Genomic DNA, 55555 nt, shown 5'->3' with positions numbered 1-55555 from the left:
AGCGGTTCAGCGGTTCAGGGGTTCAGCGCAGGGACCACACCTGGTTGGGCTGGGTGCCGCCCGCGAAGCAGTCCCAGATCTGGAGGCGGGTGCGGTTGGCGGTTCCCTGGCCGACCGCGTCGAGGCACTTGCCCGAGTTCGGGTTGACGATCGTGCCGTTGGAGTTGGTGACCCACTGCTGGGCGGGGTTGTTGAGGCAGCTCCAGAGCTGGACCGCGGTGCCGTTGGCGGTGCGCTGACCGGAGACGTCGAGGCACTTGCCCGAGTTCGGGTTCACGAAGGTGTTGCCCACCCGGTTCCACTTCTGCGCCACCGACCCGTTGCAGTCCCACAGCTGGACGGTCGAGCCGTCGGCGGTGCCCGCGGCGTCGACGTCGAGGCAGCGTCCGCTCCCCTGGCCGACGACCGCGCCCCCGCCGCCTCCTCCGCCGCTTCCGTCGGCGGTGAAGGAGAAGTTGTCCACGCCGAGTCCGGTGCCGCCGACCCACGGCTCGAAGCCGAACTGCACGCTGGTCATGTACCAGGCGGAACTCATGTAGCCACGGGCGATGACGTCGTTGGTGAAGTCCTTGATGCGGACATCGAGGCTGTTGGTGCCCTGCTGCCGCACGTACGAGACGACGTTCCAGGAGATCCCGCCGTTGGACAGGCGGCCCTCCCAGACGTCCCAGGTGGCGCCCGCGAGGTTCGCGGTGCCGACCTTGGCGCCCGCGGGCTGGGGCGGCCCGGCGTGGTTGCCCCAGATCATCAGCTCGGCGCCGTTGTTCTGTCCCGCCGGGTTGGGGCTGGTGTCGAACCAGACGTCGTACGCGGCATCCCAGGAGCCGCCGGCGGTGTGGTAGGCGACGGTGGTCCGCGGGTTGCCGAAGTCGCTCACTCTCAGGGGCAGTTGGCTGCCGGAGGTGCAGTTGCCGTAGTGGCAGCCCGCGTAGATCGAGGGGTAGGACGCGGGCGCGCCGTTGGTCGGGACGTTGTGGCTCGCCGTGGTGATGTCGAAGCCGGAGGCGGTGACGTCGAGACACTGCGGGGTGTCGTCACCCCACTCGTTGTTCTGCACGATGTAGCGGCCGCCGCCGATGGTCGCGCTGCCGAACTTGTCGCAGATCCGGGTGCCCGCGTGGGCGGTTCCGGGATGTGCCAGGGCCAGTGAGGCGCCCAGCAGCAGCACGGTCAGCACGCCGGTGAGGCGGCGGAGCAGGGGTGGTAAGGACAGGTTCATCGAGACTCCTGGGGGACTGGGACGGGGACGGGAGTGTCAGTCGGTGGACAGCACTCCCCAGTCGAGTTCGGCGTAGCCGTCGGCCTTGGCCAGGCGGATGTGGTTGACGCCCTGGGTGAGGGTGACCCGCACCGAGGACTGCGCCTCCACCCGGTCCTGGGCGGCCGTACCGAGCCACGCGCCGGTGGGCTGGTAGGTCATGGTGGTCCGGCTGCTGCCGTTGACCCAGACCTGGTGGGTGGCCGGTGCCGTGGTGCCGTCGGCGTAGCCGACGGTGAAGCGGTAGGTGCCGGCCGCCGGGGCCTGGACGGCGAAGTCGACCGCGCTGTCGCTCTGGTCGAGGCCGCCGACGTAGTCGGGGAACGCGTTGTAGGCGAAGGGACGGATGCGTGCTCCGGTGACGGCGGCGAGTTCGGCTTCGTACCGGTGGGTGTCGGGGCGGACGTCGATGTAGTCCAGCTCCGCGTATCCGGTGCCCTTGGCCAGGGTGACGGTGTTCTGGCCGGTGTCGAGCCGCACGCGCGTGTGGACGAGATGCGGTTCGGTGTCGAGCCAGCCTCCCGTCGGCGGGTAGCTGACGGGCTGCTGGTCGCGGCCGTTGACCGTCACCCGGTGGGTGGCGTCCGTCGTGGTGCCGTTGGCGTAGCGCACGGCCATCGTGTAGATGCCCGCGACCGGGGCGTCGACGGTGAAGGCGGCCAAGGACGCGGCCGTGTCCAGGCCGCCGACGTACGCGCCACCGGAGGCCGACGCGGTGTCGGAGCCGGTGTGGAGCACGGCGCCGGTCAGGCGGGCCCGCTCGGCCTCGTACTTGGTGGGGTAGGTGGCGGGCGCGGCGGCGGGGGTGACGGTGAGGCGGTAGCCGTCGTACTGCCGCATGCCCTGGATGGGCACGGTCAGGTTGCCCGACCCGTCCAGGGTCATGATCTTGTCGAGGATGTTGTAGCCGCCGCTCTGCGGGTCCCCGGCACGTTCGACGGTGCGGTCGGTGGCGTTCGGGTCGTCCGTCCAGTGCGTGTAGTCGACCCGCACCCGGACCTGGGGGCCGAGACCGCGGGCTGCGAGGCCCAGCAGCCGTACCTGCTGGTCGCCCGTCTCGCCGCCCGCCAGCAGGGTCACGGCGCGGCTGCCGGAGTCCCAGGAGGCCACCCCGTCGGCGGCCTGATAGTGGCGGGTGTCCCAGCGGCTGACCGCCAGTCGGGTGCCCCGCATCTGCTGGTACCAGTTCTCGAAGTACCACCCGGCGTTCGGTGCGAGCCGCCCCGACGCCGTGCGCCTGAGCGTGTTGCCCAGCAGCCCGACGTTCGTGTAGGTGCCCATCGACGCGGCGTCGACGCCGTAGCGGGCGAACTCCGCCCAGTGCTTGACCATCGTTCCGGGCACGCCCTCGAAGTCGCCGCTGCCCGGGCCGTACTCCTCGATCACCACGGGCTTCGGCGCGCCCGGCAGCCCGAGTTCACGCTCGAGCGGCCGGTAGTAGCGGGTCAGGTTCTCGGGTACGTCACCGGGGCTCGGGCCCAGGCTGTGCCAGCCGATGATGTCCGGGACGGTGCCGTCCCGCAGGGCGCCCTGGAGGAAGGCGCGCATCCTCGGCTGCCGGTCGGCGGACTCCCACGGGTTGTAGTGCTCGTAGCCGGGCCCCGTGATCGGGACCGTGGCGTCGATGGCCCGGATGCGGCGCACGGTCTGCGTCCACAGCCAGTTCACCTTGGCGTCGTAGGTGCCGCCCTGGACCTGCGGGTCGGTCATGAACGGGCTGTCGGGCGAGGTGCCGAGTTTGTTGTCCGGCTCGTTGAAGGGGGCGACCGCGTAGACCTGGGAGCGGTACTTCTGTATGGACCTCGTCGCGCTGTCCACCTTGGACAGCCAGTCGTTCATGCCCTTCCAGACGTACGGCCAGCCGCCCATCAGGTCGTTGTAGCGGACGATCATCCGCACTCCGGTGCCGGACAGCTTCCCCGCCACGGTCTCCGTGGAGGTCGGATAGCTGGTGTCGCCGTCCGCGCTCGCGTGCTGGGCGAGGAGGTTCTGCGTCTGCCCGGCGAGGGATGCGGGGGTGTCCGGCTGTGCGGCGACACCGAACAGCGAACCGAGTCCGGGCTTCTTCATCGGCCCGCTCTGCGCTCCGGTGTCCACCGTGATCACCTGCGGCGCCGCGGCCGCCGGGGTCGCGGCGGGCAGCAGCACGCCCAGGACCGAGCCCGCCGTCACCGCCGCCTTCCACGTCACGTGTCTCACGAGTCCTCCTCGGTCATCGGCAGGTGGTGGCGAAGCCGTCGCCGCTCAGCATCCGGCAGAAGGCGGCCCGGCCCTGGGGGTAGCGGCTGATCAGGGAGTTGACGTGCCAGCCGCTGGAGAAGGGCACGGACATGGGGGCGCCGGGGGAGGTCTGGCCGTCGAAGCCGTAGCGCCAGTCGATGTCGATGTACGTGACGGCGCGCACCACATCGGAGAGGTCGTAGCCGGTGCCGATGAAGTGGGTCTGGGCGCCGTCGACGACGCCGTTGGGCAGCGGGCCCCGGTAGGTGACCAGGGTGTGCAGGCGCTGCATGAACGCGGTGTGGTCGGCGTCGGGCTGGGTGCCGTCGGAGGCGAGCTGGTCCGACATCCGCTGGACGCCGGACTCCGCGACGAGCAGGGGCTTGCGGTGTTGCTTCGCCCACCACATCATCCGGAGGATGTTGAGGTCGACCGGGTAGCCGTGCGGGAGGGCGTTGACGTTGCCGTTCACGTAGTCGTCGTAGTAGCCGGAGCAGGTGCGGGCGGTGGTGTCCTGGGTGCCGTTCCAGTAGGTGGTGCCGTTCTCCCGGTAGGGCTGGCACAGGTCCTGGTTGAAGACGCTGACGCCGACCCAGTCCACGGTGTCGTCGCCGGGGTAGAGCTTGTCGAACTCCCCACGCACCGGGTGGTAGACGAACTGCACCCGGCTCCCCGCCCCGCTGCGTGCCCGCACGGTCTGGGCGACATGGCGGAAGGCGTTGCGGTACGGGGCGCAGTCGGTGCCGCCCGTGCAGAAGAACGCGGAGCTGACCTCGTAGTCGACGCGGACGAGGAAGGTGGCCGAGGGGTGGGCGGCGATGAAGGAGGAGAGGGCCGCGAACTGGCCGTCGTACCGGCCCGCGGCGATGTCGGCGGTCGCCCGCTGGACGGCGGTCTGCTTGGTGGCGTTGTCGCCGTTCCAGCCGGGCGGGTCGTCCTTCCAGCTCACGCCGACCTCGATCTGCTTGCCCCGGTCGGCGAGGAACGAGGCGTAGTCGGACTGGCAGCCGGTGCCGCAGGCGCCGGAGAAGCGGCCGTCGCGGACGCCGTAGTAGACGGAACCGCCCTGGGGGCTCGCCCCGGTGGCGGTGGTCAGGTCGTTCCAGGCTCCGGTGTTGCCCTGGCCGACGAGCAGGGCGCGCGGGGCGGGAGCCGCCGCGCGGGCGGCCGGGGCGGCGGCGGTGAGCGCGGCGACGACGCAGAGGAGGGCCGCGAGCAGGGCGGTGGGGCGGCGTTTCGACAGGGGCACGATGGAACTCCTTGCGCGGTGGGGGGAGTCAGTGCTCGTGGTAGGTCGCGTGGTCGAAGTCGGCGTACCCGCCGTCGGCGCCGATGTCCTGGACCCACAGGCCGAGGAAGGCGCCGGTGAAGGCGGGGCTGGCGGCCCGGCCGTCGGGGGCCTGCTTCTCGCCCGCGTACTCGTCGGACAGGATCGTCGCGTCCAGCGGCGCCCCGAGGGCCGTCCAACTCCCGTCCGGGAGGCGGTACTCGAAGCGGACGCGAGGCAGGTCCAGGGTCACGCGCAGCTCTACGGGCCCGCTGCCGGGCAGCGCCAGCGTGGGGCCCTCCACCCGCTCGCCGTCGTCGCAGGTGAGCAGCGCCAGCACCCGGCGTCCCTCGTCGTCGCGGGTGAGGTAGGCGTAGTGCCAATTCCGGCTGTCGTAGTACGCGGTGACACCGGCGAGTTGGCGGGTGGTGGCGGGGGCGAACTCGACCGAGGTCTCCAGGGAGCAGTGCGGGGCGGTGGCGCGCCGGGCGACCAGGCTGGGGGTACGGAGGCCGCGCGGTGACTGGCCGCCGTGCAGGCGGAGGTGGGAGGGGCGGGAGGTGAGGTCGGCCCAGTCGGGGGTGGCGGGGCGGCGCAGGGTGGCCCAGTGGGGGCCGAGGCGGGCGGTGTCGAAGTCGTCGCGGGCGGGTTGGGCCGGGAAGGGGTGGGCGGGGAGCCGGGGTGCGGGGACGTGCTCGGCGGGGATGCCGCCGGGGACGCGCGGCCAGCCGTCGTCGGACCACTCCACCCGCTGGAGGGCGGTCTCCCGGCCGAGCACGCACCGGCCGAGCGGGGTGCCGGGCCGGCCGGTGAGGTGGGCGAGGTACCACTCGCCGGTCCGCGTCTCGACCAGGCTGCCGTGACCGGCCTTCTGCAGCGGAAGGTGGGGGCGGCCGCGCGAGGTGAGGGTGGGGCCGGCCGGGTCGGGCTCGTACGGGCCGAGGAGGGTGCGGGAGCGGGCGACGGTGACCTGGTGGTCGTAGGACGTGCCGCCCTCGGCGGTCATCAGGTAGTAGAAGCCGTCGCGCCGGTACAGGTGGGGGCCCTCGGTGACGCCCGCCTCGGTGCCGTGGAAGATCGTGCGGACCTCGCCGGTGAGGCGGCCGGTGGCGCAGTCCCAGCGCTGGGCCTGGATTCCGGCGAAGGGGTCGCGGCGCGGGCGCCAGTCGCCGGTCAGCGACAGCATCCAGCAGCGGCCGTCCTCGTCGTGGAACAGTGACGGGTCGAAGCCGCGGGCGTGCACCGGCACCGGGTCGGACCAGGGCCCCTCGGGGGTGGGTGCGGTGGTGACGAAGTTCTGCGCGTCCCACCAGCCGCCGTGGTGGTTGTCGACGCGGGTGAAGACCAGGTGGAACAGCCCGTGCGCGTACGAGAGGCAGGGCGCCCACACCCCGCCGGAGTCCGGGACCCCGGCGAGGTCCAGCAGTCGGCGCTCCCCCAGTGCGCCGGGCAGCGGGCGCCAGTGCACGAGGTCGCGGGAGTGGTGGACGCGGACACCGGGGCACCATTCGAAGGTCGAGGTGGCCAGGTAGTAGTCGTCGCCGACGCGCAGCAGGGAGGGGTCGGGGTGGAAGCCGGGCAGCACCGGGTTGGTGATCGTGGCGGGCTGTCCGGCGCGGGACGCGGACGGGGTGGCGGAGGTGGTGGCTCCGGTGGTCATGGGTGCCTTTCCGGGCGGGCTGCGAGGGTCACTTGCCGAAACCGGCGGTCAGGCCGCCGAGCAGATGGCGGCGGCCGAAGAGGTAGGCGACGAGCAGCGGCAGCAGGGACAGGACGACGGCGGCCATGGTCGCGGGGACGTCGACGCCGCCCTGCTGGCCCTGGTAGTTCCACAGGCCGAGCGTCGCGGTGCGGCGGGCGTCGCTCTGGGTGAGGACCAGCGGGAAGATGAAGCCGTTCCAGGCGCCGAGCGAGGTGTAGACGCCGATGGTGACCAGGCCGGGCCGGGTCAGGGGCAGTACCAGGGCGCGGAAGGTGTGGGTGGCGTTGGCGCCGTCCACGGTCATCGCCTCGTACAGCTCGCCGGGGATGTCCCGCAGGGTCGAGGTGAGGACCAGGACCGCCATCGGCAGGGAGAAGGCGGCAGTGGGCAGGACGATCGCGGTGAGGGTGTCGTAGGTGTGCAGCCGGGTGATCAGCAGGTAGACGGGCACGATGGTGGCCTGTGCCGGGATCGCCAGGCCCATCAGCAGCGCGGAGAAGCCGAGGGCCACGAGCCGGCTGCGGCCGCGGACGATCGCGTAGGCGGCGGGCAGCGCCAGGGCGAGGACCAGGGCGACCGTGCAGACGGTGACCAGGAGGCTGTTCCACAGGTAGGTGGCGAAGCCGGAGTCCAGCACGGTGCGGTAGTTGGCGAGCACGGGGTGGTGCGGCGGGGACAGGGGGCCGGAGTCCAGGTAGTCGCTCTTCTCGCGGAGGCTGGAGGCCACCACGTAGTAGAGCGGTACGGCCACGATCACCAGCCAGATCGCGGCTCCCAGGCCGCCGAGCCGGTCGGGCGTCCGGGCGGCCATCACAGTCCTTCCCGGCGGCTGGTCATGCGCCCGAAACCGGTGACACGGACGACCACCAGGGACAGCGTGGTGCCGGTGACCAGCAGCAGCACGGCGAGGACACTCGCGTAGCCCATGTCGAAGCTGCTGAACCCGGTCAGGTACATGTGCAGCGGCAGGATGCGGGTGGCGGTGCCGGGGCCGCCGTTGGTGAGGATGAGCACGATGTCGAAGTAGGTCAGCGAGCCGACGAGGATGAGCACCGTCGAGGTGACGACGGTGTCCCTCAGCTGGGGCACGGTGACGGAGAAGAACTGCCGCCAGCGCCCGGCGCCGTCGATGGTGGCCGCCTCGTAGAGCTGGGCGGGCACCTGGCGGGCGGCGGCCTGGTAGAGCAGGGTGTGGAACGGTACGAACTGCCAGGTGATGACGGCCATGATCGTCCACAGCGCCAGGCGGGGGCTGCCGATGAAGTTGCCGTCCCCGACGCCCAGCCAGGGGCCGACGGTGTGCGCCAGACCGAAGTTGGGGTCCAGCAGGGCGGCGAAGAGCAGGGCGACGGCGGCGGTGGACATCAGCAGCGGGAGGAAGAACAGCGTGCTCAGCACGGCCCGGCCGCGCTGGTGACCGGCGCACCAGACGCCCAGCGGCAGGCAGATCAGGGTCTGCGCGGCCCAGGTGACCGCGGTCAGCAGCAGGGTGAGGCGCAGCGACTGGCCGAGCTGCGGATCATGCGTCAGCCGGGCCCAGTTGGCCGTCCCGGCCCAGGACGGGCTGCCGAGGCCGCTCCACGAGCAGAAGCTCAGGACCACGACCAGGGCCATGGGGACGACGGCGAACAGGGCGAAGTAGAGCAGGGCGGGGACGGCCCAGAGCGCGCCGGGCCGTCCGGAGGCGGGGGTCCTCATCCGGCTTCCATGGCGGAGACGAACTGGCGGGGCGTGGACTGTTTGTTGAACACCCGCTGGAGGTTGGTCAGCAGCTTCTGGGCGGTGGCCGGGTCCAGCGCCTGGTCCCAGGACTGGGTGAAGGACGGTGCCCGCTTGACCAGTTGGTAGATGAAGGTGGTGTAGTCGGCGTTAGGGCCGGACTTCAGCTGGTCCTCGATGCCGACGACGGCCGGGACCTGGCCGATGGCGATGAGGTCCTTGACGTAGGCGGGCCGGGTGACGGTGTCGGTGATGAAGCCGACGGCGGCGGCCCGGTCACGGGACTTGGCGGTGACGGAGAAGAAGTTGGAGGGGTTGCCGACGACGTTCCGCGGGTCGCCCTTGCCGTCGGGGACGGTCGGGAACGTCGTCCAGCCGAGCTTGCCCTGCTTCACGAAGTCCGGGGCGGTGGCGAGCTGGCCCGCGTACTCCCAGGAGCCCATCAGCTCCATCCCGGCGCGCCCCTTGGCGAGGAGGGCATCCGCGCCGCCCGAATCCTGGCCCACCGAACCGTAGTTGGTGCCGAAGGCGCCCCGGTCGACCAGCTCGCGGATCATGGTGAGCGCGGTGCGTACCGCGGGGTCCTTCCAGGCACCGGGGCTGCCGTCCTGGACGCGGGCGAAGACCTGGGGGCCGCCGACGCGGTCCAACAGGTACTCCAGCCACATCAGTTCGGTCCAGGGCTGGGAGCCGGCCAGCGCGATCGGGGTGACGCCCTTCGCCTTCATCCGGTCGACGGCGTCCAGCAACTCCGGCCAGGTCCTGGGTGGATGGGCGACACCGGCCGCGGCGAGCACGTCCTTGTTGGTGAACAGGGCGACCGGCTGCATGCCTTCCATCGGTACGCCGTAGCTCTTGCCGTCGATCGTCCCGGCGGCCATCACACTCGGCAGGAACTTCGCCTTGAAGGACGGGGAGAGGCCGCTGCCGAGATCGGCGGCGTCGCCGGACTTCACATACGTGGAGAGGTTGCCGCCGCCCCAGTTGAGGAAGACGTCCGGCGCGGCGGGCGAGCCCAGCGCGGTCTGGAGCTTCTGCTTGTAGGGGTCGTTGACGAAGAACTGGATCGACGCCTCGGTGCCGTCGGCGGAGGCGTTGAAGGCGCTGACCGATCTCTTCTGCACCGGGTTCAGCGCCGTGTCCTGGAGGGACCAGACCGTGACCTTGCCGGGCCCCGCTCCCCCGCCGCCCGGACCGCCGCTGCCGCACGCGGTCGCCGTGAGGGCCAGGACGACGGCCGTGGCCAGGGGGGCCGTTCTGAGGATCAGTGCGCGCTTCATCGTGACGAGCTCCTCCGAGGAGCCGTGCGACCACGGCCCCACTCGAACGAAACTACCGACAGTTTCCGCGACAGGGAACGTAGGATTTCGAACGGTCGGCGTCAACGCTTCGGTAAGTAACAGTGGCATCACGGGTGAAGGCGGGACGTCAGGGCCCTGGGCCACGGAAACTTTCTGCGGCGTCCTCTACGCTGGCCGCGACCGCCGACAGCAGCGAGGTGCCCCGTGGCCGAGACCGACCGCACGTCCATGCCCGAGAGCACCGGTTCCGGCGCCCGCGTGACGATCGCGGAGATCGCCCGTGAGGCGGGGGTGTCGGTGGCGACGGTCTCCAAGGTCCTCAACGGCCACGCACATGTCGCCGACGCCACCCGGCAGCGGGTCGAGTCGCTGCTGGAGAGCCACAACTACGTGCGGCGCCGCAGCCGTCCGACCCACACGGTCGGGCTGATCGACCTGGTCATCAACGAGCTGGACAGCCCCTGGTCGGTCGAGGTGGTGCGCGGGGTCCAGGAGGCCGCCGCCCAGCACGACACCGGCCTGGTGGTCACCGCCGTGCACGGCAGGCCCGCGGACACCCTGCGCTGGCTGGACAACCTCACCAAGCGGGGCAGCGACGGCGTCATCCTGGCCGTCACGGTCCTGGCCGAGGCCCAGCGCCGCAAGATCCAGGAGCTGGGCGTACCGCTGGTCGTCATCGACCCGGTCGGCAACCCCGACGCCTCCATCCCCTCGGTCGGCGCGACCAACTGGCACGGCGGACTCGCCGCGACCCAGCACCTGCTCGGTCTCGGCCACCGCCGCATCGGCGTGATCACCGGCCCCGAGGACGTCCTCAGCGCCCGCGCCCGCCTCGACGGCTACCGCGCCGCCCTGGAGAGCGCCGGGATCGGCGTGGACCCCGACCTGGAGGTGCGCGGCGACTTCCACCACGGGACCGGCATCACCGGCGCCGAGCACCTCCTCGAACTGCCCGAGCCGCCCACCGCGATCTTCGCCAGCAGCGACCTCCAGGCGCTCGGCGCCTACGACGCGGTCCGCCGCGCCGGGCTGCAGGTCGGGCGGGACATCAGCGTCGTCGGCTTCGACGACCTGCCCGTCGCCTCCTGGGCGTCCCCGCCGCTGACCACCGTCCGTCAGCCCCTCAGCGACATGGCCACCATGGCCGCGCGCATCGTCCTGCGGGGCGTCGACGAGGTGCTGCCCGGCGGGATGCGCCGCCTGGAGCTGGCCACCACCCTCGTCGAACGGCAGAGCACCGGCCGCCCGCCGGGGCACTGATCCGAGGCGGCGCGACAGGGCGATCCGGTCTGGGGCATTGACGTGTCCCCGGTGCGCTTCTACGGTTCCGGATCGGAAACTGACGGATAGTTTCCGACTCTCGGAACCTCTTCTCGCACTCGCACACACGAGCATGCGTCAGCGCACCGCGCCGGTCACGGCACCCGCACCCCTACCCCCACCGCATCCACCGCCGGGGAGATCCGCCTTGAGACTTCGCGCCGCCCTCGTGGCATCCACCGCGTCACTGGCCGCCGTACTCGCCCTGCTCACCACGGGCACGGCGACCGGAACCACCACGTCCGCCACACCCGCCCCATCTCTAGCGGCCCTGACCGCCCGCAACCTGCCCGCCGACGGCAGAATCCTGCCCGTCATGGGCCAGGACTCCGACACCCTGTCCGACTACAAGACCCAGGTCCTGGACAACACCGCGCTCAACGCCCCGAGACCCGGCGGCGTCACGCTCTACACCAACCTCGTCGAGGGCGGCAGCCCGGCACCGCTGGCCGGGGTGTTCTCCCCGGCGAACTGGGGCAGCGGCACGGTGGACTTCGGCAAGACCCTCTCCCAGTACCCGGGCGCGTCCCTCGCCGTCGGCCTCTACCTGTCCGACGCCACCTCGGGCTGCGTCAACAAGCCGCTGCGGGCGCTCATCGGCCGCACCGACGCCGACATCACCCCGCAGCTCACCCAGCAGTACCGGGGCGACCTCGACCGGCTGCTGAACCAGTTCAAGACCTGGAACCGCCCGGTGTTCCTGCGCATCGGCTACGAGTTCGACGGGCCCTGGAACTGCTACAACAGTGACTACTTCAAGCAGGCGTTCCAGTACGTCAAGGGCCGCATCGACGCCCTCGGCGCCACGAAGGTCGCCACCGTCTGGCAGACCGCCGCCTGGCCCCTGAACACCTCGCCGGACCACCCCGAGTACCACTACACGGTCACCGACCCGAACCACCTCAACCCCTGGTACCCCGGCGACAGTTACGTCGACTACGTCGGGCTCTCCGACTTCTACAACGCCGGTTCCCTGGCCACCCAGTGGGGCTGCAGCCGGTACGACATCAGCCCGGTCACGCTGCAGAACCGGGTCCTCGACTTCAGCCGCGCCCACGGCAAGCCGGTCATGGTCGCGGAGGCCGCGCCGCAGGGCTACCGCGCCTCCGCCCCGACCAAGAGCTGCATCATGCGGAAGAACCCGCAGGCCACCAGCGCCGCCACGCTGCTGAGCGAGTGGTACGCGGGCTACTGGTCCTGGATCGAGGCCAACCGGGACGTCGTCCGCGTCGCCGCGTACATCAACACCGACTGGGACTCGCAGACCCAGTGGCAGTGCGCCGACGGCGCGAGCGCGGGTGGCCCCGGCTGCTCCAACGGCTACTGGGGGGACTCCCGCATCCAGGCGAACCCGGCCGTCCGCGACAGCTTCCTCGCCGAACTGCGCACGTGCTACTTCGTCGGCGGGGCGAGCGGCTCCTGCACGGGCGGGGGCACGACACCGCCCCCGACCACCCCGCCCGCGGGCGACTACACGCAGGGCGTGGCCACCGGCGGCGACGGCGGCCGCACGATCTGGTTCAAGCCCACGGCGGGCGCGGAGTCCTTCGTCGCCGTCCACTACGCCATCGACGGCGGCGGCACGCTGAACTACATGGCCACCTACAACAGCGCCACCGGCCGCTGGGAACTGCCGGTCAGGCTGGCCGCCGGGCACACCCTGTCGTACTCCTTCGACTACCAGCCCACCACGCAGACCTACCAGAACACCACGCCGACCTACTCCTTCACCGGCTGAGTCCGGCGCCGTCGGCCGGTGTCCCCTCCCCCACGGGGACGCCGAGCCGGTCGGCGACGGTGGTGAGGGCCGGGCCCAGCGGGAGGGCGACCCGCGCGAGGGCATGGACGTCGCCCCGGGTCGGGTCCAGGTTGACGACGAGCACCGGCTTCCCGGCCTCGGCCGCCTGGCGGACGAACCGGAGCCCGGACATCACCGTCAGCGAGGAGCCGAGGACCAGCAGCGCGGCCGCCTCGCGGACCAGGGTGCGGCAGTGCTCGACCCGGCCGGGCGGGACGGACTCGCCGAAGAACACCACGTCCGGCTTGAGGACGCCGCCGCAGACCGTGCAGGGCAGCACGCGGAAGTCGCCGACCTGGTCGTCGGTGAGGTCGGCGTCGCCGTCCGGGTTGATCCCGGCGGCCACCGGGTCGAAGCCGGGGTTCGCCTCCTCCAGGCGCGCGGCGAGGACGCGGCGCGGGCTGACGTCGCCGCAGGAGAGGCAGACGACCCGGTCGAGGCTGCCGTGGAGTTCCACGACGTCCTCGCTCCCGGCCGCCTGGTGCAGGCCGTCGACGTTCTGCGTGATCACGCCCGAGAGCAGGCCGTGCCGCCCGAACGCGGCCACCGCCCGGTGCCCGGCGTTGGGGCGGGCCCGGCCGAAGGTGCGCCAGCCGAGGTGGCTGCGGGCCCAGTACCGGCGCCGGGCCGGTGCCCCGCCGGTGAAGTCCTGGTAGGTCATGGGGGTGTGCCGGCTCAGGCTGCCGCCCTCGCCCCGGTAGTCGGGGATGCCGGACTCCGTGGAGATGCCCGCCCCGCTGAGGACGAGCACCCCGCCCGCCCCCAGCGCCTCGACGACCGGCTCCGGATCGGTGATGCCCGGCGGCAGCTCCCCGCTCGGGGTCCAGCTCAACGTAGGACGCATGCGCATACTGCAAGAGTAAGGAACGCGCCCTCGGTGCCCGCCCCGCGCGCCTACGGTGCCCGCCCGGCCCGCCTTCGACGCCCGCCCCGCGCCCCTTGTAGCTTCCTCCGAGTCACCCCACGGCGCTGGCCTGCACGAATCGCCAGTACACTCGGTGCACGTGACTTCAGCGCCCGTCAAGCCCCGCATCCCCAACGTCCTCGCCGGACGGTACGCCTCCGCCGAGCTCGCCACGCTCTGGTCGCCCGAGCAGAAGGTGAGGCTGGAGCGGCAGCTCTGGCTCGCCGTGCTGCGTGCCCAGAAGGACCTGGGTATCGAGGTGCCGGACGAGGCGATCGCCGACTACGAGCGCGTCCTCGACACCGTGGACCTGGCCTCCATCGCCGAGCGCGAGAAGGTCACCCGGCACGACGTGAAGGCGCGTATCGAGGAGTTCAACGACCTCGCCGGGCACGAGCACGTCCACAAGGGCATGACCTCGCGCGACCTCACCGAGAACGTCGAGCAGCTGCAGATCCGGCTCTCCCTGGAGCTGGTCCGCGACCGCGCGGTGGCCGTGCTGGCCCGCCTCGGCAGGCTCTCCGGCGAGTACGCCGAGCTGGTCATGGCCGGGCGCTCGCACAACGTGGCCGCGCAGGCCACCACCCTGGGCAAGCGCTTCGCCACCGCCGCCGACGAGCTGCTGGTGGCCTACGGCCGGGTCGACGAGCTGCTGGGCCGCTACCCGCTGCGCGGCATCAAGGGCCCGGTCGGCACCGCGCAGGACATGCTGGACCTGCTGGGCGGGGACGCGGCCAAGCTGGCCGAGCTGGAGCAGCGCATCGCCCACCACCTGGGCTTCGGCCAGGCGTTCACCTCGGTCGGCCAGGTCTACCCGCGCTCGCTGGACTACGAGGTCGTCACCGCGCTGGTGCAGCTGGCGGCGGCGCCGTCCTCACTGGCCAAGACGGTCCGGCTGATGGCCGGGCACGAGCTGGTCACCGAGGGCTTCAAGCCGGGCCAGGTCGGCTCGTCCGCGATGCCGCACAAGATGAACACCCGCTCCTGCGAGCGCGTCAACGGCCTGATGGTGATCCTGCGCGGCTACGCCTCGATGACCGGCGAGCTGGCGGGCGACCAGTGGAACGAGGGCGACGTTTCCTGCTCGGTGGTGCGCCGGGTCGCGCTGCCGGACGCGTTCTTCGCGCTGGACGGCCTGCTGGAGACGTTCCTGACCGTGCTGGACGAGTTCGGCGCCTTCCCGGCCGTCGTCGCCCGTGAGCTGGACCGCTACCTGCCGTTCCTCGCCACCACCAAGGTGCTGATGGGCGCGGTGCGCGCGGGTGTGGGCCGCGAGGTCGCGCACGAGGCGATCAAGGAGAACGCGGTGGCGACCGCGCTCGCGATGCGGGAGCAGGGCGCCGAGCGCAACGACCTGCTGGACAAGCTCGCCGCCGACGACCGGCTGCCGCTCGACCGTGAGCAGCTGGCCGCGCTGATGGCGGACAAGCTGTCCTTCACGGGCGCCGCCGCCGACCAGGTCGGTGTGGTCGTGGGCCGGATCGAGGAGATCGCCAAGCAGCGCCCGGAGGCGGCCGGTTACACCCCCGGAGCGATCCTCTGACCTCCTTCACCCAGGCGGAACTGGAGGCCGCACGCGACCGTCTCGTCCCCGACGTGCTCGCGGACGGCCTCCATGTCCTGTTCTGCGGCATCAACCCGGGCCTGATGTCGGCGGCCACCGGCCACCACTTCGCCCGCCCCGGCAACCGCTTCTGGCCGGTACTGCACCGCTCCGGCTTCACCCCGCGCCAACTCAAGCCCGCCGAGCAGCGCGAGCTGCTCTCCTACGGCCTCGGCATCACCAACGTGGTGGCCAGGGCGTCGGCCCGCGCGGACGAGCTGTCCCCCGAGGAGTACGTCGAGGGCGGACGGCTGCTGACCGCCAAGGTGGAGCGGTACGCACCCCGCTGGCTGGCCGTGGTCGGCGTGACCGCCTACCGGGCCGCCTTCGACGACCGCAAGGCCCAAGTGGGCCCGCAGCAGCGCACGTTCGGCGCCACCCGAGTCTGGGTGCTCCCCAACCCGAGCGGCCTCAACGCCCACTGGACGGTGGAGGGCATGGCGCAGGAGTTCGCCCGGCTGCGCGAGGCGGCCGGGGACTAGGGGGTGTCCGGAAAGTCGTTGAGCCAGAGGCGGAGGCAGGCGAGGGTGACCATAACCTGGTAGTGGATGGCTCGTTTGTCGTAGCGCGTGGCCAGGGCCCGGTTTTGTTTGAGGCGGCTGAAGCAGCGTTCGATGACGTTGCGCCGCCGGTAAGCGGCCTTGTCGAGGCGGCAGCGGCTTTCGCCGCGGCGGATGCGTCCGTTGATCTGGTCGATCCGTTCCGGGATCGCTGCCGCGATGCCGCGTCGTCGCAGGTAGGCGCGGATCTTGCGGGCCGAGTAGCCCTTGTCTGCGACGACGCGGTCGGGCCGGGTCCGGGGCCTGCCTGGTCCCGGACGCGCGATCCTGATCTGGTCCATGACCGGCTCGAGCTGGGTGCAGTCGTTCACGTTCCCGCCCGTCAGCGTGAACGCCAGGGGCCGGCCCAGGCCGTCGCTGGCCAGGTGGATCTTGCTGGTCAGGCCGCCCCGTGACCGGCCGAGCGCCTCGCCCTCCCAGGGCCCCCTTTTCGGGCCCCGGCGGCGTGCTGATGGGCCCGGACCGTGGTCGAGTCCACGCAGACGACCGTCCAGTCGACCCGCCCGACGGCGTCGCAGTGCTGCTGGACGTGGGCCAGCAGGCGGTCCCACGTGCCGTCGGCGGACCAGTTCCGGAACCGTTCGTAGACCGTCTTCCAGGGCCCGTACCGCTCGGGCAGATCACGCCAGGCAGCCCCGGTGGACAGCTTCCACAAGATCCCGTTCACCACCAGCCGCCGGTCCCGGCCAGGCCTGCCCATCCGACCCGGCGCCAGCAACGGAGCGATCAACGCCCACGACTCATCGGTCAGTTCATGCCTACGCACCACGAACGGACCAACGAGCCATCGACTTTCCGGACACCCCCCAGGCCGTCTCTTTCGGATCTTGCAGGGCCCACGCCGCCCCTGAAATGCTGAGCACGTGCCGGAATCAGGGGATGGGGGTCGGATGAGTGCGTCCGAAGGACGGTGGAAGTGGCTCATAACCTCCGCGATTTCGCTCGGGGCGGTGGGAGTCGGCGTCGTCCACGTCGTCAAACCGGAGCTGAAGATCGACGGTGCCACCCTCACGTTGGCCACGATCGCGGTGATCCCGTGGCTCGGCCACCTCTTCGAGAGCATCGAGCTTCCCGGCGGAACCAAACTCCAGTACCGCCGGCTGGAGGAGCGCGTGGAGGCCGCCGAGCAGCAGGCTCAAGAAGTCCGGCTGGCCGTGGACGACGCGAGCCACCAGGCGCGGGTCGCCCTCGTGACCTCCGGAGGCGACGGCGTCACCGGCGACGCGGCGGCTGAACTGGTCGAGCAGCTCGTCCACGAGTTCACCGGCTTGCGCCGGAACGAGGCCCCGAGCAGGGCACGGACCTACCGACAGGAGAAGATCTTCACCGAGTTGATCAGGCTCACGCCGCAGCTGACCAATTTCGACACGGACGCCGTCCTTGCCTCCCCCGACGGGGGGAGGCGGCTCACCGCCTACGCGCGCCTGTACGCCCGCCCCGAACCGCGCCACCTGCCGGCCCTGGTGAACGCGGCCATCCAGGAGAGCATGGCCTTCAACCAGTACTGGGCCTTCCACGCGGTCGGCGCGGTGATCGACGCGCTCGGGGCGGACAACGTGCAGCTGGGAACCGTCCGCAGACTGAGCTCCTACCTTCCCCAGCTCCAGCAGGGCAGCGACCGCTCCCGGGCACTGCGCGCGGTCCTCGGCCGCATGGAACGGGCCGGGTAGGGGGCCCCGACCCCCGGCAAGATCCGAAAGAGATGGCCTAGGGCGGCGCCGTACGGGTCACCGTGGCGAGGAGGCGTATCTCGTCCGTGTCATCCCGGTCGGCCACGCCGACGGCCAGCCACACCTCGCCCGCCTGCCAGACGTCGAGTTCGTCGGTGCGCAGGCAGAGGGTGGCCCAGGGCTCCGGTATCTCCTCGCCGCGGGCGAGGCGGAGGCGGAGGGTGAGCTGGCCCCAGGGCGGGGCCTCGCCCCAGCGGGCGGCCAGCCGCTGGGCTATCGCCTCGCGCAGGGCGTGGAGGTCGTCCGCAGCCGGTCCCGGCCCGTGGCCGGTCTCCAGTTCCACGGTGTGGTGACCGGCCCCGCCCGCCGGGAGGTCCCGCGTGCGGAGCCGGTCGATGGTGGCCAGGTGCCGGGCGACGACGTCCATGTGTTCCAGTAAAGCCGCCGCCACTGACAATTGGTGGGGTGTCAGGCGTCCCGCCGCCGCACGCACCAGGCGCCCGCGCCCAGGGCCGCCGCCGCCCACAGCGCGGTCACGGCGAGTCCGGTCCAGGGGCCGAGCGGGCTCTCGGAGGTGCTGTGCAGGGCGAGTTGGCCCGCCCTGTCGGGCAGGAGGTCGGCGGCGCCGGAGTCCAGGTCCCCGACCACGAAGGACACGATCAGCAGGAACGGGATCAGCAGCCCGAGCGTGCCGACCCCGCTGCGGAGCACGGCCGCGAGTCCGGCGGCGAACAGCGCCATCAGCGTCAGGTACAGCGCGCAGCCGACAGCTCCGCGCAGCCCCTCGGCCCAGGTGGGCCCCGACTCCCCCGCCGTCGCCTTCCCCACGGCGAGCGTCAGCAGTCCGGTGAGCAGCCCCACCGCGAGCACCGGCAGCGCGACGGCGGCGGCCTTCGCGGCGAACCAGCGCGTCCGGTCCGGCACCGCCGCGAGCGTCAGCCGCAGCGCGCCGCCCAGGTACTCGCCGGACACCGCCAGCGCGCCGAAGACCACGGCGGCGACCTGGCCGAGGCTGACGCCGAAGAACACCGCGTACAGCGGGTCGGAGTCGTCCGATTGGGCGGCAGTGACCGACGAGAAGGCCACGGTGACGAGGAGCACCGCGACGAGGGCGCCGAGCAGCGACCGCAGCGTACGGATCTTGATCCACTCGGCGTGCAGTACGGGGACGAACGGCATGGTCAGACCTCCTGCGACTGTGCGGTGAACTCGGCCTCGGCGGCCGTGAGATCGAGGTACGCCTCTTCCAGGCCGGCTTCTTGCGCGGCGAGTTCGAGCACGGGCAGCCCCGCCTCGGCCAGGAGACGCCCGAGGTCGTCCAGGCGCGCGTGCCGTACGGTCCAGGTGCCGTCCGCCGCCCGCTCGCCCTCGTGCCCGTGCCGGGCGAGGAGCGCGCCGAGCGCGTCGGCGTCGGCCTCGGCGGTGCGGACCCGGACCCGGGGGCGCACGCGGGCGTCGATGAAGTCGCGTACCGGGGTGTCGGCGAGGAGGCGGCCCCGGCCGAGGATGACGAGGTGGTCCGCGAACACCGCGGTCTCGCCCATCAGATGGCTGGAGACCAGGACCGTACGGCCTTCCGCGGCGAGCCCGCGCAGCAGGGTGCGGACCCAGACGATGCCCTCGGGGTCGAGTCCGTTGGCGGGTTCGTCGAGCAGGATCACCTCGGGGTCGCCGAGCAGGGCGGCGGCGATGCCGAGTCGCTGGCGCATGCCGAGGGAGAAGGTGCGCACCCGGCGCCGGGCCACGGAGGCGAGGCCGGTCAGCTCCAGCACCTCTCCGACGCGGGCGGCGGGGAGGCGGTTGCTCACGGCGAGGGCCAGGAGGTGGCCGTGGGCGGTGCGGGAGCCGTGCGCGGCGTTCGCGTCGAGCAGGGCGCCCACCCGGCGCAGCGGGTCGCGGAGTCCGGCGTAGGGGTGGCCGTCGAGGGTGGCGGTGCCGGAGGTGGGGCGGTCGAGGCCGAGGACGAGGCGCATGGTGGTGGACTTGCCCGCGCCGTTGGGGCCGAGGAAGCCGGTGACCCGGCCGGGGCGGACGGTGAGGGTCAGCGCGTCGACGGCTCGTCTGCCGCCGTACTCCTTGGTCAGGTCGCGGAGTTCGATGTCGGTCATGGCATGAGCCTCGCCGGGCGGGCGGCCGCGCGCCTCCCCCGTGGGCGGGGATCCGCTCCCCCGTGCGGGGGAGGCCACTCGCGGGGCGCGGCTGTCAGGATGGCCCGCATGGTCCGCTTCCTGCGCCCGCTGCTGCGCGGGACGACGTACACGCGTCTGCTGCATCTATGGGTGCCCATGCTGAGCGTGGCGTTCTGGATGTTCATCGACCCTCGGACACCGTGGGCGCCCGCGCTGTTCCTCGTTCCCCTCGCTCTGATTCCGGCCGTGCGGCGGGGCGAGGGCGTGCAGGCGCGGCTGTTGCTGACGCCCGGTGAGGCGGAGCCGGGCATCTCCGAGGAGCCCGCGCGGAGTTGGCGGGACCGGGGGCGCACACTGCTCTGGCTGGAACTGCGGATGCTGCTCGGCACGGTCGCCATGTTCGCCACGGTGCGGCTGCCGGTCCTCACCCTTGAGCTGACACAGTGCGTGTGGGGTCCGCCGCCCGCCTTCCTGGGCGGACTCCCGCCGCATCGGGCCTACGCCCTGCTGGCCCCGTTCCCCCTCCTCGCGCTGTACGGCGTGGTGCTCGGTCTCGGCGCGCTGATCACCCGGTGTGCGCGGTGGCTGCTGGGGCCGTCGGCGGCCGAACGGCTGGCCGCGCTGGAGGAGCGGACCGAGCAACTGCTCGAACGGACCCGGATCGCAAGGGAGTTGCACGACTCCATCGGGCACGCGCTGACCGTGGCCGTGGTGCAGGCGGGTGCCGCGCGGGCGGCCGGCGATCCGGAGTTCACCGGGCGGGCACTGGCCGCCATCGAGGAGACCGGCCGGGCGGCGCTGGAGGATCTGGAGCGGGTGCTCGGGGTGCTGCGGGAGGCGGAGCGGCCGGTGAGCGCCCGGCCGACGCTGGCGGACGCGGGCCGTCTGCTGGAGTCGGCGCGGGCGTCGGGCGCGAAGGTGGACTTCGAGGTGACGGGCGCGGTGGAGTCGCTGCCGGGCCCGGTGTCCCGCGAGGGCTACCGCATCCTCCAGGAGGCGCTGACGAACGTCCTGCGGCACGCGGGCGCCGTCCCGGTGCGGGTGCGCGTGCGGGTCGACGGACGTGAACTCGCCCTGGAGATAAGCAATCCGCTTCCGTCAGGCCTCTCCTCCGGCCGGGGCGGCAGCGGGCTGCGCGGGATACGGGAGCGGGCCGCCCTGCTCGGCGGCACGGCCCGCACCGGTCCGGAGGCGGGCGACTGGCTGGTGCGTGCCGAGCTTCCCCTGGGCTGATCTACGCTGGCCGGATGCCGGTCACCGTACTCCTCGTCGACGACGAACCGCTGGTCCGCGCCGGTCTGCGGGCCGTCCTCGGGGCGCAGCCCGACATCGAGGTGGTCGGCGAGGCGGCCGACGGGGCGGCCGTGATCCCGCTGGTGCGCTCCCTGCGCCCGGACGTGGTGGCGATGGACGTCCGGATGCCGCTGCTGGACGGCATCGAGGCGACCCGCGCGGTACTGCGCACGGTGCCCGATCCGCCCAAGATCCTGGTGATCACCACCTTCGAGGACGACGAGTATGTCTACGAGGCGCTGCGCGCGGGCGCGGACGGGTTCCTGCTGAAGCGGTCCCGGCCGGAGGAGATCGTGCACGCGGTACGGCTGGTCGCGGCGGGCGACTCGCTGCTGTTCCCGGCGTCGCTAAGGCAGTTGGCGGCGCGGTACGGCCCGGACCGGGCTCCCGCCGAGCCGCTGGCGGGGGCCCGGCTGACCGAGCGGGAGGCGGAGGTGCTGCGGCTGATGGCGCGCGGGCTGACCAACGCGGAGATCGCCGGGCGGCTGGTCGTCGGGGCGGAGACGGTGAAGTCGCATGTGAGCGCCGTACTCGCCAAGTTGGGTGCGCGGGACCGCACCCAGGCGGTGATCGCGGCCTACGAGTCGGGGTTCGTCGCGCCCCGGTGACCGCCCGGCCCTCGCCGGGGTGGTCGCGGCCGAGTACGATCCGCCCCACATACGCCCGCGAGCTGGGAGGACGGACCGTGGGGCAGTTGACCGGTGGTGATCCCTCGCTGCTGCGGAGGATCAATTCCGCGGTGGTGCTGCGCGCGCTGCGCGACACCGACTGCGCGACGCTCACGGAGATCACCCGCGCCACCGGGCTGTCCCGGCCCACCGTCGAGGGTGTCGTGGAGGGCCTGGCGGAGGCGGGGCTCGTGGTGGAGCGGGCGGCCGAGGCGGGCACCGCGCGCCGTCAGGGGCGGCCCGCGCGCCGGTTCCGGTTCCGGGCCGAGGCGGGGCATCTGCTGGGGCTGGAGATCGGCGCCCATCGGGTGGTCGCGGTCGTCTCCGACCTGGACGGCCGGGTGCTGGGCACGCAGACCAGGGAGGTCGACGAGAAGGCACCGGCCGACGAGCGGCTGGAGCGGCTGCGCGCCACGGTCGCCGAGCTGCTGCGGCGGACCGGGGTCGCGCGGAACTCGCTGCGCGCCGTGGGTGTCGGGACACCCGGCATCGTGGAGGCCGACGGAACGGTTCGCCTGGGCACCGCGCTCCCCCAGTGGACCGGCCTGCGGCTGGGCGAGCGGCTCAGCCGCTCCTTCCGGTGCCCGGTGCTGGTGGAGAACGACGCCAACGTGGCCGCGGTGGCCGAGCACTGGCAGGGCGCCGCGAAGGACACCGGTGACGTGGTGTTCGTGCTGGCCGGGCTGAGTCCGGGCGCGGGCTCCCTGATCGGCGGTCGGCTGCACCGGGGGTACGGCGGGGCGGCCGGGGAGATCGGCGCGCTGCATCTGCTGGGCCGGGAGGCGACCCCGGAGGCGTTGCTGTCCACCACGGACGAGCCGCTGCCGCCGCTGGACGAACAGGCGGTCACGCACGTCTTCGCGCTGGCCCGGGAGGGCGACGGTTCGGCGCTGGCGGCGGTGGAGCGGTTCATCCAGCGGCTGGTGCACGACGTGGCCGCGCTGGTCCTCGCGCTCGATCCGGAGCTGGTGGTGGTCGGCGGCTGGGCGGCCGGGCTGGACGGGGTCCTCGATCCGCTCCGCCGCGAGCTGGCCCGCTACTGTCTGCGGCCGCCCGCCGTGACGCTGTCCCTGCTGGGCGAGGCGGTGGTGGCCACCGGCGCGCTGCGGCTGGCGCTGGACCACGTGGAGCGGCAGCTCTTCGCGGTCGAGGGCGCCGTGGGGGCGTGAGGCGGCAACGCCGTGCCCCTGGTGGGACTCGGGGGGCGGATGTGTGCTGGGCCATGGGCAGCGGCTGCGTTCGCGGCCGAGGCCGCTGTCGGGGGTGAGGCGCGTCGCCGTGCCCTTGGTGGGACTCGGGGGGCGGATGTGTGCTGGGCCATGGGCAGCGGCTGCGTTCGCGGCTGACGGCGCTGTCGGGGGTGAGGCACGTCGCCGTGCCCCCGGTGGGACTCGGGGGGCGGATGTGTGCTGGGCCATGGGCAGCGGCCGAGGGCGCAGTCGGGGGTGAGGCGGCAACGCCGTGCTCCCGGTGAAACTCGGGGGCGATGTGCGCTGGACCGTGGGGAACGGCACCGTTCGCCGTCGGGGCGTGAGGCCGTAACGCCGCGCGCCCCGGTGGGATGCCGGGGCGCGACGGGGTGTGCGGTGCGGTCAGGAGGCGCGTCGTTCGGGGTCGTGGTGTATCTCGACGTCCGGGGTGTCGCCGAAGGTGAGGCGGCAGGTGTCGGCGCGGTAGGTCGCCACGCCGAGCGCGGCGATGCGGCCCCGCGCCTTGAACCGGGTGGTGACGACGAGGACGGGCGAGCCGGGCAGCCGGTCCAGTTCCTTCGCGTCCTCGGCACCGGCCGAGCCGAGCTCCACCGCCCTTTCCTGGCCGTCGAGTTCGAGGCGCTGGAGTTCACGCAGCACCGCACGCGCGCGGGCCGGGCCGGAGGGCGCGTCGATCGCGCTCAGGTCGGGCACCGAGGCGGCCGGGATGTACAGCAGCTCGGTGGCGACCCGCCGCCCCTGCGACATCCGGGACCGGCGGACGAGGTGCACCTCCGCGTCCCCGGTGTCCAGGGCCGCCGCGACCGGGGCGGGCGGTACGGCCCGCTCGCAGTCCATGGGCTGCCAGGCGTCGTCACCGGTACCAGGCCAGGTGTGCCGCCCGGTGCCGAGGGCTACGCCGACCCGCGGCGGCGCGACGGTCGTACCGACGCCCCGGCGGCGCTGCAGCCGTCCCTCCAGCTCGAGTTGCTCCAGCGCCTGCCGGAGCGTGGCGCGGGCGACGCCGAAGCGGGCGGCGAGATCGCGCTCGTTCGGCAGGATCTCGCCGACCGAGAACTCGGAGTCCAGTGCCTCGCTCAGTACGGTCTTGAGATGCAAGTACTTCGGTTCCGGCACCGTTTCCAGTTGCGTGGTCCCCACCCTGTCCTCCGCAAGTGCCGTGCTCCGGCGGTTTTGGCGCCCTTGTTTATTAAAGGTTGTTGCAGTTCTTTGCGACCATAGGGCGGCCCTGATGCTTGGTCAAGACCAATTGTCCCATCCCTGCCCGCTCGCCCGGTGCCCGGGTGACCAAGCGTTCACATGGAGTTCGCACGCCGGGCGGAGTCGCTCCCGGCGAGTGCGCGCAGCTTGTCGGGGTTGCGGATGATGTAGACGGCGCTGATCGCGCCGTCGGTGATGCCGAGCTGGAACAGGGTGTCCGGCCTGCCCTCGGACAGGACGAGCGCGGCGACACCGCCGTTGACCTCGATGAACCGCACCGTCATGGCCGGCAGTGGCTTCGTGCCGACCGCCGCCAGGAAGCGCCCCACCTTGTCGGCGGTGAACAGCACGCGCACCGGTGCCTTCGCCTTGCCGCCGCTGTCGCCGACCAGGCGGGCGTCGGGGGCGAGCAGGGACATCAGCCCGTCGAGGTCACCGTCCGTGGCCGCGGCGAGGAACCGCTCGGTGAGTTTCCGGCGCTGGGCGGGGTCGACGTCGTAGCGCGGCCGTCGCTCCTCGACGTGTCTGCGGGCCCGCCCGGCGAGCTGCCGTACGGCCGGCTCGCCCCGGTCCAGCAGCTCGGCGATCTCCGCGTACGGATAGCCGAACGCCTCGCGCAGCACGAACACGGCGCGCTCCAGCGGGGACAGGGACTCCAGCACGACGAGGACGGCGAGGGAGACGGAGTCGGCGAGCAGGGCCCGGTCGGCGGTGTCGGGGACGGTGTCGCCGAAGTCGGTGGGGTACGGCTCGGGCAGCCAGGGGCCGACGTACGCCTCGCCGCGCGAGGTGACCTGGCGGAGCCGGTCCAGGGCCAGCCGGGTGGTGATGCGGACCAGGTAGGCGCGGGGTTCGCGGACCTCGGTGCGATCGGCGCGGGACCAGCGCAGCCAGGCGTCCTGCACCACGTCCTCGGCGTCCGCCACGCGGCCGAGCATGCGGTAGGCGACGCCCGTCAGGAGCGGCCGGTTCTCTTCGAAGACATCGATCGCGGTCTCGGTCGTCACGGCTCCATCCCATCCCGCCGCACCCACCGGTGTCCAGACGAATTCGGTCCATCCTGGCGCGTTCCGGAGCCCGGCGGGGCGGCCTCCGGGCGGGGTGGCGGAAGGTCTAGGATCGTCCGCTCGTACGCCGTCGATCAGGGGGAATGCCGTGAGTATCCGCGATGCCGTCGTCACCGCCGGGGGTGACCGCATGCGCTGGGTGGAGCTGCCGGGGAGCGACGCGCCCCGCGTCTTTCTGCACGGTCTCGGTGCCACGGCGCCCGCCTACTTCGCCGAGGCGGCCGCCCATCCGCTGCTGGCCGGGCACCGCACGCTGATGGTCGACCTGCTGGGGCACGGGCTGAGCGACCGGCCGCAGGACTTCGACTACCGCCTCGAGTCGCACGCCGACACGCTGGCCGCCGCGCTGACCGCGGCCGGGGTGACGGGGGCCGAGGTGATCGCGCACAGCATGGGCGGCTCCGTCGCCGTGGTGCTGGCGGACCGGCACCCGGAGCTGGTCTCCCGGCTGGTGCTGATCGACGCCAACCTCGACCCCGTGGAGCCGTCCAGGGGCGCCCTCGGCAGCAGCGGGATCGCGGCCTACTCCGAGGCGGAGTTCATGGACGGCGGGTGGGCGGAGGTCCGGGACCGGGTCGGCGCCTTCTGGTGGACCACCATGCGCCTGACGGACCGTACGGCCCTGCACCGCAGCGCGGTACACCTCGCCCGCGGGACCATCCCCACCATGCGCGAGCTGCTGGTGCGCTCGCACGGGCCGCGCACCTTCCTCTATCCCGAGGCCGACGGGCCGCTGCCCGGCGAGGACGGGCTGCGGGAGGCCGGGGTGTCCGTGGTCGCGGTCGCGGACTGCGGTCACAACATCATGCTGGACGCGCCGGAAGCCTTCGCCAGCCTGGTCGCGGCGGCGCTCGCGGCCTGACGGCACCCGAGCTTCGCGACACGACGCCTGGGGCTACCCGCCGGTAGCAATTGCTGACAAGCTGTCTACGGCCCCTGTCAGCAGCCGTACCGAGGAGCGACACATGTCCGCCACCGTCTCCTTCAAGTTTCCCGCCCCGGCCGGGACGAGGGATGTGACCGTCTCGTACCAGCGGGTGGGGCGGGGTGAACCGCTGGTGCTGCTGCACGGCATCGGGCACCACCGCCAGGCGTGGGACCCGGTGGTGGACATCCTGGCGACCGAGCGCGAGGTGATCGCCGTGGACCTGCCCGGCTTCGGCGCCTCGCCGGACCTGCCGGACGGCCTCGCCCACGATCTGCCGACCATCAACTCCGTGCTGGGCGCGCTGTTCGAGGCGCTGGGCCTGGACCGGCCGCACGTGGCCGGGAACTCGCTGGGCGGGCTGCTCGCGCTGGAACTGGGCCGGGAGAGGACCGCACGGTCCGTCACCGCGCTGGCCCCGGCCGGGTTCTGGACCGAGGCCGAGCGGCGGTACGCCTTCGGGGTGCTGCTCACCATGCGCGGGCTCGCCCAGCGGCTGCCGCTGCCGGTGGTGGAGCGGATGTCGCGCAGCGCGGTCGGCCGTACCGCGCTGACCAGCACCATCTACCGGCGGCCCGCGCGCCGGGCCCCGGAGGCGGTGGTCGCCGAGACGCTGGCGCTGGCCGGGGCCACCGCCTTCGAGGCGACGCTGCACACGGGCACCACGGTGCGGTTCACCGACCCGCTGGCGGGTGTTCCGGTGACCGTGGCCTGGGGTGCGCACGACCGCATCCTGCTGCGCCGCCAGGGGGTGCGGGCCAAGCGGATCATCCCGCACGCCCGGCTGGTCCGGCTGCCGGGCTGCGGGCACGTACCGATGAACGACGACCCGGCGCTGGTCGCCCGCGTCATCCTCGACGGCAGCAGCCGGGCGGCCGGGGCCTGACGTCCCGTACCCTCAAGGGCGTGTCGCGCACCGGCGTCATCCCCCGGCGCGCGGCACGTCAACTGCCGTGTTCAGCAGCGACTTTGACGGCGCATCCGGCAGTGGTAGAAAGCGCGACGAACTCGGGCACAACCACGCTTTACCCATCGGTCACAGGGCGTTCGTGATCACGCAACACCATTCCTGCACAGTGGCCGCATGACTGCGGACATCTCTCGGACGAACCGGCCATCGACCCGGACCCGGCACGGGCGACCCGTGCACCACTGGCGGCGCGACCTCGTCGAACTCGCGGCGCTGTTCACGGCCGTCGCGGTGGCCGACGCGGTGGCGAACCTGATCGGGCACGGCCCCGACGGTCCCGCCCTGCTGCTGATCTCGGCGCTCGCGCTGGCCGCGACGGCCGGGTTCCACACCTGGTGGGCACGGCGCCATGTGCACGCACCGCCCACCGGCGAGGCAGGCGATACCGGCGCCCGGCCGAGCGCACCCGCGCACTCGGCCGGGCCGTCCGCGCAGGCCGGGCCGGGCACCCTGTGGCGGATGCGGACGACCGTGCGGGACGAACCCGGTTCGCTGGCCGCGCTGTGCACGGCGCTGGCCACGCACCGCGTCGACATCCTGAGCCTCCAGACCCACCCGCTGGCCGACGGCACGGTGGACGAGTTCCTGCTGCGGGCACCGGACGCCCTGACCGCCGCCGAACTGACCCGCGTCATCGCGGAGTCGGGCGGCAGCAGCACCTGGATCGAGCGGGCCGACGCCCATGACCTGGTCGACGCCCCCACCCGCATCCTGGGCCTCGCCACCCGCACCGCACTGGACGCCGCCGAACTCCCGCTGGCGCTGCGCCAGTTGCTCGGCCGGTGCACGATCCGCTCACTGCCCGCCGGTACGGGCGGCGAGCCGGTGCCCGCCGAAGGGGTGCTGGAGGACACCGTGCTGCGGCTGCGGGCGCCGGGCGGGGGCGTGCTGAGCGTGGAGCGGCCGTATCTGCCGTTCACCCCGACCGAGTTCGCGCGGGCACGCGCGCTGGTGGAGCTGGACAGCCGCCTCGGCCCGCGCATCCCGCGCTCGCGTGACGTGCTGACGCTGCCCGAGGGCAACGCCATCACCGTGCGCCGGGTCGACACCGGGGACCTGGACGCGGCCCGGGCGATGCACGAACGCTGCTCGGACCGCACCCTCGACCTGCGCTATCACGGGCCGGTGCGCGACGCCGACCGTTATCTGAACCACCTGCTCAGCCCGCGCTTCGGCCGCACCCTGGCGGCGCAGACCGCCTCGGGCCGCCTGGTGGGCCTCGGCCATCTGCTGTGGGACGGCGAGGAGACCGAGGTCGCCCTGCTGGTCGAGGACGACTGGCAGCGGCGCGGCGTCGGCACCGAGCTGCTGGAGCGGCTGGTGCGGATGGCGGTGGACGCGGGCTGCGCGAGCGTGTACGCGGTGACCCGGTCCGCCAACACCGGGATGGTCGCGGCGATGCGCGGCCTCGGGCTGCCCCTGGACTACCAGGTCGAGGAGGGCACCCTCGTCATCACCGCCCGCCTGACCCCGGCCCGCTCCGGCGCCCCTTCGAGGAGCGACGACGAGCAGCTCCGGCTCTGATCTCCCGGTACGGCGGACGGCCCGGCGGTGACCAGCCGCCGGGCCGTCGTCATGGGAACTCCCGCCACAATCAGCTCAGTTGACGGCCTCGTAGAGCGGTACCGGCGCCGGGACCTGCTCCCCCAGCGCGCCGGAGAGGTCCGCCCACAGGTCCTCGGTGTCCTCCAGGCCGACCGAGAGCCGCAGCAGTCGGTCGCCGACCCCGGCGTCGTGCCGGTCGGCGGAGTCCACGATGCGGTGGCTGATGGACGCCGGGTGCTGGATGAGGGTGTCGACGCTGCCCAGGCTGACGGCCGGGGTGATCAGCCGGACGCGGGCGATCACCTCGTGCGGGTCGCCGTGCACCTCGAACGCGACCATGGCGCCCCCCAGCCTCGGGTAGTGGACGCGGGCCACGCGCGGGTCATCGGCGAGCCTGCGGGCCAGTTCGGCGGCGGTCGCGGAGGCCGCGCGGACCCGGACCGGCAGCGTGGCGAGGCCGCGCAGCAGCAGATACCCGGCCAGCGGATGCAGCACCCCGCCGGTGGCGAACCGCACCTGCCGCAGCTGTCCGGCGAACTCCTCGTCGCAGGCCACCACGCCCGCCATCACATCGCCGTGACCGCCGAGGTACTTGGTGGCGCTGTGCAGCACCAGCCGGGCGCCCTGCTCGGCGGGACGCTGCAGTACGGGCGTGGCGAAGGTGTTGTCGACGAGCAGCGGCACGGTCCCGCAGGAGTGGGCGACGGCCCTGATGTCGACCTCGGCGAGGGTGGGGTTGGCCGGGGACTCGACCAGGACGAGACCGGTGTCGGGGCGCAGCGCGTCCGTGATCCCGGCCGGGTCGGTCCAGGTGACCTCGGTGCCGAGCAGCCCGGCGGTCAGCAGGTGGTCGCTGCAGCCGTACAGCGGGCGGACCGCGACGACGTGGCGCAGTCCGGCCGCCGAGCGGGCGAGCAGCACCGCGCTGAGGGCGGCCATGCCACTGGCGAAAGCGACGGCGGACTCGGTGCCTTCGAGGCGGGCGAGTCCGGTCTCGAAGCGGGCCACGGTCGGGTTGCCGAGCCGGGCGTAGACGGGCTGTCCCGCGGGGAGGATGCCCTCGGCCGCGAAGGCGTCGATGCGGGCGGCCTCCTCCCTGCTGTCGTGGGAGGGGTAGGTGGTGGACAGGTCGATGGGCGGGGTGTGCAGGCCCTGTGCGGTCAGGTCCTCCCGTCCGGCGTGCACGGCCTCGGTGGCCAGTGCCCTGCGTACGGTGTCGGCGGCGCCGTTGCTCGCTGATTCCATGACCGAAGGGTGAACACCGGACGGGTTCAGGGGGCGAACACCCGTGTTACGTTCGGCCGATGGACGCCTCCGTCGTACTGGACCCGGTGGATCTGCAGCTGCTCCGGCTGCTGCAGAACGACGCCCGGACCACGTACCGCGACCTCGCCGCGCGGGTGGGGGTGGCGCCGTCGACCTGTCTGGACCGGGTGGCCCGGCTGCGCCGGTCGGGCGTGATCCTCGGCCATCAGCTCCGGCTGGACCCGGCGAAGCTGGGCCGGGGATTGCAGGCGCTGCTGTCGGTGCAGGTCAGGCCGCACCGGCGGGAGTTGGTGGGTCCGTTCGTGGAGCGGGTGCGGGCGTTGCCGGAGGCGCGGACGGTGTTCCATCTGACCGGCCCGGACGACTATCTGGTGCATGTGGCGGTCGCCGACATGGCCGACCTCCAGCGGCTGGTGCTGGACGAGTTCACCTCGCGACGTGAAGTGGCGCGGGTCGAGACCCGGTTGATCTTCCAGCAGTGGGAGTGCGGGCCGCTGCTGCCGCCCGGTCATGCCGAGAGCTGAAAACACCGGTGCACGGGTGACGCGGACGCGGCTCCGGTACCAGGATGGGCGCCATGTCCGACACCAAGAGCTTGCTGCCCCGTCAGGTCGCCGACGCCTATGTGGACGACCTCATCGCCCTCGACCCGGTCACCGGTACGTACCTCGGTGTGCGGGAGAGTTCCAGCCGGTTGCCCGACTACTCCCCCGCGGGCCAGGACGCGCTGGCCGACCTGGCACGTTCGACGCTCGCCCGGCTGGACGAGGCCGAGCGGCTGCCCGGCGCGGACAGTGACGCCGAGCGCCGCTGCGGGCGGCTGCTGCGCGAGCGGCTGACCGCCGAGCTGGCCGTGCACGACGCGGACGAACAGCTGCGCGCGGTCGGCAACATGCACACGCCGGGCCACTTCGTGCGGGACATCTTCTCGGTGACCCCGCAGGAGACGGAGGAGGACTGGGCGGCGATCGCCGAGCGGCTGCGCGCGGTCCCGGCCGCCTACGAGGGCTACCGCGCCTCCCTCGCCCTCGGTCTGGAGCGCGGCCTGCACGCGGCGCCCCGGCCGACGGCCACCTTCGTCGAGCAGCTCACCGAGTGGGCGGACACCGGCGAGGGTCGTGGCTGGTTCGAGGACTTCGCCGCGGCCGGTCCCGACGCGCTGCGCGCGGAGCTGGACGACGCGGCCCGCGCGGCGACCGCGTCGGTGGCCGCCCTGCGCGACTGGATGCGGGACGTGTACGCCCCGGCCGTCGCGGACGCCCCGAACACGGTGGGCCGCGAGCGGTACGCACGCGGCGCCCGCTACTTCAACGGCACCGACCTGGACCTGGACGAGGCGTACGCCTACGGCTGGGCGGAGTTCCACCGGCTGCTCGGCGAGATGGAGAAGGAGGCGGAGAAGGTGCTGCCGGGCGCCGAGACGCCGTGGGTGGCGCTGGCGCACCTGGACGAGCACGGGCGGCACATCGACGGCGTGGACGAGGTCCGGGAGTGGCTGCAGGGCCTGATGGACCGGGCCATCGCGGACCTGGACGGCACGCACTTCGAACTCGCCGAGCGGGTACGGCGGGTGGAGTCCCGTATCGCCCCGCCGGGCGGCGCGGCGGCCCCGTACTACACCGGCCCCTCGGAGGACTTCTCCCGGCCGGGCCGGACCTGGCTGCCGACGATGGGCGCGACCCGGTTCCCGGTGTACGACCTGGTGTCCACCTGGTACCACGAGGGCGTGCCCGGGCATCACCTCCAGCTCGCGCAGTGGGCGCACGTCGCGGAGAACCTGTCCCGCTACCAGGCCACGGTGGGCATGGTCAGCGCCAACGCCGAGGGCTGGGCGCTGTACGCGGAGCGGCTGATGGACGAGCTGGGCTATCTCACCGACGCGGAGGAGCGGCTCGGCTATCTGGACGCGCAGATGATGCGCGCGGTCCGGGTGATCATCGACATCGGCATGCACCTGGAGCTGGAGATCCCGGCGGACTCGCCGTTCCACCCCGGTGAGCGGTGGACGCCGGAGCTGGCGGAGGAGTTCTTCCGCGCGCACAGCAGCCGTCCGGCGGACTTCGTGGTGAGCGAGCTGACCCGCTATCTGACGATGCCGGGACAGGCGATCGGCTACAAGCTGGGCGAGCGGGCCTGGCTGCTGGGCCGGGAGCGGGCGCGGGAACGGCAGGGCGACACCTTCGACCTGAAGGCATGGCACATGGCGGCGCTGTCCCAGGGCTCGCTGGGCCTGGACGACCTGCTGGACGAGCTGTCCCGGCTCTGACTCGGCCGTACGGCTCTCTCCGGGTGGCGTGGCCCCCGTACCGGCTGCTTGCTGGTGCGGGGGCCGTCGCTCGATGGAGGTGGGCCGCTCATGCAGCGCAACAGGCCGGGTCAGCGGGCGCTCGAGACGCCTCGGGCGGCCGGTCTCGCCGGGGTGGTGTTCGCGCTGCTGCTGGCGGCGACGATCGTCCTGATGCGGCTCGGCATCCCCGAGGGGGCCGACGCGGTCGGCGCGGGAGGGTTCACCGACTCCGCGCGGCGGGACGCGGTGCGCACGGCGCTGGCGCTGATCCCGTTCGCCGGGATCTTCTTCCTGTGGTTCCTGGGCGCGGTGCGCGCGCATGTGGGCGATGTGGAGGACCGGTTCCTGGCGACCGTGCTGCTGGGCAGCGGGCTGGTCTTCACCGCGATGCTGTTCGGCGCGGCCGCCTCGGCGTCGGCGGTGCTGGCCGTGGCGCACCCCGCGGGCAGCACCCCGTCGCTCGCCGCCTGGGACTTCGGCCGCCATTTCGCCTACACGCTGATGACGGACTACGCGATGCGGATGGCGGCGGTCTTCGTGTCGTCGATGTCGGTGATCGGCAAGCGGATGGGCGTGCTGCCGCGCTGGCTGACGGCGGTGGGTGCGGTGACCGCGCTGCTGCTGCTCTTCGTCTCCTCCAACGTGCCCTGGGCGGAACTGGTCTTCCCCGCCTGGTCGCTGCTGCTGAGCGTGCACATCCTGCTGGTCAGCGGGCGTCGGCGGCGGGTCACCCTGACCTGAGCGGCTCACCCGATCGGCGTGTCCCGGCGCGCGGACCGCGTCCCGGCGCGCGGATGCTTGCGGTCGGGGGACGACCGGACCAGGCCACCGGAAAGGGCGCAGCGTCGATGCGGATCGTCGTCGATCTCAACAAGTGCCAGGGATACGCCCAGTGCGCGTTCCTCGCCCCCGACGTGTTCACCATGCACGGCGAGGAGGCGCTGCTCTACAACCCGCTCGCCGCCGAGGAGGACCGGGACGCGGTCGCCCGCGCGGCCGCCGCCTGCCCGGTGCAGGCGATCACGGTGGAGGGCCTGCACGAGGGCGCTCCCGTCGAGCCCGTGCAGGTGTTCTCCGGTGCCCCCTGGGAGCCGCGCGATGGCCGCTGACTACGTGGACCGGCTCCGCCGCGAGGGCCGGATCGTGATCGTCGGCGCCTCGCTGGCCGGGCTGCGGGCCGCCGAGACGCTCCGCGAGGAGGGCTTCACCGGCTCCCTCACCCTGATCGGCGACGAACAGTACGAGCCGTACGACCGGCCGCCGCTGTCCAAGTCGGTGCTGCTGGGCAAGGCGTCGCCGGCCCACACCGAGCTGCCCCGGCGCAGGCATCTGGACGCCGAGTGGCGGCTCGGCGTCCCGGCGGCCGGGCTGGATCTGACGGGCAAGCGGGTGCTGCTGGCCGACGGCGAGGAGGTGGAGTACGACCGGCTGCTGATCGCCACCGGGGTGCGCGCCCGGCCCTGGCCGGTGGCGGAGGAGGCCGAGCTGGACGGCGTCTTCGTGCTGCGCACCCGTGACGACGCGGTCGCCCTCACCGAGCGGCTGCGGGCCGGGGCGAAGCGGGTGGTGGTGATCGGCGCCGGGTTCGCCGGGTCGGAAGTGGCCTCCGCCTGCCGGGAGATGGGCCTGGAGGTCACCGTCGCGGAGCGCGCGGGGGCCCCGCTGGTGGGCGCGCTCGGCGGGGTGATCGGGGCGGTCGCCGCCGACCTGCAGCTGGAGAACGGCGTCGACCTGCGCACCCATGTCACGGTGACCGCGCTGGAGGGCGACCCGATGGGCCGGGTGCGGTCGGTGCACCTGTCCGACGAGAGCGTGGTCGAGGCGGACGTGGTGGTGGTCTCGCTGGGGTCGCTGCGCAACACCGAGTGGCTGACCGGCTCGGGGCTCGGCGCAGGGCCGCGCGGCATCGCGAGCGACGCGGGCTGCCGGGCGTTCGACTTCCGGGGGATCGTCACCGACGACGTGTTCGTCGCCGGGGACGTGGCCCGGTCCCCGCACGCGCTGTTCGGCTACCAGTTCCTGTCGCTGGAGCACTGGGGCAACGCGGTCGCGCAGGCGGAGACGGCCGCACACAACATGATCTGCCCCGCCTCGGACCGGCGCCCGCACATGTGGATGCCCGCCTTCTGGTCCTCGCAGTTCGGGGTGAACATCAAGTCGGTGGGCGTGCCGCCCATGGGCGAGGAGCTGATGATCATCCAGGGGTCCACGGCCGAGCGCCGGTTCGTCGGGGTGTACGGGTACCAGGGCCGGATCGTGGCCGCCGTGACCTTCGACAACGCGCGCTGGCTGGAGTACTGCCAGCGGCAGATCGAGCAGGGCGCGCCGTTCCCGGTGGAGTACCCCACGATGGACCGGCGTCCGGAGGGGCGTCGGCCGGTCGCGGCGGACTTCCCCGACCCGGCCCTGCCGACGCACGGGCCGACCGTGACCCTCACCGGCTACTCACCGGCCGACCGCCGTCTGGTCTTCACCCCCGGCCACCACTGACCGCCGTCCGGCCCCCGTCCCCTCCGGTGGGCGCCCCCGACGCTCCAAGGACCTGTCATGACCGAACCCTCGCTGGTGGCCCGGATCACCGACTTCGCCAACCGCGCCGACCCCTACCCGCTCTACACCGAGCTGCGCCGCACCCCGGTGCTGCACGAGGAGGACGACGGCCCGTACGTCATCTCCTCGTACTGGGACATCGAGAGCCTGCTGCACGACCCCCGGATCAGCTCGGACGCGGCGAACCTGGCGGCGGCGGGCGCCGACGAGCTGAACCAGGCGGAGAACACCGGGCTGCCGCCGTCGTTCATCCGGCTGGACCCGCCCGAGCACGACCGGCTGCGGCGCATCGCCAACAGCGCGTTCGGTCCGCCGCACGAGCCGCGCCGGATCGACGACATGCGGGGTGAGCTGCACGGGATCGTGACCGAGTTGATCGACGGGCTCGCGGGCGAGACCGAGATCGACCTCGTGGACCAGTTCGCCTACCCGTTCCCGGTGACGGTGATCTGCAGGCTGCTCGGGGTGCCGCGCGAGGACGAGCCCCGGTTCCGGTCCTGGGTGGACCCGCTGGTGGCGAGCCTCGACCCGGAGACCCGGCAGGGCGCGGACCCGGAGTTCGTGAAGACGGCACAGGAGGCGCGGACCCAGCTCGGCATGTACCTGGCCGGGCTGGTGGAGGAGCGGGCCAAGGACCCGCGCGACGACATGCTGTCCGACCTGGCCGCCGGGAAGGGGCCGGACGGCTCCATGACCATGATGGAGGTGCTCAGCACGGCCGTCCTGCTGCTGATCGCCGGTCACGAGACCACCGTCAACCTGATCACCAACGGCGTGCTCACCCTGCTGCGGCACCCCGAGTACCTCCAGCGGCTGCGCGAGGACCCGGAGCTGGCGGTGAACATCGTGGAGGAGCTGCTGCGTTACGAGCCTCCGGTGCAGCTCGTGCCGCAGCGCACCTGCATCACCGACATCGAGGTGCGCGGGGTGACGATCCCCAAGGGCGCGCGGATCTGGCTGATGCTGGCGGCGGGCAACCGGGACCCGGAGCGCTTCAAGAACCCCGACCGCTTCGACCCCGACCGGGACGACCTCCAGCACCTCGGCTTCGGCAGCGGCATCCACAGCTGCTTCGGCGCACCGCTGGCCCGGCTGGAGACGCAGATCGCGCTGGCCGAGCTGGCGCGGCGGCTGGAGAACCCGCGGCTGGTGGCGGACCCGCCGCCGTACCGGCCGAACGCGGTGCTGCGCGGGCCGCGCCATCTGCCGCTCGCCATCGACGGGTTGCGGCCCTGACCGCTCAGGTACCGCGCCTGCGCAGCGACGACCCGGTGCGGTCCTTGACGACCTCCAGCTGGGCGTGGATGCGGCGGCGCAGGTCCCCGACGTGGCTGACGATGCCCACGCTGCGGTCCCGTTCGCGCAGCGAGTCCAGCACGTCGAGGACCTCGTCCAGCGTCTGGTCGTCCAGGCTGCCGAAGCCCTCGTCGATGAAGAGAGTGTCGAGCCGGACCCCGCCCGCCTCGTCGGTGACCACGTCGGCGAGGCCGAGGGCGAGCGCGAGCGAGGCGAAGAAGGTCTCGCCGCCGGACAGGGTGGCGGTGTCCCGCTCCCGGCCGGTCCACGCGTCCACGACATGCAGCCCGAGCCCGCTGCGCCCGCGTCCGCTACGGTCGTCGGAGTGGACGAGGGTGTAGCGCCCGGCGGACATCAGCCTGAGGCGCGCGGTCGCGGCGGCGGCGACCTGCTCCAGGCGGGCGGCGAGGACGTACGACTCCAGGCGCATCCGGCGCTCGTTGTCGGCGCTGGTGCCCGCCGCGAGGGCGGCGAGCCGGGCGACCCGGTCGTACTCCTCGCGCAGCGGGGCGAGGCGCCGGGCGCCGTCCTCGGCGCGGGCGGAGAGCCGGTCCAGCTCGGTGGTGCGACGGGCGGCCTCGTCACGGGTGGAGGCGGCTTCCCGCAGCCGCCGCTCGGCCCCCGCGGCCCGCTCCGCCGCCCCGGCGAGGTCGGCGGGGGCCTGCCGGGAGGCCGCCACCGTCTCGGGCTCGGCCAGCACGGCGCGTACGGCGGACTCCTCCGACTGGCGTTCGTCCAGCCGGTGTTGGAGGGCGCGATGGGTGGCGGAGTCCAGCAGGGCGCCGGCCGCCGCGGCCGGGGTGTCGAAGCCCGCGCGGTAGGCGGCGTCGGAGAGGCGGGCGTCGGCGTCCTTCAGGCGTACGGCGGCCTCCTCTGCCGTACGGGCGGCGTCGGCGGCCTCGGTGAGCACGGCCGCGAGGCGCTCCAGTTGGGCGGCGCGGGCGGCGACGCTGTCGGCGGTGCCGCACGCACGGGTCAACTCGGCTTCGAGGGTGGCCTGTTCGCGGTCGAGGGTGTCACGCCGGGTGAGCCGGGCGGCGGCCCGCACGGCGGACTGCTGGCGGGACTGGAGCCGCTGCTCGCGCTCCGTCTCGGCCCGGCGCAACTCTTCGCGCGCCGCGTGCAGGACGGAGGCGTCCTGCCGGGCCTGCTCGAACTCCCGCTCCAGCTCGGTGACTTCTTCCGCGATGCGGGCGACAGGAGTGCCCCCGACTTCGGCGGTGACGGCTTTCAGGTCGGCTCGCAGCACCGTGTGGTGCTGCTGGTGTTCGTCATGCTGCCGCTGAGCCTTCTGATGCTCGTCGAAGGCGTGCTGCTCGGTGTCCCGGTCCACGTGTCCGGCGTCCTTGCGGGCCGGGGCGGGGTGCTCGGTGGCTCCGCAGACGGCGCAGGGGGCGCCGTCGGTGAGGTGGGCGGCCAGCTCGGCGGCGATACCGGTGAGGCGCTGTTCCTTGAGGTCGAGCCAGTCCTCGCGCAGCTGCTGCGCGCGCTGCCCGGAGTCGAGGGCCCGGCGTTCGGCGGCCGTGACGTCCGAGGTCAGCTGGTCGCGGCGGCGGGCCGCGTCGAGCCGCCGTCGGGCGGGGTCGCGGCGGACGGCGAGGGACTCCGCGCGGGCGGCGGCCTCCTGGGCGGACTCGATACGGGTCTGGAGGGCCGCGCGGGCGGGCTCCCAGCCGTCGAGCCAGGCGTCCGCCTCACGCAGGGCGTGCTCGTCCGCGCGTTCCTCCCGGTCGAGTCCGTCGCGCTCGGCGAGCAGCTCGGTGAGCCGGTGCTCGGCGCGGCGGGCGGAGGTGAGGGAGCCCAGTTCCTCGGTGGCGCGGCGGGCGGCGGCGGTGAGGCCGGGGGCGCCGGAGTCGGCCTGGTCCTCGGGCAGCGCGCGGCGGGCGTTCGCCTCGGCGAGGGCGGCCCGCCGGTGCGCGTGCTCGGCGTCCTCGCGCAGCTCCAGCGCGGGTGCCACGGTCTCGGCCTTGCGGCCGCGCTCCATGCGGGCCCGCGTCTCCTCGTACTCCCCCGCGCGCTCCGCGAGGCGTGCGGCGCGGTCCTGGGCCTCGGTGAACCGGTGCTGGAGCCGGGCGAGTTCGCGGGCGTCGGCCAGCTCCGCCTGGGCGCGGGTGTGGGCGGACTCGGTGGCGGTGAGCCCGCAGTGGGCGACGGTGAGGCGTTCGCGGGCGGTGCTGCGGGCGACGGCGGCGGCCGCGAGGACGGCGACGGCGAGCCCCGGATCGCCGGGCGCGAGGTCGGGCAGCTCCATGGCGTCACCGGCAGCCTGCTGCATGCGGTGGGCGTCGGCGAGCAGGGCGGTGTCGCCCTCGCGCACCCGTGCCTCGGTGGCCCGCCTGCGCTCCGTGAGCCGCTTCTCCACGTCGGCGAAGCGCCGGGTGTCGAAGAGGCGGCCGAGGAGCTTGCCGCGTGCCTCGGCGTCGGCGCGCAGGAAGCGGGCGAAGTCGCCCTGGGGCAGCAGGACGACCTGGCAGAACTGCTCACGGCTCATGCCGAGGAGCTGGGTGATCTCCTCGCCGATCTCGTTGTGCGAGCGGCTGAGGTCCTTCCAGGTGCCGCGCACGGCGTCGTACTCGCGCAGCCAGGTCTGGGCCTTGTCGACGGTAGTGCCCTGACGCTTGCCCTTCTTGGGGCGCTCCCACGGGGGCTGCCGGGTGATCTCCAGCCGCCGTCCGGCGACGGTGAGTTCGAGCCGGACCTCGGTGCGGGTGCCCGGTTCGGCGTGGTCGCTGCGCAGGTGGGTGCCCTGGCCGGCCTGGCGGGCGCCGGGGACGGAGCCGTAGAGGGCGTAGCAGACGGCGTCGAGGACGGAGGTCTTCCCTGCGCCGGTCGGGCCGTGCAGCAGGAAGAGTCCGGCGGCGGAGAGCGCGTCGAAGTCGACGCTCTGGGCGCCGCCGAAGGGGCCGAAGGCGGTGATGTCGAGCCGGTGCAGCCTCATCGGGCGACCTCCCGGACCACGTCGTCGGCGCGCACGGCGTCGAAGGCGTCGCGCAGCACCTCGGTCTCCCGGTCGTCGGGGGCGGCGCCGCGCACATGGGCGACGAAGTCCTCCGCGATCTGCTGGTCGCTGCGGCCCGCGAGGCGCCGGGCGTAGGACACGGCGGGGTCGTCCGGGGCGCGGTCGGGGGCGAAGACGAGGCTGAGGGTGTGCGGGAAGCGGGCGGCGATCCGCGCCATGGGGTCGGCGGGACGGACGGCGTCGGTGAGGGTGGCCTCGACCCAGGCGTCCTCGTGGCGGCTCAGCGCGGGGTCTTCGAGGAGCTCCTCCAGGGCGCCCCGGACGCGGGCCAGCGGGCGCGGCACCGGGCAGTCGAGGCGCTCGGCGGTGACGGCGCCTTCGGCGTCCAGGTCGACGAGCCACATGCTCTTGCGGTGGTCGGTCTCGGAGAAGGAGTAGGCGAGCGGGGAGCCGGAGTAGCGGACGCGGTCACTGATCCGCTGGCAGCCGTGCAGATGGCCGAGGGCGGTGTAGTCAACGCCGTCGAAGACCCCGGCGGGTACAGCGGCGACTCCGCCGACGGTGATGTCCCGTTCGCTGTCGCTGGCCTCGCCGCCGGTGACGAAGGCGTGGGCGAGGACGACGGAGCGGGTGCCGGGGGCGCGGGCGGCGAGGTCGGCCCGGACGCGGTCCATGGCGGCGGCGAGCACGGCCTCGTGCCCGGCCTTCGACACGGCGAACTCGTCCTTGACCAGGGCGGGTTCGAGGTAGGGCAGGCCGTAGAAGGCGACGTCGCCGTGATCGTCGGTGAGGACGACCGGGGTGCCGACGGCGGCCGGGTCGGTGCGCAGGTGGATGCCCGCGCGGTCGATGAGTCCGGCGCCGACGCCGAGGCGGCGGGCCGAGTCGTGGTTGCCGGAGATCATCACGGTGGGCACGCCCAGCTCGGCGAGCCGGTGCAGGGCGTCGTCGAACAGCTCGACCGCGGCCAGCGGGGGCACCGCGCGGTCGTACACGTCTCCCGACACCACGACGGCGTCCACGGCCTTCTCGCGCACGGTGGCGACGAGGTGGCCGATGAACTCGGTCTGGGCACCGAGCATGTTCACCCGGTGGAAGGCCCGGCCGAGATGCCAGTCGGAGGTGTGCAGGAGTCTCATGGACCCCGAGACTAACGGGAGGGTCGGACAACGCGCCCCGGTCGCTTCGGATTTGGGCGTTATGCCCGATTGACCCCGCTTTCCTGGGCTCCGAACGTCAGGCGTCCCCGTACGCCTCGCCGCCCAGCTCCAGCCCCGCCGACCCCGCCGTGGCGTCCGCCAGCCAGCCGCGGAAGGTGTCGACGTCGGCGTCCGGGAGGGCGATGTCGATGGCGACGGCCTCGCCGTAGCGGACGTCGCGGACCTCGCGGCCGGTGGCACGCAGGTCGTTCTGCACCTTGCCCGCCCGCTGGTGGTCGACGGTCACCGTGGCCAGCCGGTAGCGGCGCCGGGTGCGGGTGCCGACGGCGTCCAGCGCCTCGCCGACCGAGCCGCCGTAGGCGCGGATCAGCCCGCCCGCGCCGAGTTTCACCCCGCCGTAGTACCGGGTGACGACGGCGACGACGTACCGCATGTCGCGGCGCAGCAGCATCTGGAGCATGGGCACCCCGGCGGTGCCGCCGGGCTCGCCGTCGTCGCTGGCCTTCTGGGTGGAGGCGTCGGCGCCGATGACGTACGCCCAGCAGTTGTGCGTGGCGTCCGCGTGCTCCTTGCGGACCCCGGCGATGAACTCCTGCGCCTCCCGCTCGGTGGCGGCCGGGGCGAGCGCGCACAGGAAGCGGGAGCGGTTGATCTCGGTCTCGTGCACACCCGCGCGGGCCACTGTGCGGTACTCGTCCTGCATCCGGCCAGCCTATTCCAGGGCGCGAGCATCCCGAGAAGTATTGCAACGGGCGATCCAAAACAACTATGGTCGCACCATGGCCCGACCGAGGACGTTCGACGAGGAAGGCGCTCTGGACGCGGCGATGCGCACGTTCTGGGAGAAGGGCTACGAGGCCACCTCCACACAGGACCTGTGCGACGCCACGGGACTGGGGCGCAGCAGCATCTACAACACGTTCAAGAGCAAGCACGACCTCTTCGAGCGCGCGCTCGTCCTCTACGTCGACTCCATGACGACCGCCCAGCTGGCCGTCTTGGAGGACACCCGGCACGGCGTCGCCGACCGGCTGCGCACCCTGTTCGCCATGGTCGTCGACGGCGAGACGGAGACCGCCCACCGGACGGGCGGGCGCGGGCTCGGCTGCCTGACCGTGAACACCACGGTCGAGCTGGTCGCCCGGGACCCGCGAGCGGCGGAGATCCTGGACCGCGACACCCGGCGCCGACTGGCGGTACTGCGCGCGGTGCTCCAGCAGGGGCAGCGGGAGGGCGGCATCACCTCCTCCCGCGACGCCGGAGCGCTCGCCCGCTTCGTCAACGCGGCGATCGGCGGCATGCGCATCTCCAGTCAAGGCGGTGCCGACCGGGCCGCACTGGAGTCGATCGCCGACATCGCCATGGACGCGCTCACCGGCTGACGGCGTACGCCGTCGAGGGGCCGCGTCCACGCATGCCCGAGTTTTGGACCGTTCAATACATAACCGATCGTGAAGGAGACCCATCCGTGCCTCGTGCCGTATACGTCCTGGCGCTCGGCATCTTCGCCATGGTGACCAGTGAGTTCGTGGTCGCCGGGCTGATGCCGCAGATGGCCGAAGGACTGGACGCGACCGTCCCTCAGATCGGCTACCTCATCACCGCCTTCGCGGCGGCCATGGCCGCCGGCGGTCCGTTCCTGACCGTCGCCCTGATGAGGTTCCCCCCGCGTACGGCACTGATGGTGCTGTTCGCCGTCTTCCTCGTCGGCAACGTACTGGCCGCCACCGCGACCGGCTACGGCACGATGATGGCCGCGCGGATCATCACCGGCATCGCCTCCCAGGCGTTCTTCGGCGTGGGCATCTCACTGTGCGCCCGGCTCACCCGGCCCGAGATCCGGGGCCGCGCGATCGCCGTCGTGCTGAACGGCCTCATGCTCGGCACCCTGCTCGGCCTGCCCGTCTCCACGCTGGTCGGCGAGCGCTTCGGCTGGCGTGCCGCGTTCTGGGCCATCACGCTGATCACCGTCGTCGCGGCCGGGACCACCCTGGTCGGCGTGCCCCGCGTCGCACGCGCGGAGAGCGGCGGCGGCCTGCGCCAGGAGGTCGGCGTCTTCAGGAAGCCCAGGATGTGGCTGGTGCTGTCCAGCAGCACATTGATCATCGGCGCCACCTTCTCCGCCTTCAGCTACTTCAACCCGATCCTCACCGACGTCACCGGCTTCTCCACCGGCACCGTCCCCCTGCTCCTCGTCGCCTACGGCGCCGCCACCGTCATCGGCAACAACGTCGTCGGCCGGTTCGCCGACCGGCACACCGTCCCGGTCCTCGCCGTCGGCCTCGTCCTCAACACCCTGTTCCTGACCGGCTTCGCCCTCTTCGCCGACGTACCCGCCCCGGCGGTCGTCTGCATGATGGGCATCGGCCTGGTCGGCGTCACCATGAACCCGGCGATGGTGACCCGCGTCCAGCGCACCGGCAACGCGGGCCCCCTGGTCAACACCGTGCACTCCTCCTTCATCACCCTCGGCATCATCCTCAGCTCCTCCGTCGGCGCCGTGGTGATCGACTTCTGGGGGCTGCGCGCGCCGCTCTGGCTGGGGGCCGTCCTGGCGCTGGCCGGGCTGGCCACCGTCCTGCCCGATCTCCCCGGCCGCACCGCCCCGGCCGACGGTCCGGGCGGCGAGCATCACCGGCTCACCGGGAAGGACGCCGCCTCGGCCTCCTGAGGTCCGTACGGAGCGCCGCGCGCTGCCGTCCCCGGTGTGCGGGGGAGGATGCGGGGCAGATTTGCTCAGCGATCAGGCGGTCCGCGCGGCGGGCCGTGGGTGAGGAGGCAGCCTCGTATGACCAGCGTCCCCGTGCAGCCCGCGGACCCCGGTGGACCCGCCCCGGACTCCGTGCGGGCCCGCTGCCGTGGCTGGCTGCTGGAGGGGCTGAGCGAGCGGACCGCCCGGCATCCGGGGCCGCACCGCACCCCGCGCCCGGAACAGGAGGGCCATCGCTGGTGGCGGGTGATGTGCCTGACCGGCGTCGACTACTTCTCCACGCTCGGCTACCAGCCCGGCATCGCCGCCCTCGCGGCCGGTGCCCTCTCCCCGCTGGCCACCCTGGTGCTGATCGCGCTGACCCTGTTCGGCGCGCTCCCGGTGTACCGCAGGGTGGCGCGGGAGAGCCCGCACGGCGAGGGCTCGATCGCCATGCTGGAGCGGCTGCTGTCCTGGTGGTCGGGGAAGATCCTGGTGCTGGTGCTGCTGGGGTTCGCCGCCACCGACTTCATGATCACCATCACGCTGTCCTCGGCGGACGCGGCGGCCCATGTCATGGAGAACCCTTTCGCCCCGCACTGGACCCGGGGCGAGGGCGTCTGGATCACCCTGGTCCTGATCGGACTGCTGGGCGCGGTCTTCCTGAAGGGGTTCCAGGAGGCCATCGGGATCGCCGTCGTCCTGGTCGGCACCTATCTCGCGCTCAATGTGGTGGTCCTCGCCGTCTGCGCCTACCAGGTCCTCACCCACCCGGTGCGGATCGAGGACTGGACGCATCTGATGACGGCGGAGCACTCCTCGCCGCTCGCCATGGTCGGCGTGGCCCTGCTGGTCTTCCCCAAGCTCGCGCTCGGCATGTCCGGCTTCGAGACCGGCGTGGCGGTGATGCCGCAGATCAAGGGCGGCGCCCAGGACACCTACGAGAACCCCGCGGGCCGCATCCGGGGCGCCCGCAAGCTGCTCACCACCGCCGCGCTGATCATGAGCTGCCTGCTGCTGCTGTCCAGCCTGGCCACGACGATCCTGATCCCGGAGAAGGACTTCAAGACCGGCGGCCCGGCCAACGGACGCGCCCTCGCCTATCTCGCCCACCAGTACCTGGGCGGGATCTTCGGCACGGTGTACGACCTGTCGACCATCACCATCCTCTGGTTCGCGGGCGCCTCCGCGATGGCCGGACTGCTCAACCTGGTCCCGCGTTACCTCCCCCGCTACGGCATGGCCCCGGAGTGGACGCGCGCGGTACGCCCGCTGGTGCTGGTGTTCCTGGTGGCGGCGGTGCTGATCACCCTGTGGTTCCACGCCAGCGTGGACGCGCAGAGCGGGGCGTACGCGACCGGCGTGCTGGTGCTGATGCTGTCGGCGGCCTTCGCCTCCACGGTGTCCGTGCACCGGCGCGGGCACCGGGCGGCCACGATCGGCTTCGGCACGATCACCGCCGTCTTCGCCTACACCCTGGTCGACAACGTGATCGAGCGGCCCGACGGCATCAAGATCGCGTCCATCTTCATCGTGCTGATCCTGCTGACCTCGTTCGGTTCACGCGTGCACCGCGCCTTCGAACTCCGCGCCACCGACGTGGTGTTCGACGAGGCCGCGCTGCGCATCATCGACGAGGCCGCCGAGCACGGTCCGCTCCAGCTGATCGCCAACGAGCCGCAGGAGCACAGCAGGCGGGAGTACCGGGAGAAGGAGCGCGAGCAGCGCCTGCACACCCGGCTCCCCAAGGGCGCCTCGGTGGTGTTCCTGGAGGTGTTCGTGCGGGACTCCTCCGACTTCACCGCCGAGATCACCGTCCACGGCGACGAGAAGCACGGGGTACGGCGGCTGCGCGCGGACGGGCCGACGGTGCCCAACACCATCGCGGCCGTCCTCCTCGCGCTGCGCGACCGCACCGGCAAGGTGCCGCACGTCTACTTCAACTGGACCGAGGGCAACCCGATCGGCCACCTGTTGCAGTTCCTGGTCTTCGGCAACGGCGAGGCGGCACCGGTCACCCGCGAGGTACTGCGCCGCGCCGAGCCGGACCCAGAGCGCAGGCCCTGGGTGCACGTCGGCTGAAACGTCAGCCGGGGTTGCCCAACTCCCCCGCGAGGTCGAGGGCGAGCAGCCGGTCGGCGTAGAGGAAGGTCTCGAAGCGGGCGCCGTCCGGCAGTTCGGGCGTCTCCGCCACGTCCCGCAGCACCGCCAGTACGCCGGGCAGGTCGAGGTCGTCCTCCCAGGCCGCCCGCAGCCGGGCCCGCACCTCGTCCGGCACCGGGCGCGAGGGCCGGTTGCCCCAGCGGGCCACCCCGGTGCGCCAGGCGGCAGCGGTCCGCGCGGCCTCCTCCAGCGCCCCCGCGTCCAGCAGCGCCGGTTCACCGCGCGGGACGGACAGCAGCGCCAGGCGCAGGGCGCCGGGGTCCTCCAGGAGCCGCTGCACGTCGTCCTCGGGGCCGTCCCACCCGGCCGGTGCCACGGCGACCATCACTCCGGCCTCGGGCGGCTCCTCGGTCGCGGCCCGTACGTGCACCACCTGGGCCTCCCCCAGACCGGAGGCCACGTCCCGGCTGTCCTCGAAGGGGCGGATGCTCAACGCGATCGCGGCGGTGCCGAGTTCGGCCTGTTCGCGGGGTGCGGTGAGCATGGTCCAGACGGGGGTGCCGCCGAGTTCCAGGGCGCGCACGAGGAGGTCGGCGGTCAGCAGGACCCGCAGCGCCGTCAGGTCCAGGCCGCCCGCCCGGACCTCCACACGGGTCAGCCCGCGGCGGGCGGGGGTGGCGGGGACGGGATCACCGGTCCGGGCGTCGAGGATGCGCAGCACGCAGCGAGCGTAGGCGCGCGGGCGGCCGGACGCAGCACCTTGTACCGATTCCGGACAGCGTGGCGGGCCAAGCGGGGGAATCCGCGCCCGGCGACCGCTGTTGTCCGGGTGGCACAGTTCCCCGCGCTTGGAGGAGGCCGCCGTGTACGGCGACGAGGCGACGATCCGCACCATCCTGACCGGTCTCGGCGACACCTGGGCGGTGGTCGGCCTCTCCGACAACCGCTCCCGGGCCGCCTACGGGGTCGCCGAGGTGCTGCGCCGGTACGGCAAGCGGGTGGTGCCAGTGCACCCCAAGGCGCAGCCGGTGGCGGGCGAGCAGGGGTACGCGAGCCTCGCCGACATCCCGTTCGACGTGGACGTGGTCGACGTGTTCGTCAACAGCGAGCTGGCGGGCGCGGTCGCCGACGAGGCGGTGGCCAAGGGCGCCCGCGCGGTCTGGTTCCAGCTCGGCGTGGTGGACGAGGCGGCGTACGAGCGGACGCGGGCGGCGGGCCTGGACATGGTGATGGACGCCTGCCCGGCGATCGAGATCCCCCGCCTCGGCTAGATCCCGAGCCCCTCGATCACGACCGCGCCGGGGATCTCCGCGAACGCCTTGCCCGGCACCAGGAGTTTGCCGCGCCTGCGGCCGCTTCCGACCAGGGCGTAGGGCAGCTCCAGCACGGCCGGGTCGATCAACAGCGGCCAGGCGGCGGGGAGTCCGAGCGGGGTGATGCCGCCGTACTCCATGCCGGTCTCGCCGGTCGCCAGGTCCATCGGGGCGAACGACGCCTTGCGGGCGCCGAGTTGACGGCGGACCGTGCCGTTGACGTCGACCTTGGTCCGGGACAGCACCAGGCAGGCGGCGAGCGTGGTCTCGCCGCCGCGCTTGCCCGCGACCACCACGCAGTTCGCGCTCAGCTCGGGCAGGTCCGCGCCGTAGTGCTGGACGAACACGGCCGTGTCCGCGAGGTCCGGGTCGGTGTCGACGTACAGGATCTGCTCGGCCGGGACGGACCCCTGCCAGTTCCGTACCGCCTCGGCGACCGGCGCGGTCAGCTCGGCCAGGGCCTCGGGGGCGGGGGTGGCGTGGTCGAAGTCTCCGATGGGGGCGCGCATGGCGGCACCGTAACAGCCCTGGGCCGGGGCCCCCTTCAGCGCACCGGTGGTACGGAGACCGCCATCACCATCCGGGTCGGTACGTCGCCCTCGTTGCCGTAGGTGTGCGGAGTGTCGGCCTCGAAGGTGGCGCTCGCCCCGGCCGGGACCGTGTGCCGTACCCCGTCGACCTCCAGGGTCAGCTCGCCGGAGGTGACGTGGACCAGTTCGACCGTGCCGGCGGGGTGCGGGTCGGCGCTGCTGTGCTCGCCCGGCATCAGGTTCCAGTCCCACAGCTCCAGCGGGCCGGGGGCCTCGGTGCCCGCCAGCAGCCGGTTGTAGCTGCCGCCCTCGGTGTGCCAGAGCCGGACCGCCTGGTCGGCGGGGACGACCCGCACCCGGGGGCCCTGTTCGTAGTCGAGCAGCGTGGTGACGCTGATGCCGAGCGCGTCGCCGATCTTCACGACGGTGCCGATGCTGGGGTTGGTGCGGGCCTGCTCGATCTGGATGAGCATGCCCCGGCTCACCCCGGCGCGGGCGGCCAGCGTGTCCAGCGTGAAGCCGCGCTCGGTGCGCCAGCGGCGGACGTTGCGCGCCAGGGACTGGGTCAGCAGGTCGAGGTCCGCCACATCACGTCCATTGCAAGTCACATCAGGGGTCACAGAGGCCACGGGGGCCTCACCGGTCACGGGAAGGAATGACCGGATCAGGGTGCACGGAAGGGCGGTGTGCCGCACCCGGCCGTGCACCGCACTGTACTGCGCGGTGCGGTACGCGGCACACGCCCGCTCAGCCGTCCGCGTCCAGTTTGGCGAGCTGCTCCACCTGCTCCTCGTCCAGCGCGGCGAGCGCGCCCAGCTGCGCGCCGGTGACCCCGGCCGGGGGCGGCACCGGGGCGGGCGTGCGCAGCGGCGGCTGCCAGCCCTCCTCGGGCGTCCAGCGCCGTACGACGCGGGCGGGCGCCCCGGCGACCACGGCGTGGTCGGGGACCGTGCCACGTACCACCGCGCCCGCCGCCACCACCACGTTCCGGCCGATCCGGGCGCCGGGCAGGATCACCGCGCCGGTGCCGATCCAGCAGCCGGGGCCGATCTCCACGGGCTCCATCCGGGGCCACTGGCGGCCGATGGGCTCGTGCGGGTCGTCGTAGGAGTGGTTGGTGGAGGTGACGTAGACGTACGGGCCGAAATAGCAGTCGCGGCCGATGGTGACCGTGGTGTCCGCGATGACATGGCTGCCCCGGCCGAGGACGACGCCGTCGCCTACCCGCAGGATCGGGTCGGGGCCGAGGTCGAGGTCCGGCATCAGACCGGCGGTGAGGGTGACCTGCTCGCCGATGATGCAGTAGTCGCCGAGCCTGATCCAGGGCTCGCCGAAGACCGTGCCGAGCGGGAAGGCGAGCCGGGTGCCCTCGCCGATCGCGCCGAACCGGAACCGGCCGGGATGCCCGGCGGTGACCGCTCCCCGGCGCTGCGCCCAGCCCCACACGGCATGGACGGCACGCTGGGCGAGCCCCTGCCGCCAGGAGGAGAACGTGTTCTTGGGCTTCGGCACCCGCCCACGTTACTCAGCGGTCACTCACCGCGAGACGCCGGGCGGCTGTGATCTTCACCCCATCCGACAGGGCCCGCCATGCCCTACCGTGCGGTCCTGTTCGACTTGGCCCGACAGAGAGACGGTGGACACGGATGACGCACCAGGCCCTGATCGTGGGTATCGGCGGCAGGGAACCGGCGATCGACCCGGCGGCGTTCGTCGCCCCCAACGCCTCGGTGATCGGCGATGTGACGCTGCGGGCGGGGGCGAGCGTCTGGTACGGCGCGGTGGTGCGCGGGGACGTCGAGCGGATCACCGTCGGCGCGGACGCCAACGTCCAGGACAACGTCACCCTGCACGCCGACCCCGGTTTCCCGCTGACGATCGGCGAGCGCGTCTCCGTCGGTCACAACGCCGTCGTGCACGGCGCCACGGTCGAGGACGACTGTCTGATCGGCATGGGCGCGACGGTGCTGAACGGCGCGGTGATCGGCGCGGGCTCCCTGGTGGCAGCCCAGGCGCTGGTCCCACAGGGCATGGTCGTGCCGCCCGGTTCACTGGTGGCGGGTGTCCCGGCGAAGGTCCGCCGGGAGCTGTCGGAGGAGGAACGGCAGGGCGTCACCCTGAACGGCACCCTGTACGCGGACCTGGCGAAGACACACCGGGCGGTGCACGAGTAGGAGGGGGGCTACGCCTGGTCGGCGCCGACCGGCTCGGCCTCGGGGGCCTGCTCCGTGGACTCCTTGCGCTGCGAGCGGCGCTTCATGACCACGAAGGAGCCGAGGCCGATGACGAGCGCGGCGACCAGCGCCACCCAGGAGAACCGCTTGAGCCAGTCCTCCGCGACCATGCCGACGTAGTAGACGACGGCGGTGGTGCCGCCCGCCCAGACGACACCGCCGAGGACGTTGCCGATCAGGAACTTCCAGTAGGGCATGCGCAGGACGCCCGCGAGGGGCCCGGCGAAGATGCGGAGCAGGGCGATGAAGCGGCCGAAGAAGACCGCCCACATGCCCCACTTCTCGAAGGACCGCTCGGCGGTGGCGACGTGCGCCTCGCTGAAGTGGCGTGGGAATTTCCGCGCCAGCCAGTGCAGCAGCGGGCGTCCGCCCTTGCGGCCGATCGCGTAGCCGATGGAGTCGCCGATCACCGCCCCGGCCGTGGCACAGGCGCCGAGGACGAACGGGTCGACCCCGGTGTGCTGGGAGGACATGAGCGCGGCCGAGACGAGCACTATCTCGCCGGGCAGCGGGATGCCGAGGCTCTCCAGCCCGATCACCAGGCTCACCAGGGCGTAGACGGCGACCGGGGGCACCGAGTCGAGCCATTCCTGCACGTGCACCGCCGGTACCTCCCACTGACTGTCGCACCCTGCCGGGCGCGCCGTACACGCGCACCCCCTGGGAAGGCTACCCGGTCGCCGCGGAAGAACGGCGGGCGCCCGCTGTGGGCGGGGGTGGTGCGTACCGGGCACGGTGACCCGGTCGCGCACGGCGCGGCGGCGGCGCTGCGGGCAGCGGCCGCCGCGGCACGGGGGGGCGGGTCAGCCGTTGGGCCGCAGGGTCCAGACGACGGTCATCTCACCGGAGACGGCGCCGTCCTCGCGCTGGATGGTGATGGCGACCGGGAACTCGGGGCGGCTGCCCGCGTCCAGCTCGGCGACGACCTCGGCGGCCGGGCGGCCCAGCGTGGCGGTGGCGGTCACCGGGCCGAGGGCGAGCTTCTTGTAGTCGATCTCGGCGCGCACCGCGAGCGGCACGGCCCGCGAGAGCTGCTCGCCGAAGGCGGTCAGCACGATGGCCCCGCTCGCGGACTCGGCCAGCGTGAACATCGCGCCGGCGTGCGGTCCGCCCAGGTGGTTGTGGTACTCGGACTGGTCCGGCAGCCGGAGCACCGCGCGCTCGGGGGTGACCTCGATGAACTCCAGGTTCAGGGTCCGCACCATCGGCACCGCGGCGGCCAGCATGTCGCCCATGGAGGCGCTCTCAACTGTCATGACCGTGATGTTACCGACGGGTAGCGAACCTCGCCAGCCCCGCTCTCTCGCTCGTTTCGGTACGCCCCTGACAAGGGACGGTGACCGAAACGTGTCCCATGGCGCATTAGGGTTCTGGCCATGTGGCCAGGAGAGCAGCCGCCAGGGGGCGCGCAGAACCCGCAGGACAACCCGTATCAGCAGCCGGGTTACCAGCAGCCGAATCCGTATCAGCAGCCCGGATACCAGCAGTACCCGCAGCCGAACTCCTTTGGGCAGCAGCCCCAGTGGGGGCCGCCGACGCAGCCGCCGGGGAAGCCGGGGGGCGGGAACAACCGGGTCAAGGTCGTCGCCATCGTCGCGGCCCTCGCGGTCGTCGTCACCGCCGGGGTGACGGGGTATCTGGTCCTCGGCGCCAAGGACGACGGGCACGACGAGGCCAAGGGCGGCAAGAAGACCAGCCAGGCGCCCACGCCGTCGGAGCCGTCGGGCGGTTCATCCGCGCCGGACGACAACCCGCGTGGCGGGGAGGGCGAGAAGCCGGTCGTCGCGGGCTGGAAGGTCGTCGTCAACCCGAAGTTCGGCACCGCCTTCGACGTGCCCCAGGAGTGGCAGCTGGAGTCCACGGACACCTCCTACTTCATGGAGGACCACGCGGACGACGACAAGCTGATCACCTCGGTGTCCGCGCCCGCCGTCTACAAGTCCAAGTGGTGCACGGACGACAGCGACAAGGACGGCCGCACGGAGGACACCTCGCTGGCCGTCGCCGGTACGCGCGGTGAGAGCGGCGCGAAGAGCCCGGAGCAGGCCGCCGTGATGCGGGTGCCGTGGTACGTCTACGGCGGCTACACCCAGCCGGACAAGAAGAGCCTCACGTACGACAAGAAGACCAAGCCCTACACCACGTCCTCGGGCGTCAAGGGCGCCTATGCGTGGGCGCGTTCGTCGGGCAGCCCGCAGAAGGGCAAGTGCGCGAGCGACGGCAAGGCCATCTCCTTCGCCTTCCGCAACTCCGCCCAGGACATCGTGTCGTTCGACCTCTACGGCGCCAAGGGCGTGAAGGGGGAGGTCGACACGGCGACCATCATGAAGATCCTCTCCTCGGTCCGGCTGCACGGCGACCCGACGGAGAGCTGACGGAGAGCTGACGGAGAACCGACCGGCGGCCGGTAATCCGGTTGTCGGTCACGGGGTCGCCCGGCCATAGTCGGCCGGTGATCCCGGACTCCTCCTCACGCCCTTCCTGGGCGGGCCGCAACTACTCGCTGCTGACCACCGCGGCCGTCGTCACGAGCCTCGGCGCCAACGGCTCGCTGATAGCGGCCGCGTTCGCCGTCCTGGACGCGGGCGGGGACGGCGGCGACGTCGGCCTGGTGGCCGCGGCCCGCACCCTGCCGCTGGTCGTGTTCCTGCTCATCGGCGGCGCGGTCGCCGACCGGCTGCCCCGGCACCGGGTGATGGTCGCGGCCAACGCCCTCAGCTTCGTCTCCCAGGCCGCGTTCGCCGCGCTGGTCCTGATGGGTGAACCCCGGCTGTGGCAGATGATGCTGCTCACCGCGCTCGGCGGCACCGGGCAGGCGTTCTTCAGCCCGGCCGCCGAGGGCATGCTGCTCTCCTCGGTCCAGGGGGAACACGCGGGCCGCGCCTTCGCCCTGTTCCGTATGGCCACCCAGGGCGCGGCGCTCGGCGGGGCGGCGCTCGGCGGCGCCCTGGTCGCGGCCGTCGGCCCCGGCTGGGTACTCGCCGTGGACGCGGCCTGCTTCGCCTTCGCGGGCGCGCTGCGCGCCTTCCTCGACGTCAGCCACATCCCGCCCCGCGAACCGGGCACCGGCATGCTGGCCGATCTCCGCGACGGCTGGCGGGAGTTCATCGGCCGACCCTGGCTGTGGGGCGTGGTCGTGCAGTTCTCCCTGGTCAACGCGGTGGTCGGGGCGGCCAACGCGGTCTACGGCCCCTTGGTGGCCCGCGACAGCCTGGGCGGCGCCGGACCCTGGGGCCTGGCCCTGGGCGCCTTCGGCGCGGGCACGGCGGCGGGCGCCCTGCTGATGACCCGCTACCGCCCGCGCCGCCTCCTCCTCGCGGGCACCCTCGCGGTCTTCCCCCTGGCCCTCCCCTCGGCCGCCCTCGCCGTACCGGTACCCGTGGGGGTCCTGTACGGGGTCATGTTCGTGGCCGGTGCGACGGTGGAGATCTTCGGCGTCTCCTGGATGACCGCCCTGCACCAGGAGATCCCCGAGGACAAGCTCTCCCGCGTCGCGGCGTACGACTGGTTCGGCTCGGTCGCCCTCATCCCCCTGGCCACCGCCCTGGCGGGCCCCGCCCAGTCGGCCTTCGGCCGCACCCCGGCCCTGTGGGGCACCTCGGCCCTGATCGTCATCGCGACGGCACTGGTCCTGCTGATCCCGGACATCCGGGGGCTGCGCCGCAGGGATACGCCGAGCAAGCCCTCAGCCGATGCCGAAGGCCCCGTCCGGGGGCGCGGGGGACGGGACGGCGTCGGAGTCGGGGACGGGGTGGGCCGTGCCGATGAACTCGCTTAGGCCCGGCCCGTGTTCGACCCGCGCGGGGAAGGCGTCCGCGGCCGTGCGGCGGGCCAGCGGGGGTGTGTTCAGGGGGTGCTGGGAGGCGAGGACGACCGCGTTGCCGAAGCGGCGGCCGCGGAGGACTCCTGGCTCCGCGATCAGCGCCAGTTCCCCGAACAGAGCGGCCAGGTTGGCCAGTTGGGAGCGGAGGAAGGTGAAGGGCGCACCGTCGGCGAGGTTGGCGAGGTAGACGCCGTCCGGGCGGAGCACCCGCGCCGCCTCGCGGGCGTAGTCCAGCGAGGTGAGGTGCGCCGGGACGCGGGAGCCGCCGAAGACGTCCGCGACCAGTACGTCGGCGCTGTCGTCCGGGGCCGCCTCCAGCCAGGCGCGCGCGTCGGCGGCGTGGGTGGTGATGCCCGAGCCGGGCGGCAGCGGCAGGTGTTCGGCGACCAGGTCGAGGAGGCCCTTGTCGGCCTCCACCACGTCCTGCCGGGAGCCGGGCCGGGTCGCGGCGACGTACCGGGGCAGGGTGAGCGCTCCCCCGCCCAGGTGCACCACGTCCAGCGCCCGGCCGGGCTCGGCGGCCGTGTCGAGGGCGTGGCCGAGCCGCCGAACGTACTCGAACTCCAGGTGCTCCGGCTCGTCCAGGTCGACGTAGGACTGCGGGGCCCCGTCGACGGTGAGCAGCCAGGCCCGGTCCCGGTCGACGTCGGGCATCAGCTTGGCGGTGCCGTGATCGACGGTCCGGCTCACGGGTATGGGTTCGCTCACCCGGCCATTGTCGCCGGTCCGACGGGTACGCGGAGACGGCCCTACGCACGCCGGTGCGACGGGGTGCGCGGAGCCGAGCCCCGTCGCACCCCGCACCGCTCAGCCGACCGAGGTGACCGTTCCCGCGCCCACGGTCCGCCCGCCCTCGCGGATGGCGAACCCGAGGCCCGGCTCCAGCGGCACCTCCCGGTCCAGCTCCACGGTCATGTCCACCGTGTCGCCGGGCCGGGCGACCGCCACCTCACCGAGGTCGATGTCCCCGGCGACGTCCGCCGTACGGATGTAGAACTGCGGCCGGTACCCGGTGGACAGCGGCTTGGTGCGGCCGCCCTCGGCCCCGGAGAGCACGTACACCCGCGCGGCGAACCGGCGGCTCGGCGCCACGCTCCCCGGCGCCGCGACGACATGCCCGCGCCGGACCGCGTCACGCGGCACCCCGCGCAGCAGGACCGCCACGTTGTCCCCGGCCTGCGCCTCCGGCATCGGCTTGCCGAAGGTCTCCAGACCGGTGACCACGCTTTCGACGCCCGCCCCGAGCACCTCCACCCGGTCCCCCACCCGCAGCGTGCCCCGCTCGACCGCGCCGGTGACGACGGTGCCGCGCCCGGTGATGGTGAGCACGTTCTCCACCGGGAGCAGGAACGGCGCGTCGACGTACCGCTCGGGCATCGGCACGTAGGTGTCGACCGCGTCGAGCAGCGCCTCCACGGACGCCGTCCAACGCGGGTCGCCCGCGAGCGCCTTGAGCCCCGAGACCCGTACGACGGGTACCGACTCGCCCGGATACCCCTGGGAGGTGAGCAGCTCGCGCACCTCCAGCTCGACCAGGTCGGTCAGCTCCTCGTCGCCCGCGTCGGCCTTGTTGAGCGCGACCACGATGTGGTCGACCCCCACCTGCCGGGCGAGCAGCACGTGTTCGGCGGTCTGCGGCATGATCCCGTCCAGCGCGGAGACGACCAGGATCGCCCCGTCGAGCTGGGCGGCACCGGTCACCATGTTCTTGACGTAGTCGGCGTGGCCCGGCATGTCGACGTGGGCGTAGTGCCGGGTGTCGGTCTCGTACTCGACGTGCGCGATGTTGATGGTGATGCCGCGCGCGGCCTCCTCGGGGGCCCGGTCGATGCGGTCGAACGGCACGAAGGTGCCGGTGCCGCGCTCGGCGAGCACCTTGGTGATGGCGGCGGTCAGGGTGGTCTTGCCGTGGTCGACGTGGCCCATGGTGCCGATGTTCAGGTGCGGCTTGGTGCGCACGTATGCCGTCTTGGGCATGGCTGTTCCTCGTGTCTTGGTGGTGCGTGGAGAGCACGGGGACCCCTGGGACTCGCCGACCCTCCCCTCGCGGGGTCCGCCGGGCTTGTCCGGAGAGGGTCAGCTTCGGGCGCCGTCGACGGCTGCCACGAGGACGAGGACGGCAGCCTTCGGCGCGTCCGCGACGGCGGATGCTGCGAGGAAGGCGTACCGGAACATGACGCAGATCATGGCGGACGCGTCGTCGCACGTCGAACGGTTTTCCGTGGACCCGCGAGGGGTCAACGGCCGCGGACCATACGCCGATCACACCCCCGCGTCGGTTACTGTCGCCGAATGCCCGATGCCACCACCCGCTCTGGGGGCACCGCCACGGCCGTCCCCCCGGCCGTCGCCCTGAGGCCCACCATCGCCCTGCCCGTCGTCCCGCTCACCCCGGCCGCGCGCGCGTGGCCGTCCCCGTACGTCCGTCTCGGCCTGCTGCTCGTCCTGCTCGCGGGCGCGGCCACGGCCGTCCTGGTCTTCGACCCGCAGCGCCTGCTCACCGACGGCTGGCCGCCGCAGCTCGGCGGGTTCGCGGCGGCGGGCGTGTTCGCGCTGGCGTACGGGCTGTGCACGGTGGCGTTCGTCCCGCGCCCGCTGCTCAACCTGGCGGCGGGCGCGCTGTTCGGCTCCACCCTGGGGCTGACCTCGGCGCTGGCGGGCACGGTGCTGGGCGCCGGACTGGCGTTCGGGCTCGGGCGGGCGCTGGGGCAGGACGCGCTCCGTCCGCTGCTGCGCGGGCGCTGGCTGAAGGCGGCCGACGGGCAGCTCAGTCGGCACGGGTTCCGGTCGATGCTGGCGGCCCGGCTGTTTCCGGGGGTGCCGTTCTGGGCGGCCAACTACTGCGCGGCCGTCTCCCGGATGCGCACCCTGCCCTTCCTGCTCGCCACGGCGCTCGGCTCGATCCCCAACACCGCCGCGTACGCGGTCGCCGGGGCCCGCGCGTCCGCGCCGACCTCGCCCGCGTTCCTCATCGCGCTGGCCGCGATCGGGCTGCCCGCGCTGGCGGGTGCGGTG

50 protein-coding genes and 1 pseudogene (1 of these 51 cut by a window edge) are annotated in these 55555 nt (G+C 73.0%); 25 read left to right on the top strand and 26 right to left on the bottom strand.

Features of this window, described 5'->3' with window-relative positions; translation table 11 throughout:
* Nucleotides 1–22 precede the first annotated feature (22 nt).
* Genes ACIPPM_RS18290 through ACIPPM_RS18260 form a run of 7 tightly spaced genes read right to left on the bottom strand, consistent with a single transcriptional unit; the run spans nt 23 to nt 9446 of the window.
* Nucleotides 23–1219 carry an RICIN domain-containing protein gene (locus ACIPPM_RS18290; RefSeq protein WP_401448732.1) on the bottom strand — a complete coding sequence of 399 codons (1197 nt, stop codon included), beginning with the start codon at nt 1217–1219 and terminating at the stop codon, nt 23–25.
* A gap of 36 nt (nt 1220–1255) precedes the next feature.
* Nucleotides 1256–3457, bottom strand: a complete 2202-nt coding sequence (locus ACIPPM_RS18285; RefSeq protein ID WP_401448729.1) for a CBM35 domain-containing protein — start codon at nt 3455–3457, stop codon at nt 1256–1258.
* Between the two features lie 13 nt (nt 3458–3470).
* On the bottom strand, nt 3471–4727 hold the full coding sequence (locus ACIPPM_RS18280; RefSeq protein ID WP_401448726.1) for a hypothetical protein: 1257 nt from the start codon (nt 4725–4727) through the stop codon (nt 3471–3473).
* 28 nt (nt 4728–4755) lie between these two features.
* A complete protein-coding gene (locus ACIPPM_RS18275) occupies nt 4756–6405 on the bottom strand; it encodes a glycoside hydrolase family 43 protein (protein ID WP_401448724.1) in 1650 nt (549 codons plus the stop codon).
* Nucleotides 6406–6433: 28 nt separating this feature from the next.
* Nucleotides 6434–7258 (bottom strand): carbohydrate ABC transporter permease, encoded by an 825-nt coding sequence (locus ACIPPM_RS18270; RefSeq protein WP_401448722.1) that lies wholly within the window; start codon nt 7256–7258, stop codon nt 6434–6436.
* A complete protein-coding gene (locus ACIPPM_RS18265) occupies nt 7258–8145 on the bottom strand; it encodes a carbohydrate ABC transporter permease (protein ID WP_401448720.1) in 888 nt (295 codons plus the stop codon). The genes ACIPPM_RS18270 and ACIPPM_RS18265 overlap by 1 nt, the downstream gene beginning before the upstream one ends.
* Nucleotides 8142–9446 (bottom strand): extracellular solute-binding protein, encoded by a 1305-nt coding sequence (locus ACIPPM_RS18260; protein WP_401448717.1) that lies wholly within the window; start codon nt 9444–9446, stop codon nt 8142–8144. The genes ACIPPM_RS18265 and ACIPPM_RS18260 overlap by 4 nt, the downstream gene beginning before the upstream one ends.
* Nucleotides 9447–9695: 249 nt before the next feature.
* Between ACIPPM_RS18260 and ACIPPM_RS18255 the strand changes: the two genes are divergently transcribed.
* On the top strand, nt 9696–10727 hold the full coding sequence (locus ACIPPM_RS18255; RefSeq protein WP_401450092.1) for a LacI family DNA-binding transcriptional regulator: 1032 nt from the start codon (nt 9696–9698) through the stop codon (nt 10725–10727).
* A 229-nt stretch (nt 10728–10956) separates the two neighbouring features.
* Entirely contained in the window at nt 10957–12525 is a 1569-nt protein-coding gene (locus ACIPPM_RS18250; RefSeq protein WP_401448715.1) for an endo-1,3-beta-xylanase, read from the top strand.
* Here the strand turns inward: ACIPPM_RS18250 and ACIPPM_RS18245 are convergent.
* Nucleotides 12515–13435 (bottom strand): NAD-dependent protein deacetylase, encoded by a 921-nt coding sequence (locus tag ACIPPM_RS18245; protein ID WP_401448713.1) that lies wholly within the window; start codon nt 13433–13435, stop codon nt 12515–12517. The genes ACIPPM_RS18250 and ACIPPM_RS18245 overlap by 11 nt on opposite strands.
* A 154-nt stretch (nt 13436–13589) precedes the next feature.
* Between ACIPPM_RS18245 and purB the strand changes: the two genes are divergently transcribed.
* Together purB and mug are read left to right on the top strand one after the other, a co-directional pair.
* Nucleotides 13590–15032: an adenylosuccinate lyase gene (gene purB, locus ACIPPM_RS18240; RefSeq protein WP_393593533.1), complete on the top strand. Its 1443-nt coding sequence runs from the start codon at nt 13590–13592 to the stop codon at nt 15030–15032.
* A gap of 53 nt (nt 15033–15085) precedes the next feature.
* Nucleotides 15086–15574 carry a G/U mismatch-specific DNA glycosylase gene (gene mug / locus ACIPPM_RS18235; RefSeq protein ID WP_401448711.1) on the top strand — a complete coding sequence of 163 codons (489 nt, stop codon included), beginning with the start codon at nt 15086–15088 and terminating at the stop codon, nt 15572–15574.
* Here mug and ACIPPM_RS18230 read toward each other — a convergent pair.
* Nucleotides 15571–16352: pseudogene (locus ACIPPM_RS18230) on the bottom strand (IS5 family transposase). The gene mug and the pseudogene ACIPPM_RS18230 overlap by 4 nt on opposite strands.
* A 250-nt stretch (nt 16353–16602) precedes the next feature.
* Between ACIPPM_RS18230 and ACIPPM_RS18225 the strand changes: the two are divergent.
* Complete coding sequence (locus ACIPPM_RS18225; protein WP_401448709.1) at nt 16603–17322, top strand: hypothetical protein; 720 nt, start codon at nt 16603–16605, stop codon at nt 17320–17322.
* A 37-nt stretch (nt 17323–17359) separates the two neighbouring features.
* Here the strand turns inward: ACIPPM_RS18225 and ACIPPM_RS18220 are convergent, their stop codons facing one another.
* From ACIPPM_RS18220 to ACIPPM_RS18210, 3 genes are read right to left on the bottom strand one after another with little or no spacing between them, the layout of a single operon-like run.
* On the bottom strand, nt 17360–17749 hold the full coding sequence (locus tag ACIPPM_RS18220; protein ID WP_401448707.1) for a hypothetical protein: 390 nt from the start codon (nt 17747–17749) through the stop codon (nt 17360–17362).
* A 41-nt stretch (nt 17750–17790) separates the two neighbouring features.
* Entirely contained in the window at nt 17791–18501 is a 711-nt protein-coding gene (locus ACIPPM_RS18215) for an ABC transporter permease (RefSeq protein ID WP_401448705.1), read from the bottom strand.
* A 2-nt stretch (nt 18502–18503) separates the two neighbouring features.
* Nucleotides 18504–19430 (bottom strand): ATP-binding cassette domain-containing protein, encoded by a 927-nt coding sequence (locus ACIPPM_RS18210; RefSeq protein ID WP_401448702.1) that lies wholly within the window; start codon nt 19428–19430, stop codon nt 18504–18506.
* 108 nt (nt 19431–19538) lie between these two features.
* On the opposite strand from ACIPPM_RS18210, the gene ACIPPM_RS18205 reads away from it, so the two are divergent.
* From ACIPPM_RS18205 to ACIPPM_RS18195, 3 genes are all read left to right on the top strand, one after another.
* On the top strand, nt 19539–20684 hold the full coding sequence (locus tag ACIPPM_RS18205; protein WP_401448700.1) for a sensor histidine kinase: 1146 nt from the start codon (nt 19539–19541) through the stop codon (nt 20682–20684).
* Nucleotides 20685–20698: 14 nt separating this feature from the next.
* Nucleotides 20699–21352 (top strand): response regulator, encoded by a 654-nt coding sequence (locus ACIPPM_RS18200; RefSeq protein WP_401448697.1) that lies wholly within the window; start codon nt 20699–20701, stop codon nt 21350–21352.
* Between the two features lie 77 nt (nt 21353–21429).
* Nucleotides 21430–22581: an ROK family protein gene (locus ACIPPM_RS18195; protein ID WP_393602554.1), complete on the top strand. Its 1152-nt coding sequence runs from the start codon at nt 21430–21432 to the stop codon at nt 22579–22581.
* A 423-nt stretch (nt 22582–23004) separates the two neighbouring features.
* On the opposite strand, the gene ACIPPM_RS18190 is transcribed toward ACIPPM_RS18195, so the two are convergent.
* Nucleotides 23005–23763: a GntR family transcriptional regulator gene (locus tag ACIPPM_RS18190; protein WP_401448694.1), complete on the bottom strand. Its 759-nt coding sequence runs from the start codon at nt 23761–23763 to the stop codon at nt 23005–23007.
* Between the two features lie 155 nt (nt 23764–23918).
* Nucleotides 23919–24830, bottom strand: a complete 912-nt coding sequence (locus tag ACIPPM_RS18185) for an RNA polymerase sigma-70 factor (RefSeq protein WP_401448691.1) — start codon at nt 24828–24830, stop codon at nt 23919–23921.
* Between the two features lie 154 nt (nt 24831–24984).
* Between ACIPPM_RS18185 and ACIPPM_RS18180 the strand changes: the two genes are divergently transcribed.
* The 3 genes from ACIPPM_RS18180 (at nt 24985) to ACIPPM_RS18170 (ending at nt 28309) form a co-directional block, all read left to right on the top strand.
* On the top strand, nt 24985–25752 hold the full coding sequence (locus tag ACIPPM_RS18180; RefSeq protein ID WP_401450090.1) for an alpha/beta fold hydrolase: 768 nt from the start codon (nt 24985–24987) through the stop codon (nt 25750–25752).
* Nucleotides 25753–25855: 103 nt separating this feature from the next.
* On the top strand, nt 25856–26701 hold the full coding sequence (locus tag ACIPPM_RS18175) for an alpha/beta fold hydrolase (protein ID WP_401448689.1): 846 nt from the start codon (nt 25856–25858) through the stop codon (nt 26699–26701).
* 198 nt (nt 26702–26899) lie between these two features.
* Nucleotides 26900–28309: a GNAT family N-acetyltransferase gene (locus tag ACIPPM_RS18170; protein ID WP_401448687.1), complete on the top strand. Its 1410-nt coding sequence runs from the start codon at nt 26900–26902 to the stop codon at nt 28307–28309.
* A 75-nt stretch (nt 28310–28384) separates the two neighbouring features.
* Here the strand turns inward: ACIPPM_RS18170 and ACIPPM_RS18165 are convergent, their stop codons facing one another.
* Nucleotides 28385–29575: a trans-sulfuration enzyme family protein gene (locus ACIPPM_RS18165; protein WP_401448685.1), complete on the bottom strand. Its 1191-nt coding sequence runs from the start codon at nt 29573–29575 to the stop codon at nt 28385–28387.
* Nucleotides 29576–29634: 59 nt separating this feature from the next.
* On the opposite strand from ACIPPM_RS18165, the gene ACIPPM_RS18160 reads away from it, so the two are divergent.
* The 6 genes from ACIPPM_RS18160 (at nt 29635) to ACIPPM_RS18135 (ending at nt 35669) form a co-directional block, all read left to right on the top strand.
* A complete protein-coding gene (locus ACIPPM_RS18160; protein WP_031181928.1) occupies nt 29635–30120 on the top strand; it encodes an Lrp/AsnC family transcriptional regulator in 486 nt (161 codons plus the stop codon).
* A 53-nt stretch (nt 30121–30173) separates the two neighbouring features.
* Entirely contained in the window at nt 30174–31862 is a 1689-nt protein-coding gene (locus ACIPPM_RS18155) for a DUF885 domain-containing protein (protein WP_401448683.1), read from the top strand.
* A gap of 90 nt (nt 31863–31952) precedes the next feature.
* Nucleotides 31953–32624 carry a hypothetical protein gene (locus ACIPPM_RS18150; protein ID WP_401448680.1) on the top strand — a complete coding sequence of 224 codons (672 nt, stop codon included), beginning with the start codon at nt 31953–31955 and terminating at the stop codon, nt 32622–32624.
* A gap of 107 nt (nt 32625–32731) precedes the next feature.
* Complete coding sequence (locus tag ACIPPM_RS18145) at nt 32732–32992, top strand: ferredoxin (RefSeq protein ID WP_401448678.1); 261 nt, start codon at nt 32732–32734, stop codon at nt 32990–32992.
* Entirely contained in the window at nt 32982–34373 is a 1392-nt protein-coding gene (locus tag ACIPPM_RS18140; protein WP_401448676.1) for an NAD(P)/FAD-dependent oxidoreductase, read from the top strand. The genes ACIPPM_RS18145 and ACIPPM_RS18140 overlap by 11 nt, the downstream gene beginning before the upstream one ends.
* A 57-nt stretch (nt 34374–34430) precedes the next feature.
* The gene (locus ACIPPM_RS18135; protein ID WP_401448673.1) at nt 34431–35669 is read left to right on the top strand and encodes a cytochrome P450; all 1239 of its coding nucleotides are present in this window, start codon (nt 34431–34433) and stop codon (nt 35667–35669) included.
* Nucleotides 35670–35673: 4 nt separating this feature from the next.
* Here ACIPPM_RS18135 and ACIPPM_RS18130 read toward each other — a convergent pair whose 3' ends face one another.
* The 3 genes from ACIPPM_RS18130 to ACIPPM_RS18120 all read right to left on the bottom strand — a co-directional run bounded on the left by ACIPPM_RS18130 (nt 35674) and on the right by ACIPPM_RS18120 (nt 40551).
* Nucleotides 35674–38667, bottom strand: coding sequence for an AAA family ATPase (locus ACIPPM_RS18130; protein WP_401448671.1), 2994 nt, complete (start codon nt 38665–38667; stop codon nt 35674–35676).
* The gene (locus ACIPPM_RS18125; RefSeq protein ID WP_401448669.1) at nt 38664–39827 is read right to left on the bottom strand and encodes an exonuclease SbcCD subunit D; all 1164 of its coding nucleotides are present in this window, start codon (nt 39825–39827) and stop codon (nt 38664–38666) included. Before ACIPPM_RS18125 ends, ACIPPM_RS18130 begins: the two co-directional genes overlap by 4 nt.
* 97 nt (nt 39828–39924) lie before the next feature.
* Complete coding sequence (locus tag ACIPPM_RS18120) at nt 39925–40551, bottom strand: YigZ family protein (RefSeq protein WP_086694667.1); 627 nt, start codon at nt 40549–40551, stop codon at nt 39925–39927.
* A gap of 76 nt (nt 40552–40627) precedes the next feature.
* On the opposite strand from ACIPPM_RS18120, the gene ACIPPM_RS18115 reads away from it, so the two are divergent.
* The 3 genes from ACIPPM_RS18115 to ACIPPM_RS18105 all read left to right on the top strand — a co-directional run bounded on the left by ACIPPM_RS18115 (nt 40628) and on the right by ACIPPM_RS18105 (nt 44619).
* Complete coding sequence (locus ACIPPM_RS18115; protein WP_401448667.1) at nt 40628–41230, top strand: TetR/AcrR family transcriptional regulator; 603 nt, start codon at nt 40628–40630, stop codon at nt 41228–41230.
* A gap of 86 nt (nt 41231–41316) precedes the next feature.
* Complete coding sequence (locus ACIPPM_RS18110) at nt 41317–42519, top strand: MFS transporter (RefSeq protein ID WP_401448664.1); 1203 nt, start codon at nt 41317–41319, stop codon at nt 42517–42519.
* Nucleotides 42520–42636: 117 nt separating this feature from the next.
* Nucleotides 42637–44619, top strand: coding sequence for an amino acid transporter (locus ACIPPM_RS18105; protein WP_401448661.1), 1983 nt, complete (start codon nt 42637–42639; stop codon nt 44617–44619).
* Nucleotides 44620–44623: 4 nt separating this feature from the next.
* Here ACIPPM_RS18105 and ACIPPM_RS18100 read toward each other — a convergent pair whose 3' ends face one another.
* Nucleotides 44624–45361 carry a hypothetical protein gene (locus tag ACIPPM_RS18100; RefSeq protein WP_401448658.1) on the bottom strand — a complete coding sequence of 246 codons (738 nt, stop codon included), beginning with the start codon at nt 45359–45361 and terminating at the stop codon, nt 44624–44626.
* Nucleotides 45362–45503: 142 nt separating this feature from the next.
* On the opposite strand from ACIPPM_RS18100, the gene ACIPPM_RS18095 reads away from it, so the two are divergent.
* Nucleotides 45504–45911, top strand: coding sequence for a CoA-binding protein (locus tag ACIPPM_RS18095; protein WP_401448656.1), 408 nt, complete (start codon nt 45504–45506; stop codon nt 45909–45911).
* Here the strand turns inward: ACIPPM_RS18095 and ACIPPM_RS18090 are convergent.
* The 3 genes from ACIPPM_RS18090 to ACIPPM_RS18080 all read right to left on the bottom strand — a co-directional run bounded on the left by ACIPPM_RS18090 (nt 45908) and on the right by ACIPPM_RS18080 (nt 47995).
* Nucleotides 45908–46462, bottom strand: coding sequence for a YbaK/EbsC family protein (locus tag ACIPPM_RS18090; RefSeq protein ID WP_401448654.1), 555 nt, complete (start codon nt 46460–46462; stop codon nt 45908–45910). The two genes, ACIPPM_RS18095 and ACIPPM_RS18090, sit on opposite strands and share 4 nt — an antisense overlap.
* A 35-nt stretch (nt 46463–46497) precedes the next feature.
* The gene (locus tag ACIPPM_RS18085) at nt 46498–47070 is read right to left on the bottom strand and encodes a helix-turn-helix domain-containing protein (protein WP_401448651.1); all 573 of its coding nucleotides are present in this window, start codon (nt 47068–47070) and stop codon (nt 46498–46500) included.
* Between the two features lie 160 nt (nt 47071–47230).
* The gene (locus tag ACIPPM_RS18080; protein WP_401448649.1) at nt 47231–47995 is read right to left on the bottom strand and encodes an acyltransferase; all 765 of its coding nucleotides are present in this window, start codon (nt 47993–47995) and stop codon (nt 47231–47233) included.
* A gap of 134 nt (nt 47996–48129) precedes the next feature.
* Here ACIPPM_RS18080 and ACIPPM_RS18075 point away from each other — a divergent pair, with 134 nt between their 5' ends.
* Complete coding sequence (locus ACIPPM_RS18075; protein WP_401448647.1) at nt 48130–48657, top strand: gamma carbonic anhydrase family protein; 528 nt, start codon at nt 48130–48132, stop codon at nt 48655–48657.
* A gap of 8 nt (nt 48658–48665) precedes the next feature.
* On the opposite strand, the gene ACIPPM_RS18070 is transcribed toward ACIPPM_RS18075, so the two are convergent.
* Both ACIPPM_RS18070 and ACIPPM_RS18065 read right to left on the bottom strand, forming a co-directional pair.
* Complete coding sequence (locus ACIPPM_RS18070; protein ID WP_401448645.1) at nt 48666–49319, bottom strand: DedA family protein; 654 nt, start codon at nt 49317–49319, stop codon at nt 48666–48668.
* Nucleotides 49320–49520: 201 nt separating this feature from the next.
* Nucleotides 49521–49973, bottom strand: coding sequence for a DUF4442 domain-containing protein (locus tag ACIPPM_RS18065; protein WP_030808882.1), 453 nt, complete (start codon nt 49971–49973; stop codon nt 49521–49523).
* A 120-nt stretch (nt 49974–50093) separates the two neighbouring features.
* Between ACIPPM_RS18065 and ACIPPM_RS18060 the strand changes: the two genes are divergently transcribed.
* Together ACIPPM_RS18060 and ACIPPM_RS18055 are read left to right on the top strand one after the other, a co-directional pair.
* Nucleotides 50094–51092, top strand: a complete 999-nt coding sequence (locus tag ACIPPM_RS18060; RefSeq protein WP_401448643.1) for a hypothetical protein — start codon at nt 50094–50096, stop codon at nt 51090–51092.
* Between the two features lie 77 nt (nt 51093–51169).
* A complete protein-coding gene (locus ACIPPM_RS18055; RefSeq protein ID WP_401448641.1) occupies nt 51170–52495 on the top strand; it encodes an MFS transporter in 1326 nt (441 codons plus the stop codon).
* Here the strand turns inward: ACIPPM_RS18055 and ACIPPM_RS18050 are convergent.
* Both ACIPPM_RS18050 and tuf read right to left on the bottom strand, forming a co-directional pair.
* On the bottom strand, nt 52403–53248 hold the full coding sequence (locus ACIPPM_RS18050) for a spermidine synthase (RefSeq protein WP_401448638.1): 846 nt from the start codon (nt 53246–53248) through the stop codon (nt 52403–52405). The genes ACIPPM_RS18055 and ACIPPM_RS18050 overlap by 93 nt on opposite strands.
* 99 nt (nt 53249–53347) lie before the next feature.
* On the bottom strand, nt 53348–54517 hold the full coding sequence (gene tuf, locus ACIPPM_RS18045; RefSeq protein ID WP_401448636.1) for an elongation factor Tu: 1170 nt from the start codon (nt 54515–54517) through the stop codon (nt 53348–53350).
* Between the two features lie 315 nt (nt 54518–54832).
* Here tuf and ACIPPM_RS18040 point away from each other — a divergent pair, with 315 nt between their 5' ends.
* Nucleotides 54833–55555, top strand: partial view of a TVP38/TMEM64 family protein gene (locus ACIPPM_RS18040; RefSeq protein WP_401448634.1) — the 5' portion only. It continues 39 nt past the right edge of the window; the window shows 723 of its 762 coding nt (coding positions 1–723); its start codon is at nt 54833–54835; its stop codon lies off the right edge, out of view.

The organism is Streptomyces sp. NPDC090119, from assembly GCF_044747085.1.
Lineage (GTDB): Bacteria > Actinomycetota > Actinomycetes > Streptomycetales > Streptomycetaceae > Streptomyces.
The sequence above is the reverse complement of the archived record's forward strand: the minus strand, read 5'-3'. Positions and strand labels throughout refer to the sequence as shown.

What these genes read in the sequence shown, in the direction of transcription:
- ACIPPM_RS18260 (WP_401448717.1), bottom strand. Translation starts at nt 9,446, where the DNA reads ATGAAGCGCGCACTGATCCTCAGAACGGCCCCCCTGGCCACGGCCGTC.
- ACIPPM_RS18215 (WP_401448705.1), bottom strand. Translation starts at nt 18,501, where the DNA reads ATGCCGTTCGTCCCCGTACTGCACGCCGAGTGGATCAAGATCCGTACG.
- ACIPPM_RS18065 (WP_030808882.1), bottom strand. Translation starts at nt 49,973, where the DNA reads ATGACAGTTGAGAGCGCCTCCATGGGCGACATGCTGGCCGCCGCGGTG.
- ACIPPM_RS18090 (WP_401448654.1), bottom strand. Translation starts at nt 46,462, where the DNA reads ATGCGCGCCCCCATCGGAGACTTCGACCACGCCACCCCCGCCCCCGAG.
- ACIPPM_RS18120 (WP_086694667.1), bottom strand. Translation starts at nt 40,551, where the DNA reads ATGCAGGACGAGTACCGCACAGTGGCCCGCGCGGGTGTGCACGAGACC.
- ACIPPM_RS18125 (WP_401448669.1), bottom strand. Translation starts at nt 39,827, where the DNA reads ATGAGACTCCTGCACACCTCCGACTGGCATCTCGGCCGGGCCTTCCAC.
- ACIPPM_RS18115 (WP_401448667.1), top strand. Translation starts at nt 40,628, where the DNA reads ATGGCCCGACCGAGGACGTTCGACGAGGAAGGCGCTCTGGACGCGGCG.
- ACIPPM_RS18275 (WP_401448724.1), bottom strand. Translation starts at nt 6,405, where the DNA reads ATGACCACCGGAGCCACCACCTCCGCCACCCCGTCCGCGTCCCGCGCC.
- tuf (WP_401448636.1), bottom strand. Translation starts at nt 54,517, where the DNA reads ATGCCCAAGACGGCATACGTGCGCACCAAGCCGCACCTGAACATCGGC.
- ACIPPM_RS18205 (WP_401448700.1), top strand. Translation starts at nt 19,539, where the DNA reads ATGGTCCGCTTCCTGCGCCCGCTGCTGCGCGGGACGACGTACACGCGT.
- ACIPPM_RS18075 (WP_401448647.1), top strand. Translation starts at nt 48,130, where the DNA reads ATGACGCACCAGGCCCTGATCGTGGGTATCGGCGGCAGGGAACCGGCG.
- ACIPPM_RS18140 (WP_401448676.1), top strand. Translation starts at nt 32,982, where the DNA reads ATGGCCGCTGACTACGTGGACCGGCTCCGCCGCGAGGGCCGGATCGTG.
- ACIPPM_RS18245 (WP_401448713.1), bottom strand. Translation starts at nt 13,435, where the DNA reads ATGCGCATGCGTCCTACGTTGAGCTGGACCCCGAGCGGGGAGCTGCCG.
- ACIPPM_RS18150 (WP_401448680.1), top strand. Translation starts at nt 31,953, where the DNA reads ATGCAGCGCAACAGGCCGGGTCAGCGGGCGCTCGAGACGCCTCGGGCG.
- ACIPPM_RS18220 (WP_401448707.1), bottom strand. Translation starts at nt 17,749, where the DNA reads ATGGACGTCGTCGCCCGGCACCTGGCCACCATCGACCGGCTCCGCACG.
- ACIPPM_RS18060 (WP_401448643.1), top strand. Translation starts at nt 50,094, where the DNA reads ATGTGGCCAGGAGAGCAGCCGCCAGGGGGCGCGCAGAACCCGCAGGAC.
- ACIPPM_RS18160 (WP_031181928.1), top strand. Translation starts at nt 29,635, where the DNA reads ATGGACGCCTCCGTCGTACTGGACCCGGTGGATCTGCAGCTGCTCCGG.
- ACIPPM_RS18130 (WP_401448671.1), bottom strand. Translation starts at nt 38,667, where the DNA reads ATGAGGCTGCACCGGCTCGACATCACCGCCTTCGGCCCCTTCGGCGGC.
- ACIPPM_RS18200 (WP_401448697.1), top strand. Translation starts at nt 20,699, where the DNA reads ATGCCGGTCACCGTACTCCTCGTCGACGACGAACCGCTGGTCCGCGCC.
- ACIPPM_RS18170 (WP_401448687.1), top strand. Translation starts at nt 26,900, where the DNA reads ATGACTGCGGACATCTCTCGGACGAACCGGCCATCGACCCGGACCCGG.
- ACIPPM_RS18175 (WP_401448689.1), top strand. Translation starts at nt 25,856, where the DNA reads ATGTCCGCCACCGTCTCCTTCAAGTTTCCCGCCCCGGCCGGGACGAGG.
- ACIPPM_RS18210 (WP_401448702.1), bottom strand. Translation starts at nt 19,430, where the DNA reads ATGACCGACATCGAACTCCGCGACCTGACCAAGGAGTACGGCGGCAGA.
- ACIPPM_RS18265 (WP_401448720.1), bottom strand. Translation starts at nt 8,145, where the DNA reads ATGAGGACCCCCGCCTCCGGACGGCCCGGCGCGCTCTGGGCCGTCCCC.
- ACIPPM_RS18290 (WP_401448732.1), bottom strand. Translation starts at nt 1,219, where the DNA reads ATGAACCTGTCCTTACCACCCCTGCTCCGCCGCCTCACCGGCGTGCTG.
- ACIPPM_RS18155 (WP_401448683.1), top strand. Translation starts at nt 30,174, where the DNA reads ATGTCCGACACCAAGAGCTTGCTGCCCCGTCAGGTCGCCGACGCCTAT.
- ACIPPM_RS18105 (WP_401448661.1), top strand. Translation starts at nt 42,637, where the DNA reads ATGACCAGCGTCCCCGTGCAGCCCGCGGACCCCGGTGGACCCGCCCCG.
- ACIPPM_RS18165 (WP_401448685.1), bottom strand. Translation starts at nt 29,575, where the DNA reads ATGGAATCAGCGAGCAACGGCGCCGCCGACACCGTACGCAGGGCACTG.
- ACIPPM_RS18145 (WP_401448678.1), top strand. Translation starts at nt 32,732, where the DNA reads ATGCGGATCGTCGTCGATCTCAACAAGTGCCAGGGATACGCCCAGTGC.
- ACIPPM_RS18135 (WP_401448673.1), top strand. Translation starts at nt 34,431, where the DNA reads ATGACCGAACCCTCGCTGGTGGCCCGGATCACCGACTTCGCCAACCGC.
- ACIPPM_RS18255 (WP_401450092.1), top strand. Translation starts at nt 9,696, where the DNA reads ATGCCCGAGAGCACCGGTTCCGGCGCCCGCGTGACGATCGCGGAGATC.
- ACIPPM_RS18270 (WP_401448722.1), bottom strand. Translation starts at nt 7,258, where the DNA reads ATGGCCGCCCGGACGCCCGACCGGCTCGGCGGCCTGGGAGCCGCGATC.